Annotated in this window: 39 protein-coding genes (2 of these 39 cut by a window edge); 19 read left to right on the top strand and 20 right to left on the bottom strand. The window is 69.6% G+C overall.

The genetic code is table 11. The features are described 5' to 3' along the window. The 4 genes from ACFV2X_RS01280 to ACFV2X_RS01265 all read left to right on the top strand — a co-directional run. Nucleotides 1-190, top strand: partial view of a carbohydrate ABC transporter permease gene (locus ACFV2X_RS01280; RefSeq protein ID WP_385609820.1) — the end only. Its footprint begins 767 nt before the window's first position; only the last 190 of its 957 coding nucleotides appear in the window; its start codon lies beyond the left edge, outside the window; the stop codon is at nucleotides 188-190. Between the two features lie 92 nt (nucleotides 191-282). After that, nucleotides 283-1059, top strand: a complete 777-nt coding sequence (locus ACFV2X_RS01275) for a carbohydrate ABC transporter permease (RefSeq protein ID WP_385609819.1) — start codon at nucleotides 283-285, stop codon at nucleotides 1057-1059. 1 nt (nucleotide 1060) lies between these two features. Next, nucleotides 1061-2368 carry a glycosyl hydrolase gene (locus ACFV2X_RS01270; RefSeq protein ID WP_385609817.1) on the top strand — a complete coding sequence of 436 codons (1308 nt, stop codon included), beginning with the start codon at nucleotides 1061-1063 and terminating at the stop codon, nucleotides 2366-2368. A gap of 31 nt (nucleotides 2369-2399) precedes the next feature. Continuing rightward, a complete protein-coding gene (locus ACFV2X_RS01265) occupies nucleotides 2400-5087 on the top strand; it encodes an endo-beta-N-acetylglucosaminidase (RefSeq protein WP_385609816.1) in 2688 nt (895 codons plus the stop codon). A gap of 119 nt (nucleotides 5088-5206) precedes the next feature. Here the strand turns inward: ACFV2X_RS01265 and ACFV2X_RS01260 are convergent, their stop codons facing one another. Next, nucleotides 5207-5704, bottom strand: coding sequence for an aminoacyl-tRNA deacylase (locus tag ACFV2X_RS01260; RefSeq protein ID WP_385609814.1), 498 nt, complete (start codon nucleotides 5702-5704; stop codon nucleotides 5207-5209). A gap of 139 nt (nucleotides 5705-5843) precedes the next feature. Between ACFV2X_RS01260 and ACFV2X_RS01255 the strand changes: the two genes are divergently transcribed. Further along, nucleotides 5844-7109: a cytochrome P450 gene (locus ACFV2X_RS01255; RefSeq protein WP_385609813.1), complete on the top strand. Its 1266-nt coding sequence runs from the start codon at nucleotides 5844-5846 to the stop codon at nucleotides 7107-7109. A 177-nt stretch (nucleotides 7110-7286) separates the two neighbouring features. After that, a complete protein-coding gene (locus ACFV2X_RS01250; protein ID WP_385609812.1) occupies nucleotides 7287-8006 on the top strand; it encodes a hypothetical protein in 720 nt (239 codons plus the stop codon). A 38-nt stretch (nucleotides 8007-8044) separates the two neighbouring features. Here the strand turns inward: ACFV2X_RS01250 and ACFV2X_RS01245 are convergent, their stop codons facing one another. Then, nucleotides 8045-10285 carry an MMPL family transporter gene (locus ACFV2X_RS01245; protein ID WP_385609811.1) on the bottom strand — a complete coding sequence of 747 codons (2241 nt, stop codon included), beginning with the start codon at nucleotides 10283-10285 and terminating at the stop codon, nucleotides 8045-8047. A 426-nt stretch (nucleotides 10286-10711) separates the two neighbouring features. Here ACFV2X_RS01245 and ACFV2X_RS01240 point away from each other — a divergent pair, with 426 nt between their 5' ends. The 4 genes from ACFV2X_RS01240 to ACFV2X_RS01225 all read left to right on the top strand — a co-directional run bounded on the left by ACFV2X_RS01240 (nucleotide 10712) and on the right by ACFV2X_RS01225 (nucleotide 21276). Next, nucleotides 10712-11812, top strand: coding sequence for a 3-oxoacyl-ACP synthase III family protein (locus ACFV2X_RS01240; RefSeq protein ID WP_385609809.1), 1101 nt, complete (start codon nucleotides 10712-10714; stop codon nucleotides 11810-11812). Between the two features lie 105 nt (nucleotides 11813-11917). Then, complete coding sequence (locus ACFV2X_RS01235) at nucleotides 11918-19141, top strand: amino acid adenylation domain-containing protein (RefSeq protein WP_385609807.1); 7224 nt, start codon at nucleotides 11918-11920, stop codon at nucleotides 19139-19141. After that, nucleotides 19138-20307: an FAD-dependent monooxygenase gene (locus tag ACFV2X_RS01230; RefSeq protein WP_385609806.1), complete on the top strand. Its 1170-nt coding sequence runs from the start codon at nucleotides 19138-19140 to the stop codon at nucleotides 20305-20307. Before ACFV2X_RS01235 ends, ACFV2X_RS01230 begins: the two co-directional genes overlap by 4 nt. A gap of 75 nt (nucleotides 20308-20382) precedes the next feature. Next, nucleotides 20383-21276 (top strand): LysR family transcriptional regulator, encoded by an 894-nt coding sequence (locus tag ACFV2X_RS01225; protein WP_385609804.1) that lies wholly within the window; start codon nucleotides 20383-20385, stop codon nucleotides 21274-21276. A gap of 2 nt (nucleotides 21277-21278) precedes the next feature. Here ACFV2X_RS01225 and ACFV2X_RS01220 read toward each other — a convergent pair whose 3' ends face one another. From ACFV2X_RS01220 to ACFV2X_RS01195, 6 genes are all read right to left on the bottom strand, one after another. Continuing rightward, complete coding sequence (locus tag ACFV2X_RS01220) at nucleotides 21279-21878, bottom strand: hypothetical protein (protein ID WP_385609802.1); 600 nt, start codon at nucleotides 21876-21878, stop codon at nucleotides 21279-21281. A 59-nt stretch (nucleotides 21879-21937) separates the two neighbouring features. Then, nucleotides 21938-24082 carry a glycoside hydrolase family 127 protein gene (locus ACFV2X_RS01215; protein ID WP_385609801.1) on the bottom strand — a complete coding sequence of 715 codons (2145 nt, stop codon included), beginning with the start codon at nucleotides 24080-24082 and terminating at the stop codon, nucleotides 21938-21940. Between the two features lie 45 nt (nucleotides 24083-24127). Beyond that, entirely contained in the window at nucleotides 24128-26089 is a 1962-nt protein-coding gene (locus tag ACFV2X_RS01210) for a glycoside hydrolase family 127 protein (protein ID WP_385609799.1), read from the bottom strand. A gap of 90 nt (nucleotides 26090-26179) precedes the next feature. Next, nucleotides 26180-27001 (bottom strand): carbohydrate ABC transporter permease, encoded by an 822-nt coding sequence (locus ACFV2X_RS01205; RefSeq protein WP_089511951.1) that lies wholly within the window; start codon nucleotides 26999-27001, stop codon nucleotides 26180-26182. Nucleotides 27002-27029: 28 nt separating this feature from the next. Then, nucleotides 27030-27995, bottom strand: coding sequence for a carbohydrate ABC transporter permease (locus ACFV2X_RS01200; protein WP_385609798.1), 966 nt, complete (start codon nucleotides 27993-27995; stop codon nucleotides 27030-27032). 84 nt (nucleotides 27996-28079) lie between these two features. Then, entirely contained in the window at nucleotides 28080-29390 is a 1311-nt protein-coding gene (locus tag ACFV2X_RS01195; protein WP_385609796.1) for an ABC transporter substrate-binding protein, read from the bottom strand. Between the two features lie 288 nt (nucleotides 29391-29678). Between ACFV2X_RS01195 and ACFV2X_RS01190 the strand changes: the two genes are divergently transcribed. The 3 genes from ACFV2X_RS01190 (at nucleotide 29679) to ACFV2X_RS01180 (ending at nucleotide 35288) form a co-directional block, all read left to right on the top strand. Continuing rightward, nucleotides 29679-30707: a LacI family DNA-binding transcriptional regulator gene (locus ACFV2X_RS01190; RefSeq protein ID WP_385609794.1), complete on the top strand. Its 1029-nt coding sequence runs from the start codon at nucleotides 29679-29681 to the stop codon at nucleotides 30705-30707. Between the two features lie 282 nt (nucleotides 30708-30989). Next, the gene (locus tag ACFV2X_RS01185; RefSeq protein ID WP_385609793.1) at nucleotides 30990-33845 is read left to right on the top strand and encodes a discoidin domain-containing protein; all 2856 of its coding nucleotides are present in this window, start codon (nucleotides 30990-30992) and stop codon (nucleotides 33843-33845) included. 288 nt (nucleotides 33846-34133) lie between these two features. Next, the gene (locus tag ACFV2X_RS01180; protein WP_385609791.1) at nucleotides 34134-35288 is read left to right on the top strand and encodes a family 43 glycosylhydrolase; all 1155 of its coding nucleotides are present in this window, start codon (nucleotides 34134-34136) and stop codon (nucleotides 35286-35288) included. A 72-nt stretch (nucleotides 35289-35360) separates the two neighbouring features. Here ACFV2X_RS01180 and ACFV2X_RS01175 read toward each other — a convergent pair whose 3' ends face one another. Then, nucleotides 35361-36617 (bottom strand): cytochrome P450, encoded by a 1257-nt coding sequence (locus ACFV2X_RS01175; protein ID WP_385609789.1) that lies wholly within the window; start codon nucleotides 36615-36617, stop codon nucleotides 35361-35363. A gap of 107 nt (nucleotides 36618-36724) precedes the next feature. Here ACFV2X_RS01175 and ACFV2X_RS01170 point away from each other — a divergent pair, with 107 nt between their 5' ends. Further along, nucleotides 36725-38395 carry a tetratricopeptide repeat protein gene (locus ACFV2X_RS01170; RefSeq protein ID WP_385609788.1) on the top strand — a complete coding sequence of 557 codons (1671 nt, stop codon included), beginning with the start codon at nucleotides 36725-36727 and terminating at the stop codon, nucleotides 38393-38395. Nucleotides 38396-38449: 54 nt separating this feature from the next. Here ACFV2X_RS01170 and ACFV2X_RS01165 read toward each other — a convergent pair whose 3' ends face one another. Then, nucleotides 38450-39013, bottom strand: a complete 564-nt coding sequence (locus tag ACFV2X_RS01165) for a GNAT family N-acetyltransferase (protein WP_385609787.1) — start codon at nucleotides 39011-39013, stop codon at nucleotides 38450-38452. Between the two features lie 42 nt (nucleotides 39014-39055). Beyond that, the gene (locus ACFV2X_RS01160; protein ID WP_385609785.1) at nucleotides 39056-39745 is read right to left on the bottom strand and encodes a DUF6882 domain-containing protein; all 690 of its coding nucleotides are present in this window, start codon (nucleotides 39743-39745) and stop codon (nucleotides 39056-39058) included. 155 nt (nucleotides 39746-39900) lie between these two features. On the opposite strand from ACFV2X_RS01160, the gene ACFV2X_RS01155 reads away from it, so the two are divergent. Then, nucleotides 39901-40272, top strand: coding sequence for a hypothetical protein (locus ACFV2X_RS01155; protein WP_089505597.1), 372 nt, complete (start codon nucleotides 39901-39903; stop codon nucleotides 40270-40272). A gap of 40 nt (nucleotides 40273-40312) precedes the next feature. Here the strand turns inward: ACFV2X_RS01155 and ACFV2X_RS01150 are convergent, their stop codons facing one another. Together ACFV2X_RS01150 and ACFV2X_RS01145 are read right to left on the bottom strand one after the other, a co-directional pair. After that, nucleotides 40313-40966: a class I SAM-dependent methyltransferase gene (locus ACFV2X_RS01150; protein ID WP_385609784.1), complete on the bottom strand. Its 654-nt coding sequence runs from the start codon at nucleotides 40964-40966 to the stop codon at nucleotides 40313-40315. Between the two features lie 73 nt (nucleotides 40967-41039). Beyond that, nucleotides 41040-42926 carry an alpha-L-fucosidase gene (locus tag ACFV2X_RS01145; RefSeq protein ID WP_385610356.1) on the bottom strand — a complete coding sequence of 629 codons (1887 nt, stop codon included), beginning with the start codon at nucleotides 42924-42926 and terminating at the stop codon, nucleotides 41040-41042. A 142-nt stretch (nucleotides 42927-43068) separates the two neighbouring features. On the opposite strand from ACFV2X_RS01145, the gene ACFV2X_RS01140 reads away from it, so the two are divergent. After that, nucleotides 43069-45117: a family 20 glycosylhydrolase gene (locus ACFV2X_RS01140; protein ID WP_385609782.1), complete on the top strand. Its 2049-nt coding sequence runs from the start codon at nucleotides 43069-43071 to the stop codon at nucleotides 45115-45117. A 58-nt stretch (nucleotides 45118-45175) separates the two neighbouring features. On the opposite strand, the gene ACFV2X_RS01135 is transcribed toward ACFV2X_RS01140, so the two are convergent. Continuing rightward, nucleotides 45176-46831, bottom strand: a complete 1656-nt coding sequence (locus ACFV2X_RS01135) for a hypothetical protein (protein ID WP_385609781.1) — start codon at nucleotides 46829-46831, stop codon at nucleotides 45176-45178. Between the two features lie 186 nt (nucleotides 46832-47017). Here ACFV2X_RS01135 and ACFV2X_RS01130 point away from each other — a divergent pair, with 186 nt between their 5' ends. After that, nucleotides 47018-48202, top strand: coding sequence for an ROK family protein (locus ACFV2X_RS01130; RefSeq protein WP_385609780.1), 1185 nt, complete (start codon nucleotides 47018-47020; stop codon nucleotides 48200-48202). A 27-nt stretch (nucleotides 48203-48229) separates the two neighbouring features. Here the strand turns inward: ACFV2X_RS01130 and ACFV2X_RS01125 are convergent, their stop codons facing one another. From ACFV2X_RS01125 to ACFV2X_RS01100, 6 genes are all read right to left on the bottom strand, one after another. Continuing rightward, nucleotides 48230-50509: a glycoside hydrolase family 3 N-terminal domain-containing protein gene (locus ACFV2X_RS01125; protein WP_385609779.1), complete on the bottom strand. Its 2280-nt coding sequence runs from the start codon at nucleotides 50507-50509 to the stop codon at nucleotides 48230-48232. Nucleotides 50510-50511: 2 nt separating this feature from the next. Continuing rightward, nucleotides 50512-52455, bottom strand: coding sequence for a cellulase family glycosylhydrolase (locus ACFV2X_RS01120; protein ID WP_385609778.1), 1944 nt, complete (start codon nucleotides 52453-52455; stop codon nucleotides 50512-50514). Nucleotides 52456-52529: 74 nt separating this feature from the next. Continuing rightward, on the bottom strand, nucleotides 52530-53606 hold the full coding sequence (locus ACFV2X_RS01115) for a LacI family DNA-binding transcriptional regulator (RefSeq protein ID WP_385609777.1): 1077 nt from the start codon (nucleotides 53604-53606) through the stop codon (nucleotides 52530-52532). Continuing rightward, a complete protein-coding gene (locus ACFV2X_RS01110; RefSeq protein WP_385609775.1) occupies nucleotides 53603-54430 on the bottom strand; it encodes a carbohydrate ABC transporter permease in 828 nt (275 codons plus the stop codon). The genes ACFV2X_RS01115 and ACFV2X_RS01110 overlap by 4 nt, the downstream gene beginning before the upstream one ends. Nucleotides 54431-54444: 14 nt before the next feature. Next, on the bottom strand, nucleotides 54445-55383 hold the full coding sequence (locus ACFV2X_RS01105) for a carbohydrate ABC transporter permease (protein WP_385609773.1): 939 nt from the start codon (nucleotides 55381-55383) through the stop codon (nucleotides 54445-54447). A gap of 53 nt (nucleotides 55384-55436) precedes the next feature. Next, complete coding sequence (locus ACFV2X_RS01100) at nucleotides 55437-56726, bottom strand: ABC transporter substrate-binding protein (protein ID WP_385609771.1); 1290 nt, start codon at nucleotides 56724-56726, stop codon at nucleotides 55437-55439. 190 nt (nucleotides 56727-56916) lie between these two features. On the opposite strand from ACFV2X_RS01100, the gene ACFV2X_RS01095 reads away from it, so the two are divergent. Continuing rightward, complete coding sequence (locus tag ACFV2X_RS01095) at nucleotides 56917-57357, top strand: RrF2 family transcriptional regulator (protein ID WP_385609770.1); 441 nt, start codon at nucleotides 56917-56919, stop codon at nucleotides 57355-57357. A gap of 108 nt (nucleotides 57358-57465) precedes the next feature. Continuing rightward, nucleotides 57466-57671, top strand: partial view of a globin domain-containing protein gene (locus tag ACFV2X_RS01090; RefSeq protein ID WP_385609768.1) — the beginning only. 1000 nt of this gene lie beyond the right edge of the window; the window shows 206 of its 1206 coding nt (coding positions 1-206); its start codon is at nucleotides 57466-57468; its stop codon lies off the right edge, out of view.

Raw genomic sequence — 57671 nt, 5'->3', positions numbered from 1 at the left:
CGTGCTCACCGGAGGCACCGGAGGAGTGGGCGGCGGCGATCTGACCATGACCATGCTGATCCAGCGGGAAGGCACCGGGCTGCAGGCGCGCACCGGGTACGCGGGCGCGATCAGCCTCTTCATGTTCGTGGTCCTCGGCGCGCTGCTGCTCGTACAACTCGCCGTGCAGCGCAGGCAGAGGAGTTCCTGATGGCTCAGCTCTCTTCCCGCTCGCGCACCACGGCCGCCCGGCGGCGCAGGGCCCGGCCGGGCTCCGTGGCGCGCTGTCTCATCCTCGTACTCATGGCCGTGCTCCTGGCCGGACCGCTGGTGTGGCAGCTTTCGCTGTCCCTCAAAGGTTCCGGTGAACCGCTGTACACCCGGCCGCCCGCGGTGATCCCCAAACACCCCACCCTCGACCACTTCGCCACGGTGCTCGACCGCGTTCCGGTGCCGCGCTATCTGCTGAACTCGCTGGCAGTGGCGGCCATGGCCGTGGTTGGCAACGTTGTCGGCGCCACCTGCGCCGGCTACGCCCTGGGCAAGCTGCGGTTCCGCGGCAGGGGCCTGGCGACCGCGGTCGTCGTGGCCGCCCTGCTGGTCCCGTCCGAGACCGTGCTGATCGCCCAGTTCCTCACGGTCAGGACCGCCGGGCTGGTGAACACGCTGTTCGGGGTCGCCCTGCCGACCCTGGTGGCGGCGCTGAACGTGCTGCTCATGCGCAACGCCTTCCGCAACCTCCCCGCGGAGTTCGAAGAGGCCGCCATCGTCGATGGCGCCAACGCCTGGCAGCGGTTCATCCGGGTATCCGTGCCGCAGGTCAAGGGCGTGATCACGGTGGTGGCCATCTTCGCCTTCGTCGGTTCGTGGAACGACTTCCTCTGGCCCCTGATCGTCCTGTCGGACGAACAGAACTACACCCTCACCGTCGGCCTGAACCGGCTGCGCGGCACCTTCTACGACGACCCGCGCCTGATCGCGGCCGGCACCATCATCGCCCTGCTCCCCATCGTGGCGTTCTTCGCCGTCTTGCAGCGCTACTTCTTCCGCGGGCTGGAAGCCGGCGGCCTGAAAGGTTGACATGCTGAGGTTTGGAGTCAACTACACGCCTTCCCAGGACTGGTTCTACTCCTGGCTGGCCCCGGACCGGGAGGCTACCCGCCGCGATATGAAGGCCCTGGCCGGCCTGGGCATCGACCACGTACGCATCCTGCCGCTGTGGCCCGTGGTGCAGCCGAACCGGACCCTGATCCGCCACCGCGCCCTCCAGGACATCCGCGAGGTCGTGGAGATCGCCGGTGACGCCGGACTCGACGCCAGTGTCGATGTCCTCCAAGGGCATCTGTCCGGCTTCGACTTCGTGCCGAGCTGGCTGGCGAACTGGCACCGGCGCAGCATGTTCAGCGACCCCGACGCCATCGCCGCCCAGGCCCTGCTGGTCGAGGCGTTCGACGAGCAGCTGCACGATCTGCCCAACTTCCTCGGGCTGACCCTGGGCAACGAGGTCAACCAGTTCACCTCGGCGGTGCACCCCAACCGGATGCCCGCCACCACCCCCCAGGTGACGTCCTGGCTCGACGCCCTGCACGGCACCGGGCCGCGCGACCGCCGCCACTTTCGGCTCAACGCCGAATACGACGCCGTCTGGTACGCCGACGGCCACCCCTTCGTGCCGGCCCACTCCAGCCGGTACGGCCAGATGAGCGTGGTGCACTCGTGGATCTTCAACGGAACGGCGCAGGGGTACGGCGCCATGTCCCATGAGAGCGTCCACCACGCCGCCTACCTCATCGAGCTCTCCCGCGCCTTCGCCATCGACCCCGCCCGCCCGGTGTGGCTCCAGGAGGTCGGAGCCCCGCTGAACCACCTCACCGAGGACCAGGCGCCCGACTTCTGTGAACGGACGGTACGGACCGCGGCCGACAGCGAGGCGCTGTGGGGCATCACCTGGTGGTGCTCGCACGATGTGTCACGCCGGCTCGGGGACTTCCCCGATCTCGAGCACAGCCTCGGTCTGATCGACGCCGACGGCGCGGTGAAGCCGATCGGACGGCGCTTCGCCGCACTCGCCGACGAGCTCCGTGACCGACCCCGCCCCTTGCCTCGTCGCGAGGCTGTCGTGATCCCGGTCGACGACGAGGACGTCCCCGTCTCCCGCGCCGAACTCGCCCCGGGCGGTGGCGTGTTCGAGACCTGGATGGACCATGCCCGCGCCGGAGCGCGCCCCGCCCTGGCCACGTCCACATCCGCCGCGGCCCCGGACGCACTGAGCGTCCGCGGCATCGAATCCCTCATCCCTGCCCAGCCGACCGGGCGCACCTACTACAGCTCGGTCAGCGACGCGGAAGTACTCAACCGAGCGCACACCCAGGACGAACGCCCCCTTTGACGACAGACCCTAGGGAAAGCGAGGAAATGGCATGGCACGACAACGCGACACCACAAGACGGGCCTCGGTCCGTGCACGCACCGGTGCCCTGGCAGCGGCACTGGCCCTGACCCTGGGCGCCGGCACCGCTGTGGCCAGCGACACTCTGCCCTGGACGGGCGAGAGCGCCGTCGGCGCCAACCAGCCCTACCAGCACGGCTACTCCTCCACCGACCTGCTGCGCTGGAACCCCGCCGACGACACCGACGCCGAGCTGCTGCGCGCCAAGGTACCGCTGCAGACCCGGATAGCCCCCGATGCCACCACCCAGCGCAACCCGGCGCTGCCCGCCGACACCCAACAGCTGACCCTCGCGGGCGACTACGGCAACGCGTTCTTCGAGAGCCACCCGTACACCAACGAGTTCAGCCAGTACCTCTTCAACTACTGGCAGTACTCCGATGTGTACGCCTCCTGGCACGGCATGCCCACCGAGGGCGTGCCCGTGAACTACTACGACCCCAATCTCGACTGGAAGGAGAAGTGGTTCGAGTTCGGGGCGGTCAACCTGCCCAACCCCGGCTACACCAACGCCGCCCACGCGAACGGCGTGCGGTCGCTGGGCTGCATCTTCTTCTCTCCGAACGACCGGGGCGACCAGACGTACTCCGAACTGCTCGTCCGGGACGCCGCCGGCAACTTCCCCGCCGCCGCGAAGCTCGTCGAGGTCGCCAAGTACTACGGCTTCGACGGCTACTTCTTCAACCAGGAGGACGCGGTCGCCGCGGCCGACATCCCCACCTTCAAGCGCTTCCTCAAGCAGCTGCGCGACGGCGGCCTGTATGTGCAGTGGTACGACTCCATCGACAACACCAGCGGCAGGGTCTCGTACCAGAACGAGTTCAACTCGGTCAACGCCCCGTTCGTCCGGGACAAGGCCGAGGGCGATGTGTCCGACTCGGTCTTCCTCAACTACTGGTGGGACAAGTCCAAGCTCACCCGGTCGAAGAGCTACGCGGAGAGCCTGGGCCTCAACCCCCGCAAGAGCGTCTTCGCCGGCGTAGAGGCGGGCATGTACCAGTTCGACCAGCCGTACAACCTCGACAACAACCTCGGCACCGACGGCGCGCCCATGAACGCCATCGCCACGCTCGGCGCCGACTTCGTCTCCTCCGACTACGCGAACAAGACCGACGACAAGGTGCAGTCGGCGGTCTTCGACCGGGAACGCCGCTGGTGGACCGGCTCGTCCCAGGGGTCCACCACGCCTGAGGGCAGCTGGAAGGGCATCTCGAAGTACGTCGCCGAGCGCTCGGTCATCAAGGGCGGCACCTTCGCGACGTCCTTCAACACCGGACACGGCCTGTCGACCTGGAGCGACGGCAAGCTCTCCAACGGCGCCGAGTGGGGCAACATCAACCTCCAGGACATCCCGGTGACCTGGCAGTGGTGGATCGACGCCGCGAGCTCGCCGCTCAGGGCCGACTTCGACTACGGCCCCAAGTACACGCCCGCCGGCCGCTTCTCGTACCAGAAGATCGGGGCGTACAACGGGGGCAGCTCGCTGGTGCTCAGTGGCAGGCTCGACAGCGACAACACCGTACGCCTCTACAAGACCGACCTGAGCGTCAAGGCGGGGTCGTCCCTCTCCCTGACGTACAACAAGCCCTCGGCGGACGACGACTCGCAGCTCCGGCTCGCGCTGGTGCTGGCCTCCGATCCGAGCAAGGTGGTGCAGGTGCCGCTGTCCGGCTCCGGTAAGCGCACCGCGGGATGGACCACCGTCTCCGCCGACCTGTCGAAGTACGCCGGTGAGCACATCGCCTCGCTTGGCCTCGTCGTCGCCGCAGGCGCACAGCCGATCGAGAACTACCAGGTCAACCTGGGCGCCCTGGCCCTGCACGACGGTGTCGACCGCACCCCGGCCAAGCCCGAGAAGCTGCGCATCGACCAGTTGCTGCCGGGCAGCGACGAGCTGTTCCTGTCCTGGCAGCGAAGCGACTACGACACGGTCCGCCGCTACGACGTCTACCTCGACGACACCTACCTCGGTGGCATCTACGACGACGTCTACTACGTCAAGCGGTTCACCGCCACCTCAGGGACGATCAAGCTCGTCGCGGTCGGCCCCGACGGATCCCGGAGCAAACCCGCGACCGTGCCCTTCGATCTGTCCTCGGCCCCGGCCGACCTGACCGCCAAGGCGGGCTCCGACGGGACGCTGAAGGCCACATGGTCCCCGAGGCAGACCGGCCGGCCGCTCACGCTGGAGGTCCGCAGCCTCGACACCGCCAACCCCTTCACCAAGAAGGTCACGGTGACCGGTCAGCAGACGAGCGCGACCCTGACCGGCGTACCCGTCAACGGGGACGAATACCTCCTCACCGCAAAGACCGACGACGGCACGGGCGGCACGGACGGTACGGCCACAGGTGTACGTGGCACCTTCGCCGATACCGAGATCAGCCCCTACCCCGCCACCGCCGTCAAGATCTCGGGCAATACGTTCACCTTCTCCCGCCCGACACTTGCCGACTGGCACACGCTGACCGTCCTGGAGGACGGGCAGCCCAAGTCGTTCGCCACCACGTACGGGTCGGGCAACAAGCCGTATATCGTCCGCGGCCGCACCACCCGCCCGGCGATGACGGTGACCATGGCCGGCTCCACCAGCAAGGTCGTCGCCGTGCTGGAGGACTACGCCGGGAACAAGGTCACCACGGTGCTGCGCGGCAACTAGAGCGCGTAGCACGGGAAAGGCGGCCTGCCCGCGCTTGGCCGATCGGGACTCGCGCGGGCAGGCCGAGAACGCCGCGCCCACCGGCAACGCCTGGAGCTGATCAGTCGCGGCGGAGTCGGTTACGCCGGCTGGTTGGTCGGGAGGTCGGCGATCGGCGCGCTCACGGCTGTCGGGACGGCGGCCATGAGATCCGCCGTATCGATCTCGATGCTGCTGTCGGGCCGGCCGCTGCCGCAGTGCACACGCCCCAGGCCCCTTATGGTCTCGTCGAACACCACCGCCGCGGCCCGGTCCGCGGACACGGGGCAGACCCCGCCGGGCCGCATCCCCGCCCGCGCCAGCCGGTCGGCCCCGGCCGGGGACAGATCGGCGCGGCGGATCCCGGCCGCGCGGGCCAGCACGCCGTACCGCAGCCGTGCGTGGCCGGGCAGCGCCGCCAGCAGGAGCTGGTCCTCGGGGGTGACGAAGGCGAGGGTCTTGACGGTCTGCTCCAGCGGAACGCCCAGCGCGGCGCACGCCTCCAGGGAGCCGACAGCGTCGGGGTGCTCATGCAGCCGGAAGGGCGCGCCGAGCGCCGTAAGGATGTCCAAGGGCCCGATGGGGGAGGGGGCGTTCATCCCGCTGAGATTACCGTGCGTGGAAAGTCTCGGGTTCTCATGGCGGGACGTCATTGCGGGAGGTTCAGCCGCTGACGACCGGCTCACCTGTACGTATACTCCCTGGACTTCCCGACTCCTTCGCCCCGGAGCTGACAGCGTGACGAACGTGCACCACCCCTCGCCGGTCGACGGCCCATCCTCTCTCACCGGCTGCCCGGCGCACCCCGGCGCCGTACGGATGCACACCGAGGAGCTTCAGGCCGACCCGGCTGAGCTCTACCGGCGGTTGCGCCGGGACCATGGCGCGGTGGCGCCGATCCTGCTCGACGGCGACATCCCGGCCTGGCTTGTGCTCGGCTACCGGGAGCTGCACCGTGTCACCTCCGATCCCACGCTCTTCGCCCGTGACTCGCGCCGCTGGCACGCATGGGAGCACATCCCGGCCGACTGGCCGCTGATGCCGTTCGTCGGCTACCGGCCGACCATGCTGTTCGCCGAGGGCGCCGAGCACGTGCGGCGGGCCGAGGCGATGTTCGACGCGCTGGCGTCGGTGGACCAGTTCGAGTTGCGCGCCGAGTCCGAGCGCGTGGCCGACGAGCTGATCGACACCTTCGCGGGCAGTGGCCGCGCCGAGCTGGTGGCCGACTACGCCAGCCAGGTGCCGATCCGGGTGGTGACCCGGCTGTTCGGCCTGGCCCCGGACACGGCGGTGGCCATTCAGCGCGACACGGTCGAGATGGTCAGCGCCAACGAGGGCAGCGTGGCCGCGTACCAGCGGGTGCACAACCGCATGGTGACGCTGATGGCCGAGGTGCGGAGCAACCCCGGTATGCCGGGCATCCCGGCGCAGATGGCGGCGCACCGGGCGGCGCTCACCGACGAGGAGATCGTCAACGATCTGATCGGCACGGTGTACGCCAGCCATCAGAGCACGACCGACTGGATCGGCAACGCGCTGGGGCTGATGCTGACGGACGAGCGGTTCGCGATCACCATGGCCGGCGGGCGGCGCAGCATCGGTCAGGCGCTGAACGAGGTGCTGTGGGAGAACACCCCGGTTCCCGCCTTCATCGGGCGCTGGGCCGCCGAGGACACCACCCTCGGCGGACAGCGCATCAAGAAGGGCGACTGCCTGGTTCTGGGCCTCGCGGCGGCCAACGCGGATCCGAGCGTACGGCCGGATTTCCGGGCCGACGCGACGGGCAACCAGGCCCATATGTCGTTCAGCCACGGAGAGCACAGCTGCCCGGTGCCGGCCCGGGAGCTGGCCGAGGTGATCGCCATGACGGCGATCGAGGTGCTGCTCGACCGGCTGCCGGATGTGGTGCTGGCCGTGTCGCCCGAGGAGCTGGTGTGGCGGTCCTCCATCTGGTTGCGGGGCATCGCGGCCCTTCCGGTGGAGTACACCCCCGCTCTGGGCTGACCCGCGCTCTGGGCTGACCTTCGCTCCGGGTCGGCGGGGCTTCGGGCACACCTTCTTCGAAGGTGTCCGTTAAGACCCGCCGCCCAGGCGTTTTCGAGATTTCGAACGTCATTCGCAATACCGCAAGTTGGTGCTAACTTCGTCTTGTCATGTACTGATTCATCGAGGAGGTGTTCGGTGGATAGTCGCAAGATGACACGCCGCGCGGTGCTGACCGCGACGGCGGGGGTGGCAGCGTTGGGCTCCGGGGTGTTGACGGGGGTCGCCGAGGCGGCGACTGGGGCGACGGCGCGTTCGGCCGCCGCCCCGCCGTCCAAGACCGTGCGAGTGTTCTGGCTCAAGCCCACGGATGTGGCACTCGACCAGCGGTACCCCGATGGCATCACCAATGTGATGAAGGAGGCGCAGCGCTACTACCGCCAGGAACTCGGCAAGACCTTCACGCTGAACAACCCGGCGGTCGAGGTGGTCAACGGCGACCACAACCGGGCCTGGTACGAGAACACGCGGAACGGCGACGACCCGTACTGGTGGGTGGTCTTCAACATGCAGCAGGAGCTGATGCGCAAGCTGGCTCTCAACGCCCCGGACTCGCGCTGGCTGTGCGTCGGCGAGATCAGCGCCGAGCAGCAGGGCGTCTCCGGTGGCGGCGGTGGCGGCGGCTGGGTGATCCTCAGCGGTCACGACGCCGACGGTGCCGCCGGTACCAACGGCAATATGAACCGGTGGTACGGCGGCATGGTGCACGAGCTGGGCCACGCCTTCGGTCTGCCCGACTCCACGTCCACCGACGGCACACCGATGTCCGCGTCGTTCTACGACTACCCGAACTGTCACTTCAGCCAGTCCCAGAAGAACGGGATCCTGAACGGCCCGTACGGCAGTTTCCTGTCCTGAGCCACCGCTGACCGGGAGCCGCTCACGCCGGCCGGCGGTCAGCCGGCCGGTGTCTGCTCCCGCTCCTTCCGCGGCTGCGGCGGGTTCGCCTCCTCCCGCAGGCCGAGGCGGGAGTGCAGCCGCCGAAGCCGCGGCGGCGCCCACCAGGTGGCCGCGCCGCCCAGCCGCATCGCGGCGGGGAGCAGCACACCGCGGATGAGCGTCGCGTCCATCAGGACCGCCAGCGGCAGCCCGACACCGTACGCCTTCACCAGGGAGATGTCCGATGCCGTGAACGCGAGGAAGACGATCGAGATGGCCACCGCGGCGGCGGTCACGATCCGACCCGTGTGCTCCAGAGAGTGGGTCACCGCCTTCGTCGGGGAACCCGTCAGCTCGTACTCCTCCCGCATACGGGACAGCAGAAACACCTGGTAGTCCATGGCCAGACCGAAGGCGAGGCCGAAGAGGATCACCGGGATCGTCGCCGCGATATTGCCGGTCACGGTGAAACCGCCGAACAGCCCCGCCAGATGGCCGTCCTGGAACACCCACACCAGCGCTCCGAACGTCGCCGTCAGACTGAGCAGGCTGAGCACCACGGCCAGGAAGGGCAACAGAACGCTCCCGGTGACCAGGAACAGCAGCACCAGCATCGCGAGCAGCAGCGTGCCCAGCGCGTACGGCAGCCACTTCACCAGAGCGGACGCGGCGTCCTCGTTGGTGGCCGCCATGCCGCCCACCAGGACCTCGAACGGCGCCTCGCTGTCCCTGATCTCGCCGACGATCCGCCCGGCCTCGTCCGGGCTGTCCGACGCCGGCATCACCGAGAAGTAGACGGCGCCCTTGGCGGCGAAGCCCCGTGACTGCTGGTCGGCGGGGGTGGCGAGGTCGCCTTCCGCGTAGCTTCCAGTGGAGGTGCGCACCGCGGCGACACCGGGCAGCGATGACAACCGCTTCGCGTACCCCTCGACTGCCTTTCCGTCCGATCCGCCCTCGGGCGCGATCACCACCAGCGCGTTCTGCCCGCTGCCGACGAAGTCCTCCTTGACGGCGGTGGCGACCCGGCGCGCGGACGACGACTCCGGCATCACGCGCTCGTCCGGCATGCCGATGTTGATGCCGAGGAACGGTGCGCCGAGCAGCAGCAGAAGGAGCGTGACCGCCGTGGCGATCGGCAGAGGGCGCCGCATCACCAGCGTCGCCAGGCGGTGCCAGAACCCGTTCGCGGCGGCACCGTTGCCCTCCGCGGCCCCGGCGGCGCGCTTCTTGCGGCAGATGACCCGGCCGCGCTCGATCCGGTCACCCAGCATGGCGAGCACCGAGGGGAGCACGAGCAGCGCGGCCGCACCGGACAGCACGGCGGTCAGCGCGCCCGCGTAGCCCATCGACCGTACGGCCAGAAGCGGGAACCACACCATGGAGCTGGAGGCCACCGCGACCGTGAGCGTCGAGAAGAGCACCGTCCGTCCGGCCGAGGTCATCGTCGCCCGGAGAGCCTCCTCGGTCTGCTTCCCGGAGGCCAGTTCCTCCCGGTAGCGGTTGACGAAGAGCAGGCTGTAGTCGATCGCGAGCCCCAGACCCAGCAGGGTCACGACGCTCGCGGAGAGGGATCCGACGGCCGTCACTTCCGCCAGGAGCCACATCAGCCCCATGGAGAGCATCATCGCGACGATGGCGACGATCAGCGGAAGGGCGGCGGCCATCAGGCTTCCGAAGACGAAGACCAGCACGACCAGGGTGAGCGGGATGGCGATGATCTCACCGGTCTGGGCGTCCTTCTGGCCCTGCTCCAGAAACTCGGCCTGGAACTCCGTATTGCCGCCGAACGTCACGTCGAGACCGGCTCGTTCGCCTTCGTAGGCATCGGCCAGCTCGGCGACGCGCTTCTGCGCCGTGGAGTCGTCGCCGGTCACCGTGCCGGTGATCAGGGCCGCATCGCCGTTTCTGCTCTTCATCCGGGGCGGTTTGCCCGCCGTCCAATAAGAGGTGACGTTCTCGACACCGGGCTCCTTGCTCAGCTTCCGGGTGAGCTCGCCGGCCGCGGTCCGGGCGGCGGGATCGTCCACACTGCCGTCGACGGTGACGAGCACGGTGAGGTTGGGCTGGCCTTGGCCGAACGTGTCGGAGAGCATCTTGACGGCGCGTCCGGACTCCGAGTGCGGGTCGTCGAACCCGCCCGCGGCCAATTTGCTGAAGAGGGTCGTACTCGCGATTCCTCCGGCCACGGCGAGTACGAGACTCACCACAAGAACCGCCACTCGGCGTCGGATGACCAGTCTGGCCAGCCTGTCAAGCATTTTCCTGTCCCTTTCGAAGTGCGGCATCTGATGCATCACCGACCTCTGGACGGACCGGGGTGCCTGGGATGTGACATCGCGGTTGGGCCCCGGGGACCTTCGGCCGTACCGGCCGGCGGGGGCTGCCGGGGTAGAGTGCCGTGCCCCTGGGGCTGGTTTGACCGGTCTCGGGGAAGGGGTCGCGCGGCAGATCGGCCTCGGCGACCGATGTCGGGGCCGCGCTCTCTCGTATTTTCAGCCGTAACTGACACCGCTTAAAGGTGACCCGGAAATCCATGTATGGCAGAACTGTGTCAGTTTGAAGCGACGGGGGCCGAAAACGGACTATGGGCCACCGTTCATCGGGGGAATAAAGTGGTGCACGTCACAGTGACTGATTTCTCTGGCGCAGGCTAAGCTTCCCTCCGTCGAGGCATCCCTTTCCATGTGAGTCCGCCGACTGTCGACGAGAAGAAATTCAAGGAACAGCGCGATTCCTGTTTTCCTTCCCCGAGCCAGGACCGCCGTGCGCGCCGCCTGGCCATCGACGAACTGGATTTCCCCATGCCCACAGGGATCATCAGCATCGGATCTCATGTACCCGATCGCGTGGTCGGAAACGATCAGATAGCCGAATGGGCCGGCGTATCGGAGGAATGGATCCACGAACGCACGGGAATTCTCGAGAGACGTTATGCGAGCACCGGAACGGCCACCTCGGATCTCGCGGTGCACGCGGTGCGGCAGATCTTCTCCCAATGCGACGGCGCCGCGGAGCTGATCGACGCTCTGATACTGGCCACCTGCACACCCGATGTGCCCCAGCCGGCGACGGCCGCCATCGTGCAGCACAAACTCGGGCTGCGCGTCATGCCGGCCTTCGATGTCAACGCGGTGTGCAGTGGCTTCCTGTGCGGCGTGGCCGTCGCCGACGGTCTGCGGTCGGCGTCGCCGGATACCGAACATGTGCTGGTGGTGGGCGCCGATATGTTCTCCACCATCATGGACCGCACCGACCGGAGCACCGTGAGCCTCTTCGGGGACGGCGCCGGAGCCGTGCTGCTCGGCCCCGTACCGGAGGGCTACGGACTGCTGGCCATGCGGACCATCAGCGATGGCGCCCTCAACCATCTCGTCGGCGTGCCGGCCGGCGGCACGGCTCTGCCGCTCGATCGGGCAGCGCTCCAATCCGGGCAGAATTTCCTGAAGATGGACGGGCGTGCGATCCGGCAGTATGTGCACACGACTCTGCCCAAGATCGTGGACCAGGTCCTGGACGACGCCGGGTTGAGTCTGGGAGGAATTGACCGGTTCATCTTCCATCAGGCGAACCCCCGCCTGTTGGAGTCCTTCGCCGATATGACGGGAATCGACCGTAAGCGTATGCCGCTCACCGCTCCCCACCTGGGGAACACCGCGGGCGCCTCCATTCCTGTCACCCTGTGTGCGGCAGACCGGGACCGGCCCCTGGAGCGGGGGGAAAACCTCCTGCTGGCCTCCATCGGCGGCGGTATGAACGCCGCCGCGGCACTGGTGCGCTGGTACTAGTGCGCCCTCGCCACTGGTCCTTCGCTTTCTTTCTTCCGCCGTCCTTCTCATTCCTTCGTTCGACCGGCAGCCGGCCCCCCAACGTCTCACCCGGAGATCGTGACAATGAAATCACCCGAGCCGCCTTTCCCCTTGACGCGATATCAGCTCGACATCTGGGTCTCCGCCGCACAGTCCGAGGAATCACCGCAGTACAATGTCTCATGTCATGAGAAACTCACCGGGGATGTGGATCTCGGTGTCCTCCGCCAGTGTGCCGAGCAAGCCCTGCGGCGTCATGACGCTCTGCGCCTGCGATTCGACGACCAGGACGGGACACCCCGTCAGTGGGTCGAACCCCAGCCGCCCGCTGTAGAAACGACCGACCTGTCACGGGAAAGCGATCCGGCGGCGGCCTGCCGCCGCTGGGTGCGCGCATTCCAGCAGCGCCGGATGCCGCTGCGTGATCAGCCGATGGTCCGGGTGGCGATCCTGGTGGAGGGCCCCCGCGTGACGCACCTCCAACTGGTCGCGCACCACCTGGTGATGGACGGCTGGTCGCTCGCCCTGACGAGCGGCCGGATTCTCGACGATTACGCGGCGATGGTGGTGGGCGGAGCCGCCGCGGAGAGCGGCGCGCCGCCGTACCGCTCGTTCTCCGCGCGGGATGCCGCCTACCAGGGATCCGAGGAGAACACCGCGGACCTGGAGGCCCACCGCTCCGCCCTCGTCGGCGCGGTCCCCGCGCTGTTCCCCAGGAAGCCGGCGAGCGCACCACGCGCAGGCGCCCGCCACTCCTTCACACTGGACCGTTCATGGGCGGAACGCGTCCGTAGGGCCCAACTGCCGCTGTTTCCCTATATCGCCACGATGCTGGGCGCCTACCTGACGCGGGTGCATCGCACCGAGGAGGTGATCCTGGGCGTTCCGGTCCTGAACCGGCCGGATGAATTCATGGACACCGTGGGGCATTTCGCGAACACGCTGCCCCTGCTTCTGCCCGCCCACGACGGGAAGCCGCTGCGCGACATCGTCAACCGGACGCGGAGTGCCACCCGTGCACTGCGCCGGCACGAGCGGGTGGCCCTCGGGGACGTCGTACGCGCGTTACCCGGACTCCACGGCGGTAACCGGCAGTTGTTCGATGTCACGTTGTCCTATCTCCGGGCCGGACGCCCGGATCCCGGCCCGGCCATCGACCTCGAGACGTGGATGGAATCGCCCTGTCATGAGCAGGATGCCCTCTCGGTGGTGGTGCTGGACTTCGACGACGCGCAGGAGATCCGCTTCGACCTGGACTACGCCACGGACGTCTTCGACGACGACTTCCCCATCGAGGCGCTGGCCGGGCACCTGAAGTATCTGCTGGAAGAGGGCGTGGACCTGGCGGACGGGCCGGTGTCCGCGGTGCCGATGCTCCCGGCCACGGAGCGGGAAGAGCTGATCCGGCGCGGCCGGGGAGACCGCGTCGCGTATCCGCGGGACGCCACCCTCTGCGGGCTCTTCGAGCGCCAGGTCGCGCGCGGTCCGGAGCGGATCGCCGTGCTGGGTCCCGGCCCGGACGACGCCCTGACCTACGCCGAACTCGACGCACGGGCCAACCAGGTCGCCCGGGCGCTGCGAGCGGACGGCGTGGGCCCGGGAGACCGGGTCGCCGTCTCGCTGGAGCGCGGCCCGGACCTGCTCATCGCGCTGATGGGGGTGGGCAAAGCGGGCGGCGCCTATGTCCCGGTGGACCCGGGATATCCGCGCGAGCGCATCCGCTTCCTGCTGGACGACAGCCGTCCGGCCGCCGTGCTGGTGTCGGACGAGCGCATGCCGGAGAGCGCGGTGGCGGAGGGTGTGCCCGTGCACCGTGTCGCGGAACTGCTGCACGGCGACGACTCCCCGCTTGAGCGGGCGGCCGACGGCTCGGACCTCGCGTATGTGATCTACACTTCCGGCTCCACCGGCAAGCCCAAGGGCGTCCAGGTCCGGCACCACTCGGTGGTCAACCGGCTGGCCTGGATGCAGCGCGCGTACCCGATCGGCGAGGGCGACGTACTGCTCCAGAAGACACCCGTGTCCTTCGACGTGTCCGTATGGGAGCTGTTCTGGTGGGCGGTTGAGGGAGCGAGCGTGGCGCTTCTGCCGCCCGGCGGTGAGAAGGACCCTCGGGTGATCGGCCGGACCATCCGCGACCGGCGCGTCACGGTCGCGCACTTCGTACCGTCCATGCTCGGCGCCTTCCTCGACGCCGCCGAGCGGACCCCGGACCTGCGCGACCGGACGGAGACACTGCGCCGTGTCTTCTGCAGCGGAGAGGCGCTGCCGGCCGCCCGCGTCGACCGGTTCAACCGGCTCTTCCACGACGGGGAACGTGCCACGCCGGACCTGGTGAACCTGTACGGCCCGACCGAGGCGACCGTCGATGTGACCTTCCACGACTGCCCCGGGGACCCCGGCCGCCCCGTCGGCCGCGTGCCCATCGGACGGCCGATCGACAACACCTGTCTGTATGTGGTCGGGGAGGACGGGCAGCCGCGGCCCACAGGTGTCCCGGGCGAGCTGTGGATCGGTGGCGCGGGGGTGGCCGCGGGATATCTGAACCGGCCCGATCTGACGGCGGAGCGGTTCATCGGCGACCCGTTCACCGGCGAAGGCCGTCTGTACCGTACCGGTGACCTCGTACGGTGGCTCGCCGACGGCTCCCTCGAATACCTCGGCCGCCTCGACGACCAGGTGAAGATCCGCGGGAACCGGGTGGAGCCGGGCGAGGTCGGCCGGGCCCTGATCGCCGTGCCCGGCATCCGGGACGCGCTGGTCGTGGACCGCACCGATGACGAACGGGGTGTCCATCTGGTCGGCTACTACGTCACCGACGACGAGCTCGACGCCGTCGACCTACGCCGTCAACTGGCCTACGAACTACCGGAGTTCATGATCCCGGCGCTGCTGATGCGGCTCGACCGCATTCCGCTGACCCCCAACGGCAAGGCGGACCGCCGGGCGCTGCCGGAACCGGTGGCCCGCGGCGGCGCACCGGCCACACGCCCGCTCACCCCCGCGGAACAGATCCTGGCGGACGTATGGTCCGAGGTCCTGCGGTGCGGTCCGGTGGGCGCCGAGGACGACTACTACGCGCTCGGCGGCGACTCGCTGCAGATGCTGCGGGTCCGCGCCCTGGCCGAGCAGCGTGGTCTGCGCTTCCCCCTGGCCGATCTCGTACGGCACTCCACCGTCGCCCGCCTGGCCGCGCGGGCCGTCCTCGACGCATCCCCCTCCGACCCCTCGGAGGAACCGAGCCCCTTCGACACCGTCTCCGGTATCGACCGGGCGCGGCTCGGCTCGGTCTCGGACGCCTATCCGCTCACCCGGATGCAACTCGGCCTGATCTACCACAGCCGTCAGCGCCGGGGATCGTCCCTGTACAAGGACGTGTTCCGCTATACGCTGCGCTGCGACTGGGACGAGGGACACTTCCGCGCGGCCTTCGGCGGGCTCGTACGGCGCCATCCGGCGCTGCGCACCAGCTTCGCCCTGGCCGGGTTCACCGAACCGCTGCAACTGGTGCACCCGGCCACGGACGATGGCTTCGACGGCCTCGACGTCGTCGATCTGCGGTCCCGTGACGCCGACGACGCGGAAGCGGAGGTGGCGCGGCATATCGAAGAGCGCCGCCACCACGAGTACTCCATTGACACCGCCACTGCCACCGCCCCGCTGTACGCGCTGCGCGTCCACGTCCGCCGCAGCGCGATCGACCTGGTCCTGAGCTTCCACCACGCCCTGTTCGACGGGGCGAGCGTCGCCAACCTCATGGGCGAACTGCTGCGTGACTACGGGCATGCCCTGGGCCTGCATCCGACTCCGGCACCCGAGGTCCGTCTGCCCTCGCCCGCCGCACACCTGCTGGCCGAACGCCGGGCGCTGGTGTCGGAGGAAGACCGCCGGTACTGGCGCAAGGAGCTCGCCGGAGGCGAACCCACCGCGCTCGGCTCGTACCGCCCGCACCAGCCGCCGTCGGCCGCGGGCGTACGCGGATCGCACCGCTTCGACCTGCCGGCCCGGCTCGGCGACGACGTACGGGCCTTCGCCCGCGCCCATGCGCTGCCGGTGAAGTCGGTGCTGTTCGCCGCCCACTGCATGACCCTTCGGCTGCTGTCCGGGCGCGACGACATCATGACCGGTCTCATCGCACACGGCCGCCCGGAACACCCGCATGCCGAGCGCATGGTCGGACTGTTCCTCAACACCCTTCCCATGAGGGTGAACACGGCCCAGGACAGCTGGCTGGACGCGGTGCGGGAGGCGTTCGGGCGCGAGCAGGGCGCGTATCCCCACCGCCACTACCCGATCAGCGCCATGCAGGAGGAGCACGTCGGCGGTCCGCTGTTCGAGACGGTGTTCAACTACGTACGGTTCCAGCAGCTCACGGACGCGCTCCGGGAGCCGGGGCTGGAGCTGACGGAGCTGCGCACCGTCGAGGAGACCAACTTCTCGCTGCTGGTCAACGCCGTGACGGACCCCGTCGACCAGAGCATCTGGCTGCGTATCGACAACGACGGCCAGACGGTCACCCGGGACCAGGTCGGTGTGTTCGCCGACTACTACACCCGCGTCCTGGACCGTATGGTGCACCACCCCCAGGAGCAGCCCGGCTGGGACTTCCTCACCGCCGTGTCACGGCCGCTGTCCGCTGGCACGAACACACCACCGAGCGTGGTGGACGGGTTCGCGCACCAGGCCGTACGCACCCCGGACGCCCTCGCCCTGGCAACCGAGGACGAAGAGTGGACCTACGCACGGCTCGACCGGGCGACCGAGGCCGTGGCCCGCAACCTGCTCGCCCTGGGGGTGTGCTCCGGCGATATCGTCGGTGTCGCGGCCGACCGGTCTCCCGAGGTGATCGCGGTCATCCTGGGCATCATGCGGGCCGGAGCGGCGGTCATGCCCCTGGACGCCGGATACCCCGCCACCCGGCTCTCCTACATGATCGAAGCGGCGGATCCCCGCCATATCGTCACCGCCGGCCGGCACGACGCCCTTCTCGGCCGCGTCTCGCGGATCGTACGGTTCGAGGAGATCGCCGAACCGCCCACCGGGGACACCTCCGCCTCGCCGCTCCCGGCGATCGCCCTGGACGGTACGGCCTGTGTCCTGTTCACTTCGGGCTCCACCGGGCGGCCCAAGGGAGTCGACATCCCCCATCGCACCCTGGCCACCCTCGTCTCCTGGCAGAACCGCGCCCCCAGCGCGGCGAAGGGCATCACCCTGCAGTACGCGCCACTGAGCTTCGATGTCTCCCTCCAAGAGATCTTCTCCACCCTGTGTGCGGGCGGCACCCTCCGGCTGGTGTCGGAGGAGATCCGCAGGGACATGCCGGCCCTGGTACGCCTGTTGCATCGGGAACGGGTCGAGCGCGTCTTCGTTCCCTCCATCGCCCTCCAGCAACTGGCGCTGGCGTCCGAGGCGCTGGGCCTCACCCCGGCCGCGCTGCGTGTCATCGTCTCCAGCGGCGAACAGCTGAGGATCACCGACGAGGTCCGCCGGCTGTGCTCGGCCCTGCCCGGGATGGTGCTGGAGAACCAGTACGGTCCCACCGAGACCCATGTGGTCACCCGCCACACCTTGACCGGACCGCCGGCCGACTTCCCGGACCTCCCCCCGGTGGGGACGGCAGTCGACGGCGCCCAGGTGGTCGTGGTGGACCCGCGGCTGCGCCCCGTACCGCCCGGGGTGACGGGCGAGCTGTATCTCGGCGGCGCCACGGTCGCACGGGGCTATCTGGGCCGCGACGACCTGACCAAGGAACGCTTCGTCACGCTGCCCGGGAGGTCCGGCCGCTTCTACCGCTCCGGCGACCTCGGCTTCGTCCTGCCGGGCGGCGACATCGTATGCACCGGCCGCGCCGACACCCAGGTCAAGGTCCGCGGATTCCGGGTCGAGACGGCCGAGGTGGAGCTGGCGATCCGCGACCTCGTCCCCCGCCACCCCGGTATCGCGGAGGCCGCCGTCGTCGCCCACAACCGCCCCGGCACGGACACGGTCCTGGTGGCGTTTCTCACCGGCGATCCGTCGACGGTGGACACCGGCGCGCTCCGCAGCCGGTTGCGCGAAACGCTCCCCGACTACATGGTGCCGTCCTACGTCCAGTGGCTCCCCGCCATGCCGTCCACCCCCAGCGGGAAACGCGATGACGCCGCCCTGCGGGCCATCCCCCTCGAGGCGCCGGCCGACCACGACACCACTCCGCCGCGTACCCCGCTGGAGAAGGCCCTCGCCGAAATCCTCGCGGACCTGCTGCATCTGCCCGAAGTCGGCATCCACGACTCCATGTTCGATCTCGGTGGCACCTCACTGACCGCGATGCGGCTGATCGCCACGCTGGAACAGCGCTTCGGCACCGTCCTCCCGCTGTCGGAGTTCATCGCCGCGCCCACCGTGGCCGCCATGGCCGACCGGCTGGGATCCGGCGCGGCGACACCGGCCCGCTTCGACCCGATCGTGCCGCTCAACCCGTCGGGTGGCCGGACCCCGCTCTTCATGGTCCACCCCATGGGCGGCAATGTGCTGTGCTTCCTGCCCTTCGCCAGGCACCTCGACCCCGACCAGCCCCTGTACGCCCTCCAGGCGGCCGGCGCCGACCCCGGCACCGAACCGCTGGACACCATTCCGGAGATGGCCCGCAGCTACCTCGCCGCGGTCAAACGGATCCAGCCCGAAGGCCCGTACAAGATCAGCGGCTACTCCTTCGGCGGGTTCGTCGCCTTCGAAATGGCCCTGCAACTCCGCGCGCAGGGCGAGCAGGCGGACGTGCTGATCCTGGACACGGTCACCCTCAACCCCCGACTGCGCGAGCTGTACACCGACGACGCGCTGCTCGGCTGGTTCTTCTGGGAACTGCTCTGGCCCGTACGCGGCGGAGCCTCGCCCCTGGAGGAGATACCCGAGCACGCCACCTCGCTGGACGAGAAGTTCGCACATATCGCACGGTGCGCCGTCGACCTGGGGGTGCTGCCCGCCGACAGCTCGGGGACCGTCATCCGGCGCCTCTTCCGCCTCTACCGGGCGAACTGGCTGGCCACGCTGAACTACCGGCCGGGCACCAACGACCAGGACGTCATCCTGCTGCGGGCCGATGAACCGCTCCCCGCGATCCTCGAAGCCATGCACGGCGCCGCGGGCAGCCTGCACTACGAACCCACCAACGGCTGGCGGCGGGTGACCACCGGCCGTATCCAGGTCATCGGCATACCCGGCGATCACCTCTCCATCATGGAGGAGCCCGGCGTCGCCCACGTGGCCAAGACCATGGCCGACATCCTGCACCCCTCAACCCATCTCCGAAGGGAAAACCGAGTTCTATGACATCCCACCGGCCCAAAGCAGTGGTCATCGGGGCAGGGATCGGCGGTCTCACGCTGGCCGCCGCGCTGCGTCAGGTCGACTTCGACGTCGAGGTGTACGAGCGCGCCACCGAACTGAAAGCCGCCGGCTCCGGCCTCGGTGTGCTGAGCAACGGCGGCGCCGCGCTGGAAGCCCTCGGCCTCGACATCGGCCTCGAAAAGCGCGGGCAGATACTCCAGCGCTTCGGCATCAACGACGCCGAGGGCAACCACATCACCTGGTTTCCCATCCCGGAGCTGAGCGACGAACTGGGCCTGCCGCCCACCGTGGTCATCAGCCGCAGCGCCTTGCAGCAGGGCCTCCTGGAAGCGGTGGGAGACACCCCCATCACCCTCGGCGCCGCCGCCGTCGGCTACGAGACCCGGCCGGACGGGGCGACCGTACGCTTCGCCGACGGCAGCGAGGCCCACGGCGACATCGTCATCGGAGCCGACGGGATCAACTCCGCCATCCGCCGCCAGATCACCGGCCCGGAACCGGTTCGGGAGGCCGGATATGTGTGCTGGCTCGCCATCGTCCCGTTCAGCCACCCGAACTTCGAGACCGGATCGGTCCTCCACTACTGGGGAAGCGGGCAGCGCTTCGGCCTGCTGGACGTGGGACACGGACAGACCTACTGGTTCGGCACCAAGAACATGTCCGTCGAACGGGCCGCCGACTGGCAGGGCACGAAGGAGGAGATCGTCCAGGCGTACGAAGGCTGGGCGGACGAGGTCCAGGCGGCCATCCGCGCAACCCCCGAACAGGACATCATCGCCATCCCGGCCCGTGACCGCGACTTCCTGGAGCAGTGGGGCGACGGCCGGGTCACCCTCCTCGGAGATGCCGCGCACCCCATGCTCACCAGCCTCGCCCAGGGCGCCGGGATGGCCATCGAGGACGCCGTCGTCCTGGCCGGGACACTGGCCCGCTCCGGCGATCTGACCGCCGGACTGCGCGCTTACGAGGACCAGCGCCGCGAGCGCAACCGGGCCATGGTCCTCGGCTCCCGCGCGCTGAGCGAACAGGAGCAACTGGAGGACCCGGGACAGCGGCACGAACGGGACGAGCAACTGCGCGCGACGACCTACACGGCCTTCGCGGAGCAGCAGCGGGACGTCCTCACGTTCCCCGGGATCCACGCCTGACACCGCGGCTGCCGTGACGGGGTCACAGCGCACACCGCTGTGGCCCCGTGGCCCTCGGCCGATACCGTGACCGGCATGGACTTCTCTCTGCAACAGCTCCGTGGTTTCGTCGCCGTCGCAGAGGAACAGCACTTCGGCCGTGCCGCGGCACGGCTCAACATGACCCAGCCGCCGCTGACCCGCCAGATCCAGGCGCTGGAGCGAAGCCTGGGCGTCGTGCTCTTCGAGCGCACCGGCCGGGGCACCCGTCTCACCGCGGCGGGCCAGGCCCTTCTCGACCACTGCCGCCGGGTCCTCGCCCTGCTGGACGCCGCCCCGGTCGCCGCCCGCCATGCCGCCGAGGGCCGTACCGGGACCCTGCGGCTGGCCTTCACCGCGATCGGGGCGTACGCGATACTCGCCGATGTCCTCGACCTGGTGAACCGCCACCTCCCCGATGTCTCCGTGGAACTGACGGAACTCGTCAGCCCGGACCAGTTCGCTGCGCTGGCCGATCTGGAGATCGACATGGGCCTCGTCCGGCCGCCGATCCCCGACCAATACCAGTCGGTCCTGGTGCACTCCGAGGACCTGGTGCTCGCCGTCCCCGCCGACCATGCGCTGGCCCGCGCCGAGGACCCCGTCGCCCTCGCGGACGTCGCCGACGACTACATCGGCTACACCCCCGAGGGCTCCCGGTATCTGCACGACATCTGCGCCGCCATGATCGGCGTGGACCGCTACGCGGTCAGCCAGCTGACCTCACAGGTGCCGACCATGCTGGCGCTGGTACGGGCGGGGCTCGGCTGTGCGCTGATACCGCGCTCCATCATGACGATGGGGGTGCACGGCGTCCGGTACCGGGAGCTCGCCCCGGCCGACGCCCACTCCGTGACCCTGCACGCCTGTTGGAGCCCGGACAGCCCGAACCCCGCCCTGCACCGACTGGCCGCCGCCCTCATCCGCGAGCCACGGCTCGGGGTGTCCTGAACTCACAGACCGTCGGCCACCATGGCGACGACGATCTGGACATGGCGGTCGGCGGCCGTGTTCGAGAACTCGTTCTCGTAGTTCAGACCGTAGGGCCAGAAGTGTCCGCCACCGGTGGACAGCGTGGCACCCGAACCGTCGAACCGCTTGACCAGCGCCGTGGCCTGCGCACCGCGCCAGGTGCCACTGCCGCCGAGAGAGGACCAGCCCGAGCTGGTGCCCACGCCGATGGTGTGGGCGATCTCGTGCAGGGCGGTCCGCTCGGTCATATAGGCGCGTTGGCCGAAGCGGATGGTTCCGTTGATGTTTCCGTCGGCGGTGGGCACACCGGGGTCATAACGCACGGTGATGTTCTTGCCCAGGTCGCTGAGGTTGTTGTACCGGGCCACCGCGGCGTTCATGGCCGCCGTGATGAGGTTGTAGGCCGTCTGCTGGTCCGGGGTGGGGTTGCCGGCCCGTTCGAGCGTCCAGGTGATGGTGGCCGCTGCCACCTGCTCCTGGGCCGCTGCCGGGGCCGCCGGTGCGGCCTGCGCGACACCCGGCCCGGCCAGCGCGGCGGCCACCAGCGCGGCGACGGCCGCCTTGTTGCGCCAGGTACTCATGAGGGGTCCTCCCGTGGGGGTTGATGTGGGGGGTTGGTGTGTCTGTGTGTGTGGGTAGGTCAGTGCCTCAGGTCCGCCCCGACCGCGGCCGCGACGACGCTGTCCCGTTCGGTGCGGCTGAACAGCCCCTCGGACAGCCAGGTGTCGGCGAGGGTGCGTACGGCCTGGACAAAGCTGCCGGAGGTGGCGAAGGGGGCCTGCGCCCAGAGCACGTCCAGGAAGGTGAGACCGTTGCCGCGGGCGCGGTTCGGCACGCGCGAGTCGGTCGTGCCGAACACGACGGTGGGTTCCGAGCGCTTGAAGTAGGCGTGGTAGGGCGCCACGTCCCCGACATAGAACGGTGCGAGGGTCAGGCCGTGCGTGGTGAAGTACATCGGCCGGCCCCCGGGCTTGATCGCGTCGGCCAGATCGCCCCGGAGCGTGAAGTCCTTGTAGAAGGAGAACACGCGGAACTGCGTCTCCTGGCTCTGGGCGGTCAGCAGCACCGGACCGTAGAACACCGACTGGACGGCGGGGTCGTCCAGGGCACGTTCGATGCGCAGGCTGTAGGGGGCGGAGATCCGGACCCGGTCGCCGGGCCGCCAGTCCCTGCTCAGGGAGAGATAGCTGCCGGGCTCCGCCGCGACCCGCTGCCGGACCCCGTTGACCGTGACGGTGAAGCCCGCCGTGGCCCAGGCCGGAACGCGGAGCCTCAGGTCGAGCCGCCCGCTGCCCTCGCGGAACGTCAGGGTACGGACGCCCTCGGCCGGGAAGTCGCTGGTCTGCTCGATGACGAAGCCCCGCTCCGGCCACCGCAGTGTCGAGGCGAGGTAGAGGTTGACGTACAGCGCGTTGCCGTCGGCGGAGCGGAAGTACACCGAGTCCTGGTACTTGGTGTGGTTCTCCGTCCCGGTGCCACCGCAGCAGGTGCCGGTGTTGTCGAACTCGCGCCGCACCCCCGGGCCCATCCCGACGAAGTAGGTGACCTCCGGGCTGTCCGTGGCGGCGGCGTCCCGCCGGGAGGCGAGGATGTGGTTGGTCAGACCTCGCTCGTAGTAGTCCATATAGGCGGGGTCCGGCTGGTGGAAGAACAACTGCCGGGTGAGTTTCAGCATGTTGTATGTGGCGCAGGTTTCGGCGTTCTTGTCGTCCAGAGTGGCCGCGATCGCGCCACGGGCGCGGAACATCTCGCCCTCACCTGTGCCGCCGAGGCTGTACATCCGGGAGCCGGTGACCATGCCCCAGAAGTTGCGGGCCGCGGTGGAGTACTCCTGCTTCGCCGTGTGGTCGAACAGCCGCAGATAGCCGGTGAACTGCGGGATGTGCTGGTTGGCGTGTCTGCCTTCCAGAATGTCGCGGTTCTCGGCGCAGGCCGTCAGCAGCGCGGTGTTGTCGAAGCAGCGGGCGGCGGCGAGGTGTTCCGCGCGGCCGGTGAGGGCGTACAGGTCGGCCAGCACCTCGTTCATCCCGCCGTACTCACCGGCTATATAGATGGACCACATCCGCTCCAGCTGGGCCGCCGGCAGATGGCCGAGCCGGCTGTGCACCCAGTCGCCCATCCCCGACGCGATCTCCAGGGCCTGCTGGTTCCCGCCCAGGGTGTGCGCGTCGAGCAGACCGCGCATGATCTTGTGGCAGGTGTAGTACGGCGCCCAGATGGTCGGGTACGTCGTATAGCTCTCCAGCAGGATGAACTGGGTCTCCGGGTACGCCGCCAGAAAGCCGGGGTGGCTGGGCTTGGGCGAGCCGTGGTCGGCCAGGGCCTTCTGGCACTCGCCGAGCGCGCCGACCAGGTAGTCCAGCTTGGTCTTGAGCGCGGCCTCCCTGGTGTCGGCGTACGCCTGGGCGATGAGGGTGAGGAAGTGGCCGCCGTAGTGGCCGCGCAGATTGCCGTCGGAGGTCTCCCAGCCGCCGGGCGGCCGGGCGCCGCGGGTGTCGAGCCCGGCGTTGGCGCGGAACACGGCCAGGATGCGGTCGGCCGGATAGGACCTGGCGTAGCCGAGCATCAGATCGCGCTTACGGCGGAAGACACCGTCGCCGAGTGTCACCCCGTCCAGTGGGAAGGGGCGTACCGACCAGGTGTCCGGGACGGGCACCGGCCCGGCTGTGACCCGGGACGGCGCCGCGGCGGCCTGCGCTGTTGGGACGGCGGTCGCGAGCGGGGCGGCGGCCGTGGCCCCGGCGGCGAGTCTCAGCGCGTGACGGCGGGATGGGGGGTGGGACATGCTGGTGACTCCGATCGTCGGTCGTCGGCGGGCAGGGCAGGGGGGTTACGAAGGGGCGGTGGTGTCCCGTTCCGCCGTCGGCAGCCACACCCGCATCGTCGAGGGCCCGCGGTTGGCCCAGGAGCGGTACGGCACCAGGACGATCTCTGCGGGCCCCTCGGCGTGAGGGGGAGTGGCGGCGGGGCGGTCGAGCGGTGTGTACGGCCATGGTTCGTCGCTCTGTTCGGCGTGCCCGGCGAGCTCTCCCGCGACGATGACGGTGCCGTCTGTGCCGGGCCCGTCCTTCGGCTCGACCGACGGATCCACGCGTACGGCGTCGGCCTCGTGCTCGTCCGGGAGGTCCACCGACTCGGCGCAGTACACCAGCGGCCCCCGCTGGACGGCCACCGTGCCGCGTACCGCGTCGATGCGCGGATCGGCGCCGATCCAGCGCGGCGCCACGGGCAGTTCGAGCCGTACCTCGTCGCCGAGCCGGAAGTGGCGGCTGACCGTGGCGGTGCCCGTGGGGACGGAGCGGCGTGTCCCGTCCGGCTCGACCAGCCACGCGGCGGCGCCCCGCGCCCACCCGGGGACGCGCAGCGACAGGGTCCACGGGCGGTCCGGGGACCGGTCGATCCGCACGGTCACGGCCCCGCCGGACGGGTAGTCGGTACGCACCCGCAGCGCGACGCCATGGCCTCCGGTGAGCGATGTGTCGATCTCGGCGTCGGCGTACTGGTGCAGCTGCACGCCGTCGTCGTCCGCCGTCGCGAGGTAGGCGGGCAGTTGGGCCAGGGTCCGCGCCACGTTGGTCGGGCAGCAGGACACCGCGAACCAGGGTGCGCGCAGGCTCGACTCGGCGCGCGGGCTGTCCGCGTCCGCGGCGGGTACGGTGCCCCGGCGGCGCCGGTGCAGGGTGTTGGCGTAGAAGAAGGCGCGGCCGTCCTCGGACGGGGAGGTGGCGACCACGTTGAACAGGGTCCGCTCCGCCAGATCGGCGAACCGCGGCTCACCGGTGGCCAGCAGCAGCCGCCAGCTGAGCATCACGGAGGCGACACCGGCACAGGTCTCCGAGTAGGCGCGGTCGGGCGGCAGCACGAAGTCGTCGCCGAAGGACTCGTCCCGGTGGTGCGAGCCCATGCCGCCCGTCAGATAGGTTCGCCGGGCGACCGTGGCCTCCCACTGCCGTACGCACGCGGCCAGCAGGGCGTCGTCCCCGGTCTCCATGGCAACGTCGACGGCGCCGGCCGCGAGGTAGAGCGCGCGGACGGCGTGGCCGCGCAGCACCGTGGCCTGACGGATGGGCAGGTCGTCCTGGTAGTAGGCGCGGCCGAACTCGGTGTCGGCGAGGGTGTGGTGGCCGCGGCGGTCGACGAACAGGGCCGCCTGGTCGAGGTAGCGCTGCTCTCCCGTGAGCCTGGCCAGTTCCACCAGGGCGGGCTCGATCTCCGGATGGCCGCAGACGCGCTCGATGCTCCCCGGCCCGAAGGTGGCACAGACATGGTCGGCGGCCCGCCGGGCGATCTTCGTCAGTTCGCCCTCGCCCCGGGCCCTGGCCTGGGCCACCCCGGCCTGGATCAAGTGGCCGTAGCAGTACAGCTCGTGGCCCCATTCGAGATCGCTGTACCGGGGCTGCTGCCCGGGGCGGCCGAAGGCGGTGTTCAGATAGCCGTCCGGTTCCTGGGCGGGCGCGATGGACTCGGTGAGCTCGGCGATCTGTGCGTCGAGCGAGCTGTCGGTGCCGTGACCGGCGGCCTCCCAGGCCATGGCTTCGAGCAGTTTGTAGACGTCGGAGTCGGCGAATTCACGGCCGCGCCGGTCCCGTTCGATCCGGCCCTCGACAGCGGCCCGGAAGTTGCCGATCCAGCCGACGCGGGCCATCCAGTCGCGGCAGTGGCCGAGTGTGGCGGTCGCGTTGATCTCCCGGCGCCGGGCCCAGAAGCCTCCGGTGATCCTGACCTCGTCGAGCCCGAGCGGCCGCAGCCGGCCCCGGGTCGGCGCCACCGGCAGGACGAGTGACCGCGCCATGTTCTCCCTCACCAGTTCATGCCTTCGGTACGTCCTTTCGGTTGTCCGTCTCCGCACAGTCAAGGTGGTCCTTCTCCGTGGTCCGGCGCCTCAGCCCTTGAGCGCGCCCGACATGAACCCCCGTACGTAGTGCCGTTGCAGCAGCAGGAAGAGGAGGAGGCAGGGCACGGCGAGGACCACCACACCCGCCTCGGTGGCGCCGTAGTCGACGGCGCCCATGCTCTGCTGCCGCAGATTCGCGACGGCGAGTGGCAGGGGCGCCTTCTCGCTGTCCGAGATGAGGATCAGCGGGGCGATGAAGTCGTTCCAGGCCGCGAGGAAGGCGAAGAGCCCCACGGTGATCAGCCCCGGTCGCACCGCCGGAAGCAGCACCCGGCGCAGCGCGCCCGCCGTGCCGCAGCCGTCGACGAGCGCCGACTCCTCCAGTTCGCGGGGCACCGCCTCGAAGGAGATGCGCATCATGAAGGTGGCGAAGGGCAGTTGGAACATGGCAAGCACCAGGCTCAGCCCGAGCAGCGAGTTCTGCAGTTCGAGCCTGCCGAGCAGTACGTAGAGCGGGATGAGGAGCGTGGCGTACGGGACCATGAGAATGGCCAGCGTCAGCAGGAACAGCAGGTTCTTGCCCGGGAAGTCGAAGCGGGCGAAGGCGTAGCCGCCGAGCAGCGACACCGCGAGGGTCAGGGCGACGGTGAGCGCCGAGACGATCGTGCTGTTGAGGAGGTACCGCCACAGGCCCGCGTCGTAGTCGAGCAGCGTCCGGTAGTTGCCGAGGCCGTAGCCGGACTCCTGCGCGGTGCCGGGCTGTCCGCTGACCGACGCCCAGGCGTTCCACAGCAGGGGGAAGAGGAAGATGACGGCCAGTCCTCCGGCGAGGACGTAATGGGGCGTCCGGCCGAGGGCGCGGGTGAGCACCGTGGTGTCCCTTCTCATGGAGTGGGTGTCATGACTCGTCGGCGCGGCGCAGACCGCGGAACTGGGCGAGGTTGAGCAGGAGCAGCGCGGCCAGCACGATGATCGAGAGGGCCGCCGCGGTGCCGAGGTTCATCCGCTGGAAGGCCTCGCGGTAGATCAGCTGCACGACGGTGACGGTGCTGTTGTCCGGTCCGCCCTTGGTGAGGATGAAGAACTGGTCGAACGCGAGCAGCGAACCGGTGACGCAGAGCAGCAGGGACAGCGCGAGGGACGGCCGCAGCAGCGGCAGGGTGATACCGCGGAAGATCTGGCCGCGGCTCGCACCATCCATCCGCGCCGCCTCGTACACCTCGTGGGGGATGCGCTGGAGGCCCACGAGGAGGATCAGCATGTAGAAACCGGCGAACTTCCAGACGATGAGGAAAACCGTCGACAGCAGGGCGGAGGTCGGCGAGCCGAGGAAGGACACCGGTCCGTCGGCGATGCCGAAGGTTTCCAGGATGTCGCTCAGCGGTCCGGTGGTGGGGCTGTACAGGCCCCAGAACAGCAGGGACGCGGAGGCCAGGCCCAGGGCGCTGGGCAGGAAGTAGACGGTGCGGAAGAAGCCCGCCCCGGGGCGGGACTCCTGCACCAGCAGGGCGAGGAGGAGGGCAAGGCCGAGGAGGACGACCGTGACGATCACGGTGTAGAGGAGGGTGAAGCGGACCGCGGGCCAGAACAGGGTGGAGTCGGTGACGTCGGTGTAGTTCTCGGGGGCGTTGCCGCCCCGGTCTCCCGCGAGCAGCGGCCAGTCGTGGAGCGACATCTGCCCGACGAGCAGCAGGGGCAGTACGAAGAAGACCGCGACGAACACGGCCGTGGGGGTCGCGTAGCCGAGCCCCTGGACCTTCCGGGACCGCCACCACCGGGGTGCGGACGGTCGGGGGCGGCGGGCCGGGCGCGCCGACCGGGCTCGGTGCTCGGCGGCCGTGCGGTCGGGCGCCTTTACCTGCATGGCTCTCCTCTGCCGGGTGACGTGGGAGGGGTGATGCCGCGGACGCGGGATGCGGGGTTCAGGGGCCCCGGAAGGCTGCGTGGCTCAGTCGGTCAGCGAGGCGTTGACCGCCTTGTTGTCCTTCTCCACGGACCCGCCGTCGCCGAAGACGGCATGGCGCATCAGGGTGAGCCACGGCCCGTTGGGGTCGTTGAAGGTCTGGCCGAACTTGAGCGCATACGGGGTGCGGCCGTCCGCCACCAGCCGGTTGATGGTCACCAGCCGCGGGTCCGCGTCGGAGTACTTGTTGGAGGCGAGGTCGGTCCGCGCCACCACGTCCTTGTGCGCGGCGACCACGTCGACCTGAGCCTTGTCGCCGAGCGACCAGGCGAGGAAGTTCCATGCCTGGTCCGCCGACTTGCTGGTGGCGGAGATGCCGATGGCGTCACCGCCGACGAAGGTGGACTTGCCGCCGTCGGGTCCGGGGATGGGCGCGACCCCGAGGTCGAGGTCCCCCGGCATCAGCCCCAGGGTGGTCGACGGCATGGGCATCACGCCGACCTTGCCCTTGGAGAAGACCCCGGTCCAGGTGGTGCCCGTCTCCTCGCGCGCGCCGGGGGCCACGATGTCGTCCTTCACCCAGCCGCGGTAGGTCTGGTAGACCTTCTTCGCGGTGTCGGAGGACAGCTGTGCCTCGGTCCCGTCCTTGTTCAGCACGTCTTCCCCCGCGGCCCAGATGGACGGCCACCAGGTGAACACGCCGCAGCCACCGCAGTTTCCGCCGAAGAAGGTGCCGTTGACGTCTCCGCCGAGCGCGTCCACGGCCCGCGCCTGCCGGTCCCATTCGCGCAGGCTGGTGGGCGGCTTCTCGGGGTCGAGCTTGGCCCGCCGGTAGAGCTCCTTGTTGTAGAAGAGCACCGACAGGTCGAGCGTGTGCGGTACGACGTACTTCTTGCCCTCGTACGTACCGGCCTTGATATGCGACTGGGCCAGGTTCTTGGCGTAGGGCAGGGCGTCGATGCGCCCGGTGAGGTCGGCGAAGAGCCCGCTGGAGGTGTAGTTGGGAACGAACACCACGTCCGAGGCGAACAGATCGGGCAGATCGCGGGAGCCGGCGGCCGCCCCGACCTTGGCCTGGTAGTCGTCGGTGGGGATGACGGTGAGCTCGATCTTGTTCTTGTGGCTCGCGTTGTACGCCTTGACCAGCGCCTCGCTCTGCGGCCGGGTCGCCGCGCGCGTCCACATCGTCAGCTTGGTGCCGTCGTCGAGCCCCTTGACGCCCCCCGCTCCACTCCCTCCGCCGCCCGAGCCCCCGTCCGATCCGCAGGCCGTGACCATACTCGCGGCGGCGAGCAGTGCGAGGGCGGCGGTGGCGAGTCGGCGTATGCGTCCACGTGGTCCGGCCGTGCTCCCCATGACGATCTCCCTTGTGTGACGGCGGGCCGTGGGCAGGCCGAACCGGAGGGGACGATGGCTGTGGTGGCACTGAACTCTGCGACGGAAACGAACCGAAAAGGCTTTCCGAAAAAGTAGGACCGAGCTCATGACTCGTCAATCCCCTTGTAGAGAATGGCCGTGGGAGAGTCATCGAAACCTTGGAAACGCCGCGAGTACGCCCCGACCTGAACAAGTCACGTACGGTTTTTACACGCGATGTGCCACGCTCGACGGCCCGGCACGCGACGCGAGACAGGAGTACAACCCATGACCCAAGCCACCGGCCCCTCTCGTTCGCATCCCGTCACCCTCAGCGACGTCGCCCGGCTGGCCGGGGTGTCCATCGCCACCGCGTCCAAGGCCCTCAACGGCCGCAGCCAGGTGCGCGCGGAGACCAGGCAGCGGGTGATCGAAGCGGCCGAGCGGCTGTCGTTCCGGCCCAATCAGCTGGCCCGCGGCCTGCTCGCCGGGCGTACGGGCACCGTCGGTCTGCTCACCAGCGACCTGGAGGGCCGCTTCTCCATCCCGATCCTCATGGGCGCCGAGGACGCCTTCGGAGCCGGCGAGGTCGCGGTGTTCCTCTGCGACGCCCGCGGTGACGCGATCCGTGAGCAGCACCATGTCCGCGCGCTGCTCGGCCGCCGGGTCGACGGACTCATCGTGGTGGGCAGCCGGACCGACCCCCGTCCGTCCCTGGGCCGTGAACTGCCGGTCCCCGTCGTCTACGCGTATGCCCCGTCGGAGGATCCGGAGGATCTGTCCATCGTGCCCGACAGCGTCGGCGCCGGCCGGATCGCCGTCGACCATCTGCTGGCCTGCGGGCGTACCCGGATCGCGCATATCACCGGCGACCCGGGCTATCTCGCGGCACAGGAGCGGGCCGAGGGGGCCCGAGCGGCGCTCGCCGACGCCGGGCTCGCCCTCGTCGGCGAGGTGCGGTTCGGGGCGTGGTCGGAGGGGTGGGGGCGGGCGGCCACCGCGATGCTGCTCGACCGGCACCCGGATGCGGACGCCGTGCTGTGCGGCAGCGACCAGATCGCCCGCGGCGTCATGGACGTATTGCGCGAGCGCGGCCACCGGGTGCCCGAGGACGTGGCGGTCATGGGCTTCGACGACTGGCAGGTCCTGACGTCTGCTTCGCGCCCACCGCTGACCAGTGTCGACCTGAATCTGGAGCAGGTCGGGCGCGCGGCGGCGCGCGCGTTGTTCAGCGCGATCGCCGGGGGACGGCGTTCGGGGGTCGAGACGCTGCCCTGCCGCTTGGTGATCAGGGGGTCCACGGCACCGCTGTCCTGAGGCGTGACGCCACTTCTGTTGACAGCGGCGTGGCACGCGCTTACCTTGCGACTTTGCGAAAACCTTTTAGGTCTGTTTCACGCACGACCCCGGTACGCCTGATCGAACCCCGTCCGCCGGGGCTCCCGGGAGTCCTCGTCGGAGAACGTCAGCACCATCGCGAGCAAACGCCTGCTGTCAACCGGACAGGGAGCCCCCGATGAGAAGACGCACGATGACGGCTCCGTACGGGGCCGCCGCCACGGACCACACGCAGCACCACCACACCGCACTGGCCCTGCCATGAAGCGCCTCCTCGTCGCCCTGGCGCTGATCATCGCCAGTGTCTGTTCCGCGACCACCCCGGCCGCCGCGGACCAGACCATCGGGTTTCCGACCTTCAGCGGACCCGCCGTCCCGGCCCCGCCCGTCGCCTACACAACAGGCGACATGATGCGGTCCATCTACGACGCGGAGAGCTCGGGAACCGACTTCTGGATGGACCGCCTGCTGGCCCGCACCGGCAACGACCCGGCCGGATCCTGGCTGATGAGCCGTGGCCGCGCGGTCTTCATGAAGACCCACGACCCCGCGGTGCTCGGTTTCGGCGGCCATGTCGCCTACTGGGAGAGCATCAGCGACAAGAACGCCTACAGCATCGCGATCTCTCCGGGCACCTTCACCGAACAGGTCTCCCAGCGCAAGCAGATGCCCAGCCACTGGAAGAGCGTGCACACCAGCGGCTCGATCACGGTCGACCAGACGAAGTTCATCACCGACAACAACGTCGCCGTGACCAATCTGTCGATCAAGAACAACGGCTCCAGCTCCACCACGCTGCAACTGCGGGCGACCTCCCCGTACGCCACCTCGGGCACCGGCAGCGAGCTGACCGGCCAGGTGGGCGCGTACAACAACCTCACCACCATCCGCCCGCGGCTGACCGGCGACGGCTTCACGGCCAACAGTGGCGGTCTGAACCGGTCCGTGACCATCGCGGCCGGGGCCACCGTGACCGCCAAGGTGGTGATGGGCTTCATCACCGATGAGATCCCCGACTCCCTCACGGAGTACAACGCGTACGCCGGCTACTCCAACGCCACCGCCTTCGCCACCCACGTCAAGGCGTACAACCTGTGGTGGGCGCAGAACGTCCCGTACATCGACGTACCCGAACCCGCGATCAAGAAGAACATCTACTACCGCTGGTGGCTGATGCGCTTCAACAGCCTCGACGCCAACATCCCCGGGCAGACCTTCCAGTTCCCGAGCTCGACCGAAGGCGTCCTCGGCTACAACAACGCGATCGCGCTCACCCAGCCCATGCACATCGACGACCTCAAGTATCTGCGCAACCCGATGTACGCCTACGGGGACTGGCTCAACGTCGGCCAGGTGTCGAAGGGCGGCCGCTTCCTCGACAACCCGGGCGACCCGGAGAACTGGTCCAACAGTTACACCCAGTACATCGCCGAGGCGGCGTGGAAGAGCTACCAGATCCACGGCGGCCAGCCGACCATCGCCGGCAACCTCGCGCACTACGCGGAAGGCGACGTCAAGGGTCAGCTCGCCTACTACGACCACGACAACAACAAGCTCATCGAGTACGACTGGGGCGCCCTGACCGGCAACGACGCGGACGCGGTCTCCTTCCACTGGAAGCCCGGCAACATGGACCGCGCCGAATCCGCGTACCAGTACAGCGGTGCGATGGCCGCGGCACAGGCATACGACGCGATCGGCAACACGGCCAAGGCCGCCGAGATGCGTACGCTGGCGAACCAGATCAAGGACGCCATCGTCAACGTGTTGTGGAACCCGAGCCGGCAGCTGTTCGAGCACCGGCTCAAGTCGACCAACGAATGGGTGCCCTGGAAGGAAATCAACAACTACTACCCGTTCTCGGTCGGAGCCGTCCCCAACACCTCGACGTACAAGCAGGCACTGCGGCTGTTCAACGACCCGGCCCAGTACCCCGTCTTCCCCTTCTACACGGCCAACCAGGTCGACAAGAAGGCGGCCGCCGACGCCGGGAACCCGGGCTCCAACAACTTCTCCACCATCAATTCCACCGTGCAGTTCCGGCTCTACTCCTCGGTGCTGCGCAACTACTCCAACTCCTGGATGACCGCCACCGACTACAAGAAGCTCCTCTACTGGAACACCTGGGCGCAGTACGTCGGCGGCAACACCCAGTGGCCCGACGCCAACGAGTTCTGGGCCGACTGGAACGGCAGCGGGATCGACTACCGCTCCTGGATCCACCACAACATCCTGGGCAGCAGCAACTGGACGGTGATCGAGGACGTCGCCGGGCTGCGGCCGCGCAACGACGCCAAGGTCGAGGTGTCCCCGATCAACATCGGCTGGGACCACTTCACCGTCAACAACCTCCGCTACCGCAACGCCGACCTGTCCATCGTCTGGGACGACCCGGCTGACGGAGTGGCGCGCTACCCGGGTGTCCCCGAGGGCTACTCGATCTTCATCAACGGCAACCGGGTCGCCGCCGTCAGCACCCTGACGCCCTTCACCTGGGACCCGGCCACCGGCGAGGTGACGACGAGCGGCACGGTCACGTACCACACCGCCGTCCCCGGACTGCAGGCCCCCAACCAGGTCGTGCAGAACAGCCCCCGGCTCGTCGACATGTTCGCCAAGGCCGGTGTCGACCTGACCGCCGATTCCACCAACCTGGCCTCCGGGGCGACCGTGTCCGCCTCCTACACCGGGTCCGGCAGCAATGTCTCCGGCGCGATCGACGGCTACCCCACCAATGAGCCGTTCTGGGGCGCCGGTGGCTCGCCCAACAGCCAGGACTGGTACGAGCTGAACTTCGGCACCACCCGAACACTCAACGAGGTGCGCCTGCACTTCAAGGACAGCCGCCCGGCCAGCGCCACCTACCGGGCCCCGTCCGCGTACACCATCCAGTACTACAACGGCAGCTCCTGGGTGGACGCACCCGGCCAGACCAAGACACCGGCCGCGCCGCAGGCCAACTACAACGTGGTGCGGTTCCCGTCGCTCAGCGCCCAACGCATCCGGATCCTGGCCACCCACGCCTCCGGCGCCAAGACCGGCCTCACCGAGGTCAAGGCCTACAACCGGAGTGGCGGACCAGGGGCCCGCCCACCGATGAAGGATGTGCACCATTGAACCCTCCCCCAGCTGAAACAGGGGATTCCTGGCTCACGTCGCCTGCGGCCCAGCGGGACACCAGGTCTTACACGATCAGCACCAGCCGGGTTGGAACCAGCCCGGTTTGGTACGGCAAAGCAGAGGAGTTGCTGTGCTGGCTTGGTTCTCGCTCAGCACGTCAGAAATCTTACCAGCCGTCTCGTGGGCGGTCTTTCGGCCTGGGGGCGAAACCCCGTTTCCTGCCCTGATCCGCAGAAGTCCGATTCCTCCCCGGCCTGACGGCCGGGGCATCCTCGGAGGTACACGGTGACTCGAGCCAGATGTCTGTCCGCGCTCACCGCTGTTCTCACCATGGTGGTCGCCTTCCTGGTGGCGCCGTCCGCATCCAGCGTCGGCACTGCCGCTGCCGCCGGGTATCGGAACGGCGGCAATTGCCTGGACGTCCCCGACACCGCGTCGACCAGCGAGACCCAGCTGCGGGCCACGTGCAATGCCGGCGGAAGCCAGAGCGCGGGCACCTTCACCAACCCGCTCTCCCAGCATGGCCCCGACCCGTGGCTCACCTACCACGACGGGTACTACTACCTCGCCACCACCACCTGGAACTCCACGATCACCATGCGCAAGGCCAAGACCCTGGGGGGCCTTGCCACCGCCACCGACCAGGTGATCTTCAACCTCACCCGGCCCAACGGGGCCGGCACCATGTGGGCCCCGGAGTTCCATCTGCTGGACGGCCCGAACGGAAAGCGCTGGTACTTCTACTACACGGCTGGGCGGGAGCCGTACGACCTGGGCACCCAGCGGATCCATGTGCTCGAAAGCGCCGGTACGGACCCGATGGGGCCGTACACCTTCAAGGCCGATCTGCTCGACCCGACCCAGGACAACACCTGGGAGCTGGACCCGAGCATCCTGCAGCTGAACGGCAAGCTCTACCTCCTCGGCACGTACTACAACGGCTCGCAGCCGATGTTCATCCGGCCGCTGTCGAACCCATGGACCGCCAGTGGCACCCGCCATCTGCTGTCCACCCCCACCTACAGCTGGGAGACGGTGGGCGGCGCGGTCAACGAGGGTGGCGAGGTCCTTCAGCGCAACGGCAAGACCTTCATCATCTACTCCGCCAGCCACTGCTCCACGCCCGACTACAAGCTGGGGATGCTCACCTACAACGGTGGCGACCCGCTGAACTCCTCCTCCTGGGTCAAGTCACCGAACCCGGTCTTCCAGCGGTCCAACGCCAATGGCGTATACGGCCCCGGCCACAACGGCTTCTTCAAGTCGCCCGACGGGACTGAGGACTGGATGGTCTACCACACCAACAGCTCCGCCGGCGGTGGCTGTGACATGAACCGCAGCACCAGAGCGCAGAAGTTCACCTGGAACGCGGATGGCACACCGAACTTCGGCACTCCGGTGTCCACCGGCGTTCCGCTGACCGCACCGTCAGGGGAGTAGCCGGACGAGACGCGCCATCAGCGTCAGCGGGCCATCGCTGCGATGGTCCGCTGACCCGCGGTGACAGGTCGGTCAAGAGGGAACGGCCGCGAGCGGGGCGCCCGGAGTGAAGGTGACGGGCAGCCGCTCGGGACCGCGCAGCCCGGTGGGCCGCCACGGCAGCTCACCGGGTGCCACACTCAGGGCGAGCTGGGGGAGGCGGCGCAGGACGGTGCCGATGGCGACCTCCCCCTCCATCCGGGCCAGCGACGCCCCGAGGCAGTAGTGAATGCCGTGGCCGAACGCGAGGTGGGCGCTGTCCCCGCGGGTGATGTCCAGCCGATCGGGGTCGGGGAAGCGCTCCGGATCGCGATCGGCCAAGGCCGAGCCGACCAGCACGGTCGCGCCGCGCGGGATGTCCACACCCGCGATGGAGACGTCCTCGCTCGCGAACCGGGCGATCCCGGGGTTGACCGGCCCGTCGTAACGCAGCAGCTCCTCGATCGCGTCCGGCAGCAGCACCGGGTCCTCCCGCAGCATCCGGAGCTGATCGGGGTGGGCCAGCAGCGCGGCGATGCCGCCGCCGATCAGATTGACCGTGGTGATGTAACCGGCCGCCAGCAGCAGGAACGCCATGGAGACCAGCTCTTCCTCGGTCAGCCGATGCTGCTCGTCCCGGGCCTCGATCAACGCGCTGAGCAGGTCATCTCCGGGCCGGACCCGCTTGGTCGCCAGCAGTCCCGTCAGATACGCGCGCATCTGCCGCCATGCGCGCTCGACGACCGCCGGATCCTGCGGTTCCGCCCCCCACGGGAGCAGGTCGTCCACCCACCGCTGGAACGCGCGCCGGTCATCGGTGGGCACTCCGAGGAGTTCGCTGATCACGGTGACCGGAAGCGGCAGCGCGAAGTCCTCGATCAGATCGGCTCGACCGGTCGGCACGACCGCGTCCAGCAGCCGGTCGGCGATCTCCTGGACATGGGGCCGCAGTTCGGCGACCCGGCGCGCGGTGAACGCCCGCGAGACCAGCCGGCGCAGTCGGGTGTGGTCGGGCGGATCGGCCCGCAGCATATTGCCCAGCATGGACTCGCGCTCCGCCACGGGCAGCTGCCGCATCAGGCGGGGGTCCGACGCCAGGCGGACATCGCTGCTCAGCAGTGGGTCGGACAGGGCGGCCAGGCACTCCTCGAAGGGCGTGACCAGCCACACCTCCAGGCCGCCTGCGATAACCGCGCGCCGCACCGGACCGTCCTCGCCCGGGTGCCCCTGGCACAGCTGCCGGTAGAAGGGGTATGGGTCCGCCACGAAGGCGGGGTCGCCATAGGGCAGAACAATCGGCTGCTGGCTCACTGCGGCCTCCCGAAGCACACCACAGACACATGAAGCGCACTTATCGTCTGCAAGGGTATATCCATGAACATAAACAGGCGGCGCAGGGCGCGACACGGGAGATACTGATGGAGTACTTCGACCTCGGGACCCTCACCCGGCCCGTCTCGACACGTTCACCGGAGGCGCAGCTCTGGTTCGACCGGGGACTGGTGTGGACGTACGCGTTCAACCACGAGGAGGCCGTCACCTGCTTCGAGGCCGCAGCGGACGCCGATCCCGACTGCGCCATGGCCCACTGGGGCATCGCGTACGCGTTGGGACCCAACTACAACAAGCCATGGGACTTCTTCGACGGCGCGGATCTGGAGCGGACGGTCCGCAGGACGCACGAGGCGGTGGAGCGGGCTCATGCGACCTCGGCGGGCGCGACGCCGACCGAGCGGGCGCTGATCGAAGCGCTGCGCGCCCGCTATCCGCAGTCGCACGCCGCGGAGGACTGCTCGATCTGGAACGCGCCGTACGCCGGGGCCATGCGCGCGGTGTACGAACTGGCGTCCGACGACCTCGATGTCGCCACCCTCTACGCCGACGCGCTGATGAACCTGACTCCGTGGAAGCTGTGGGACCTGCGCACCGGCGAGCCCGCCGCGGGCGCCCGGACGGTTGAGGCCGGGGCCGTCCTCGACCGGGCGCTGCGGAGCGAGGCCGGCGCCCGCCATCCCGGCGTGCTGCACATGTACATCCATCTGATGGAGATGTCACCGACACCCGAGAAGGCGCTCGTCGTCGCCGACCGGTTGCGCGGGCTGGTCCCCGACGCCGGCCATCTGCATCACATGCCGTCACATCTCGATGTGCTGTGCGGCGACTACCGGCATGTCGTGGAGGTCAACACCGACGCCATCGTGGCCGACGAGAAGTATCTGCGGCATGCGGGCGCGATGAACTTCTATACGCTGTACCGCTCCCACAACTACCACTTCAAGATCTACGGTGCGATGTTCCTGGGGCAGTGCGGGACGGCGCTCGACACCGCGGCCCGACTGGAGGCATCGATCCCCGAGGAACTGCTGCGGGTCGACAGCCCGCCCATGGCCGACTGGCTCGAAGGCTTCCTCGCCATGCGCGTGCACGTCCTCATCCGTTACGGCCGCTGGGAGGACATCCTCACCCGGTCGTGGCCGGCCGATCCCCAGCTCTACTGCGTCACCACGGCGATGCTGCACTACGCCCGCGGAGTGGCGTACTCCGCCAAGGGGATGATCCACCAGGCCGAGGCCGCACGTGATTCCTTCCACTCCGCGCGCGAGCGTGTCCCCGAGAGCCGGATGCTGTTCAACAACACCTGCCGGGACATTCTCGACATCGCCTCGGCGATGCTCGACGGTGAGCTCCACTATCGGAAGGGCGAGTGCGAACTGGCCTTCGCGTCGCTCGCCCGCTCGATCGACCTCGACGACAATCTCCCCTACGACGAGCCCTGGGGCTGGATGCAACCGACCCGCCACGCGTACGGGGCGCTGCTTCTCGAGCAAGGACGGGTCGAAGAGGCAGAGGCCGTGTACCGGGCGGACCTCGGGCTCGACGACACGCTCCCCAGGGCCTCACAGCACCCCGCGAACGTATGGGCACTGCATGGGTACCACGAGTGTCTGGCGCGGCTCGGCAAGGCGGCGGAGGCCCGGATCGTGGCCAAGCAACTGACCGTCGCCGCCGCGCTCGCGGACGTACCGATCACGGCATCCTGCTTCTGCCGCCTCGACTCCGGGAGCCCGGCGGACCTGTCGTGCTGCTAGCCCGCGCCGCGACCGGATCCGCCGCCGGGAAGGTAGCGCGCGTGCCCTGCCTGGTTACGCCTGGCGCTGTTCCCACTCCGCCCGGGTGAGCTCGTACTCGACTTCGCCGTGCTCCGAGCCCTCGATCGCATCCGGCCAGTCGCCGGTGAAGTTCCGGAGGAACGACAGCCCCGCCTTCTCCATCACCCGCCGGGATCGGGTGTTCACCGCCATGGTGTTCGCCGTGACCCGCTCCACCCCGAGGTCGGTGAACCCCTTGTCGATCAGGGCCCGGGCTCCCTCCGTGGCATAGCCGCATCCCCAGGCCGCCTTGTTGAGCCGGTAGCCGAGTTCGACCACGGCGGGGCTGTGGTCGTCGACGGGGCGGAACTCGAACCAGCCCAGGAAGGTGCCGGTGGCCTTCTCCTCCACGGCCCAGTAGCCACGGGAGCCGAGGAACGGATAGTCGCGGAGGAGATGGGGCAGGGCCCGCGTCCGGATTGCCTCGCGGCTCGTCGGCCGACCGCCGTTGATGAATTGCATGACGTCAGGGTCGTTGTCCAGCGCGAGCAGGTGGTCGACGTCGGCTTCGGTGAACGCGCGGAGCGCGAGCCGTTCGGTCTCCAGGAAGTTGGGCACGGCGCGATCTTCACCATCGGGGAGCCGGCGCGCCACCGAATATCAGGGCGAGACCTTGAGGCTGACGTGGGCGATTCGGCCCGCCGTATCGAAGTCGATGTCGACCGAGTCGCCGCTGGGCAGGTCGGCGGTGATGCGGTCACCGTCGGCCCGCTGGGCCATGCCGTGGTGGTCGAAGTATCCCGCCACGACATGGCGAGCCGAGTGGCCGATCAGGGACGCGCCGGTGAGCAGCGTCCGCGGCAGGGCGACGGGGTCCAGGGCGGCGCGGGGTACCTGCGGGTCGTCGGGCAGGAAGTAGACCTGCGTGCCGGGGCCGGCCGGCATGCCGATATAGCCGGGAGCGCGCACCACACCCATCCCCGTGAAGGCCAGCATCTCGGCGGCGCGCCGGGGATCGGCGAAGCCGGACAGGTCGAGGACTTCCTCGGTGAGCTCGGCGATCTGGTGTGCCCTGCCGTACCGCTCGACCCCCTCGGTCAGGGACACCACATCGGTCCCGCGCAGTCCAGGGTTCGCCCAGCCCCACATCCAGGACTGCTCCTCCATGTCGAACGTGCCCAGCACGGCGATCCGCATCTCCAGCTCACCCTGCTGATATGTGCAGGACGGCAGATCCGCGGTCCAGGGACCGTCGGGAACGAACGCGGTCAGGGTCTCCAGCTGTGCCGCGCCCCAGGCCGCGTGCCGCTCGGCTTCCAGCAGGAACGCGTCACTGAATTCACTCACCATGATCGCAAGCTTATGAGACCGCCTCGTCCGGGCCGTGTCCGGGGGCGGTGGAGCCGGCCGGTCGTGCGTCGTCGTACGGCGGGAGGGGTCCCGCATCCGGTGGGTTAGAAATGCCGCGCGGGAAATGCCACTTTTGGAGACAGGAGGTCCCATTGATGAGCACCGGTATGTGGCGGAGGGCCGCGACGGCCACTGCGACGCTGACGTTGGCGGGCACCCTGGGGTTCGGCCTGACGGCGACGGAGTCGTACGCCGCCGCCCACGGGCCGTGTTACGACGGGCGGTGCAAGATCACCGTGTCGGCGCCCAGCAGCATCAAGGTCAACAGCCACCGCTTCGGGTTCGGGAAGCTGCGGATCACGCACGTCAGTTCCCGATCCGTGAAGATGGCGGCCACCACCACGGGCGGCGGGCGCCTGAGCGGCAGCACCAGCCCGGGCGGCACCGTCAGGCTCAACAACCTGAAGATCTCGGTGAAGTCGGTCTCCGGCCATAAGGCCAAACTCGTGCTGACGCCCACGTCCTGAGCGCGTCGCCCGGCCCCGGCGCGGTTGTCCCGCGCCGGGGTTACGGCTTCTTGGCCGGCGGCTCCGCGATGCCGATGAAGTTCCCGGCCACGGGCCGGACGCGGACCGACCACCCCAGAGCTGTGAGGTCGTCCGTGAGTGTTCGGGCATCGTGGAACACCTTGACGATGCGGTACTGGCTGCCGTCGTCCAGTCGGCGCAGCGCGGCCGGGGCCGGCTGGTTCGCGAGGATGTCCTCCTCCGCGGCAGCGGCGGGGCCGTCGTCGATAAAGATCGCTTTGCCGCCCGGTGCGAGCGCGGCGGCGACGGTGTTCCAGAACTCGGGCAACCGCCGCGGCGGAACATGGGAGAGCCAGAAGGCGAAGAACACGGTGTCGTAGCGCCGTGACGGCCGCCACTCGAACAGGTCGGCCTCGAGGAACTGGACAGTGGGGGATGCGGTGCGGGCCCGAGCGAGGGCCAGCACTTCGGCCGCCGCGTCGACCGCCGTCACCGACCGCGCCCGTGCCGCGAGCCTGGGGGTCCACTGGCCCGTGCCACAGGCCAACTCCAGCACGTCCCCGGCGATCGGGAGCTCATCGACGACGGTCAGCAACGTCCGCAGCTCTTCGCGCTCCGCGTAGGGCCGGTCGTATTGGGCCGCGCCTGCCCTGTAGTAGGCCCTTTGCTCTGCCAGCAGGGCGTCGTCGTCCATATGCGTGTCCCTCTCGTCCGGGGCTTGGTCACCACGGACACTGTCGGCCTTCACCTTTGGGCAAGGTCAAGCGTCACGAGGGGGTGGGGGAGGACGGCGCGACCGTACGGTACAGGCCCACCGTCGCCAGCTGCGGCGTGGCGCGCGCGGCCAGGACGCGGATCCGGACCCGGTCGGTGCGCACCGGTGCGCCCAGCACCAGGATCCGGCTGTAGCCGACCGTCGTACCGCTCGCCGCCTGCACCCAGCCGGTGCCGTCCCAGGTGTCCACCGCGAACTCCTCGACCCGCTGGCCCCGGGTGATGTTCTCGCGGAGCAGGATCTGGTCGAAACTCCGCGCCCGGGGCAGGTCCAGGACCACGCCGCCGGTGGTGGCCTGGCCCGCCGGGGACCAGCCGGTGGACAGGTCCTCGTCGGACAGCGCGGCGCCCGTCGCGTCCTTTCCGGGCGCCAGCAGGTTGGTGCGGTAGGTGTCGCGGACGGCCGTGCCGAAGGAGGTGAGCGAGGCGAGGTCGGCGTCGGCGATCCGCCCGTCCGTGCCGGGCGGCGCGTTGAGCAGCATCACGGCGTTGCGTCCGACGGATCGCCGGTACTTGTCGACCAGTTCGGCCGCCGACTGCGGCCGCTCGCCGGGATGGTAGAACCAGCCGGGCCTGATCGAGGAGTCCGCCTCGGCCGGGAACCACTGCAGATAGCGCACATCGGACCGGCCGAGTACCGCCCGGGAACCGATGTCCTCGGCCCATGCGCCACCGGGGATCAGCCCCTCGTTGTGCGCCGTGTCCGGGTCGCCCGTCGCCGGTACGACACTCCACTCGCCGGTCCGCGCCACGCCCGCCTCATTGCCCACCCACCGGGTGCCCTGCGGCCCGGCGAAGACCACGGTGTCCGGCGACAGCGCCTTGATCATCGCGAACCAGGTGGTGAAGTCGTACTTCTCGCTGATCCCCGAACCGGCCCACGGATTGGCGCCGTCCAGCCACAGCTCGTCGATCGGCCCGTACTGGGTGAACAGTTCGTAGAGCTGGTTCAGGTAGTAGGCGTTGTAGTCGTCCTCGACGACCTCGAACGTCGGCAGGGTGCCCCGCGCCACCGCGCGGGCCCGGTCGTCGCCGGGGACCAGGGTCGGGATCGTACGCGTCGTGGGCGTGCCGGCGTTGCCGTACCGGCCCTGGCCGGCCGGGCTCGCGGGCGCGTCCTCCAGCGTGGCCTTCTCGGCGGTCGAGCGCGAGTCGGCCGGTTTGGCCTTGATCGCCGGGATGTAGGTGTCCTTGTGCCACGCCCGGGGCAGTTCGGCCCCGTCGGACGGCGACAGGTAGATCCCCACCCGCAGCCCCGCCGCACGGGCCGCGCGGACGTACGTGCCGAGGATGTCCCCGCCCTGCCGTTCGCAGCCCGCCTCCCGGGCCCGCCAGTACGCGGAGGGGTCGGTGTCACGCTTCTGCTCGGCCGCGGCGCGGGCGGCGGTGGTATCCCCGGCCTGGTCGCAGCCCGCGGTGCTGACCCACCAAGGGCTGGCGATCACGGAGTGGTTGCTGTAGCGGGTGGGGTAGAGCACAAAGCCGTCGTGGTGCTTGGCGGTGAAGATGACCTGCTTGGCCCCCATCGCCCGGTACGCGCGCATCCACTGGTCCACATCGACGTTCGACGGGGCGAAGCGTGACTCCTTCTCCATGCCCGAGCCCCACTCGCGGTCGGTGAAGGTGTTCATCCCGAAGTGGGTGAAACCGACGATGCCGCGCTGCTGCCAGGCCACCTGGGATGGGCGCGGCACGATGTTCGCGGCCTTCTCGACGATCCGCGCCGGACTGTCGCACTCGTCCACGGCCATGACCGGCGCGGGTGTTACGGGCTCCTGACACCCCGTTGCGCCGCTCTCCTCTTTGGCCGCGGCAGCCGTGGCGGTCGCGGGCGGCAGGGCCGCCACCCCGGTCAGCGCCGCGATCGCGGCGGCGATCATGGCGCGGCGGAGGCCGCCTCTCCTCGAGCACCGGAACAGATTCATCGGATGTGTTCGCCTCTCGATGCCGTGACACCGGTCATGGCCGACGAGAGTAGTAAGCGTGTTCGCCGCTGGGAAGTGGGTAACAACCCTCATGCCGATGGACACAGTGATCCAACGAATGCGCGCCGCGCGAAGACGCCGCCGCTGGGCCGTCTGCCTTCTGGCCGCCCTGGCCCTGTTCGTACCGCCGGCCCTGCCGGCCTCGGCGCACACCCCCGCGTCCGCCGCTGCCGCCCCCACCGCCACCACGCCGGAGGTGATACCGGCCCTGACGGGGTGGACCGCCGGATCCGGCACCCTCCAGCTGCAGCAGGGCTCCCGTATCGTCGCGCCCACGGCGAAACGGGCCCAGGCCAAACAGGCCCAGGCCAAACAGGCCCAGGCCAAACGGACCCCGGTCAAACGGGTTCAGACCGACGCGGCCACCTTCGCCGACGACCTGGCCGCCGCCACCGGCCTCAAACTGCCCGTGGTCACCGGGGGAGAGCCCCGCGCCGGCGATCTGGTCCTGCGCCTCGACCCCGGCGCCCGAGAACTCGGCGCGGAGGGATACGAACTTCTCGTCTCCGACACCGTCCGGATCACCGGAGCGACCGACGACGGGCTGTTCCTCGGCACCCGCACCGTGCTGCAGATGCTCCACGGCAAGACCGTACTGCCGCGCGGCCGGACGGTCGACGTCCCCCAATACCCCGAACGCGGCGTGGGAGTGTGCGCCTGCTACATCCACATCTCGATGCCCTGGTTCGAGCGGCTGATGCGGGAGATGTCGTATCTGAAGCTCAACCAGCTGTGGATCGAGGCGAAAGTCGCCAGCGACGACTACCCGAAGACCAAGTTCTGGGGCTACTACACCAAGGACGAGATACGACAGCTGTCGGCCATGGCGAAGAAGTACCACATCACTCTCGTGCCCGAGATCAACTCACCCGGACACATCGACCCCTATCTGCAGAACCACCCCGAACTGCAACTCACCGACTCCTCCGGCGCCAAGTCGCCCTCGCGGCTGGACATCACCCGGCCCGAGGCCTACGCCTTCTACACCGGGCTCCTCGACGAGGCCCTGACCGTCTGGGACACCCCGTACTGGCACATGGGCGCCGACGAGTACATGCTCGGTTCCGACTACGCCGCCTACCCGCAGATAGCCGCCTACGCGAAGGCGGAATACGGCGCGTCGGCCACCCCGCAGGACGCGTTCATCGACTTCGTCAACCGCGTGAACGCCCATGTGCGGGCCGACGGCAGAACCCTGCGGATCTGGAACGACGGACTGACCGGCGACAACACCATCCCTCTCGACAAGAACATCGACGTCGAGCACTGGACCCCCGAGGCCGAGCAGCCGCCCTCCGCGCTCCTCGCGCAGGGCCACCAGGTCATGAACTCCGCCTACTCCCTCTATCTGATCCGCGGCGGCTCGAAAATGAGAACCCAGGCCCTGTACGACAGCGACTGGACACCCCTGCGCTTCGAGGGGGAGACACTGACCGGCGCCCAGCCGCAGGTCAGCGGCGCCAAAATCACCATGTGGCCCGACTTCGCGTCCGAACAGACCGAGAACGAGGTCGAGGCCGACGCGTTCATGCCGCTGCGCTTCATCTCCCAGGCCACCTGGGGCAGTCCCAAACCCGCAGCGACCTACACCGGCTTCGCCGACCTCGCGGGCCGGCTCGGCCACGCCCCCGGCTGGAACAACGTGACACGCCTCCCGCTGAAGGACGGCACCTACGCCCTCACCCTCCCCGACTCGACCAAGCGGCTGACCACGTCGGGCACCACGCAAGGAGCCCCGGCCAAACTGGCGGCCGACCCCGACGCGACCTGGGCGCTCTCGGCCACCCCCGACGGCTACTACCGCATCCGCGCGGTTCGCGGTGGCACCACCACCGGCAACTGCCTGGACATGGTCAGCGGCAGACGCTACCTCGGCGCACCACTGGAGGCGGGCGCCACGATCACCCAGCAGACCTGCTCGGACAACACCCGCACCCAGCGCTGGCAGCTGACCACCAAGGGCGACACGGTGACCCTGGTCAACGCCATCTCCCAACTCGCCCTCGCCCAGAACACCGACGGCCTGGCCGTCCAGCTGCCCCCGGACACCCAGCCACCGACCGCACTGCGCCCGGTGGCCAGGTAGCCGACGGGCGCCGTGGCCGGGCGCTGACCCGGCCACGGCCGGCCGCACCGCGGGGGCGTCAGCCGATGTGGACCGCGGCGACGCCCTCGGCGGGCAGGGTGAGGGTGAAGCGGGCGACATCGGTTCCGTGGTCTGCCTTGAGTTCGAGGGGCCGGCTCACGACGTCGCTCGCGTTCTCGATGTCACGCAGCTGCCGGCGGGTCGGATACTCCGGCGAGCCGAGCTCGATCCACTCCTGGTACGGGTTGGTGTGGTCCTCGTCGATCCGCCGGACCCGTGCCCGGGCCCCGGGCCGTATGCCGCGCAGGGTGACGGTGAGGGTCGCGGGCTGGGCCGGGACGGGGGCGCTGCCGTCGCCGGTGGCGAGCGCGTGGTTGTAGAGCAGAACATCAACACCGCCACCGCCACTGCCGCCACCGCGTGCGCTGCCGGTGACGGCGATGCCGCCCACCGTGGCCGGGGCGTTGGACAGGGTCAGGGGCGCGCGGCGGTCGCCCACCGTGTGCAGGAGCTGGAGCAGGCGGTATGCGGGCTTCTTGACGCCGTGGATGGTCCGCAGCCCGAACCCGCCGTGGAACGGCTTGTCGGCCTGGCCGAGCTCTTCGAAGATGTCGGTGAACGACCAGTAGGCCAGGGCGTCGACGACCCCAGTGGGCTCGATGATCGTGCGGAGGAAGCTCGCCGCCGCGTCGGACCGGTCCAGGGCGGGGTTGCCGAGGTCAGCGGCGACGTTGGTCTCGGAGATGTAGAGCGGCACGCCGGACGGCGTGTCGGCGCGGTTCTGCCGGAAGAACGACGCCGGGCCCTGCGGCCCCGTCCCGGTGTCGGTCTCGTAGCCGTGGGCGCTGCCGAAGTCGACCGGGACACCGTTCGCGGTGGCCCACTGCATGAACTCGCGGTAGTACTTCACACCCGGCGAACGGGGCGGACCGAAGGTCACCTGTCCGGCCGAGGTGGCCGGGCCACCGACCTTCAGGCTCGCGTCGACGTTCTTGATGGCCTCCGCCGCGTACTGGTAGAGCTTGAAATAGGCCCGCTGGTCACCGTTGAAGAAGGGGAACAGGTTCGGCTCGTTCCAGACCTCGAACGGCCAGGTGCGGACCTCGCGGATGCCGTACCGGTCCACCATGTGCCGCGCGAAGTCGCCGACGACCTTGCCCCAGAGCGCGTAGTCCTTCGGCTCCATCTGGTTGAAGTCATAAAGGAACAGGCTGAAGGCGGGGGCGGACGCCTGGAGACTCGCCGGCATGCTGCTCAGCTCGACGTACGGGCGCATACCGCGATCGACGAGAGCGTCGTAGACCTGGTCGACGTTGAAGAACGAGTAGTCGTCCTTGGAGAGCGCCGGATTGCGGGGCCGCCCGTTCACGGTCGGGAAGTAGGTGCTCATCGAGGAGTTGAGGACGCCGTGGAAACGAAGCGACTCGATCCCCAGCTCGTCGTGGCAGTCGAACAGCTGGTCCTGGTAGTCGCGGCGCAGCGCCTGCTTGGCCCAGTCGCCGCCGACCGCGCGCTCCCACACATGAGGGAACGGCGACGTCGGCCGGGTGAGGTCCACGACGGCCTGGGCGGCGGCGGTGGACGATGTGCCGGCCGCCGCCGCGGGGCCGGCGTCGAGCAGTTCCGAACCCAGAGCCGTACCGGCCGCGGCGGCACCGCCGAGGAGCATCTGACGGCGCGTGGGCCCGGCGGAGCGGGCGTGGGTTTCGGGCATGGCTCTCCTCGAGGTGCACCTGGGGGAAGCGGACGGGCGGGCTCGCGGCTGTTCAGCGGGGCCCTGTGGCGTGCGATCGCGCCGCGGAAAAGTAGACGTCGCCCCGGGGTCCGGATACAACGAGTTGCCCATTGCGGTTCGGCGTAATATTCGCCGAATCGGTTGTAATGGCCGTAGGCTGCGGCCGTGACGGAACAGCACGCCCCGGCGGGCCCACGTGGCGCCGAGCGGAGCGTCGTCGCACTGCTCGGCCGGCGCGAAGCCCTCACCCGCTCCCAGCTCGCCCGCCTCGCGGAACTGCCGCTGTCCACTGTCACCGGGGCAACGGCCCGGCTCTTGGCGCGCGGACTGCTGGAGGAGGAACCCGGCTCCGCGGCGCAGGAGGCACATCGGCGGGGCCGCCCCGCCGCCAGGCTGCGACTCGTCAGGCACGCCTCCCTCGTCGGCGCCGTCGTCATCACGCACCGAGTGGCCCGCGCCGCGCTCGTCTCCACCGATGGCCGGATACTCGGGCGGGTCGAGACTCCGTACGACTGGCTGCAGTGCCCCGATATCGTCGCCGAGTCGGCCCGGTTGCTGGCCAGAGCCCGCGACGACGCACACAGCGCGGCGCCACTGGGCGGCGTGGTGCTCGGTCTGCCCGTCCCCTACCGGCAGGGGGCCGGGCTCGCACAGCTCGAGTCGGCACCCGATCCGCGGCCTGCGGGCCGCCCGCCCGCGGCCGCGTGGCTGTTCAGGGATGTGTCACCCGATCTGACCAGGGCTTTCGACGTGCCTGCGACCGTCGACAACGAGTGCAACCTCGCCGCCCTCGGCGAGCTGGCGTTCGGCGCGGCACGCGGGCGGCGCCACGTGATCTATCTGAAACTGGTCACCGGAATGGGTGCCGGGCTCATCGTCAACGGGCAGCTCGTGCGCGGAGCGAACGGCCTGGCCGGCGAGTTGTCCCATCTCCATGTCGACTCGGCCGGCCCCATGTGCCGCTGCGGTGCCCGTGGATGCCTCGGCGTGGTCGCCACCACCGACCACGTCCTGGAAGCCGCCCGCCCGCTGTTCGGCCCGGACGTGAACATCTACGACGTACTCGGCCTCGCCGCGCAGGGAGAGGCGACCGTCCGCCGTGTCCTCGACGACTTCGGCCGCCTCGTCGGACGCCACCTCGCCCCCGCCTGCGTCATGCTCAACCCCGAGTTGATCGTCGTGGACGGCACGCTCGGCCCCGCGGCCGCTCCCGTCATGGAGGGCCTTCAGGACGGGTTGCGCCGCCACATGCCCGACGGGGCCTATCGCGCGCTGACCATCACCCTCGGTCGGCTCGCCGAGAACGCCGAACTTCTCGGAGCCGCACATCTCGCACGAGCCCCGAGGTAGCTGCTACCCGGTGGTGCGAGTGGGCGATCAGCCTTGGCTCGCGATCACCAGCCTCGCCCCCTGCGTCCGGTCGGATGACGGTCCGGTCTCCACCAGGAGTTCCCCGGGTTCGACGGCAAGGCCGAGGTCCCGGGTGACGGAGCCGAGGGTGTCGGCGTCGATCTCGAACACCGCGTCGGCCTCCTCCCCGGGACCCAGGTCGAGCCGGGCGAATCCACGCAGCTCGCGTATGCGGGGCCACGAGGAACCGCCCGACAGCCGCCGTACGTAAAGCTGGACCGTCTCGCGTACCGGCCGCGCCCCGGTGTTGCGTACGCTGACCCGGCAGGTGAGGGCGGGATCGTCCAGGGTCACACGGGCGCGTGACAGCCGTGGTGGCGCATAGGCGACGGTGGTGTACGACAGGCCGTGGCCGAAGGCGTATCGGGCGGTGGCGGGCTGGTCCACATAGCCGCGGTAGCCGTGATCCTTGGCGTTGTAGAACACGGGCAGTTGTGCGGCCGAGCCCGGCACCGACACCGGCAGCCGCCCCTCGGGTTCGGCCGTGCCGAACAACACGTCGGCGACGGCCCGGCCGCCCCACGGGCCCGGGTACCAGGCGCTCAGCACGGCCCCCGCGGTGCCGGGAAGGTCGGGCACGGCGTGCGGACGGCCCTGTACGAGCACCACGACGACCGGCACGCCCGTGGCCGCCACCGCGTCCACAAGCGCCAACTGCCCCTCGGAAAGGCGCAGATCGGCCAGATCGACGCCCTCTCCGCAGGTCATGTCCACTGGGTTGGCGGAGGTGACGACGGCCGCGCCGTTGGAGTCGAAGACGGTGTCGCCCGACCGGGCGCTCGACCCGCCCAGGACCAGCACCGCGATGTCCGCCGCTGCCGCCACCGCGGTCGCCTCCGGGACACCGGAGAGGTCGCCGCCCACCAGCTCACACCCCCGTGCATAGGTGACCTCGGTGTCCGGCGGGGCGGCCGACCGGATGCCGTCCAGCACCGTGACGTGGTGGGAGCCGGGCCGCTGCGGCGCGGTGTAGTCGCCGATCTGCTGGGCGATCGAGTCCGCGTTCGGGCCGAGGACGGCGATCCGGCGGGGCGACGGTGCGATCGGCAGGACCCCTCCGTCGTTGGCGAGCAGCGTGATCGACGCGCGGGCGATGCGCTCACTCAGCTCGCTCGGACCGGAGCGCTGGTCCCCAGGCGCTTCGGCATGCGCGGAAGGCTGGTCGAAGAGGCCCAGGCGGAACTTCAGGGCCAGGACCCGGGCCACGGCGGTGTCCAGGGTCCGCTCCGCGACGAGCCCCCGCTCGACCGCCTCGACAAGCCGCGGATAGCAGGCGTCCCAGAGGCTCAGATCGCATCCTGCGTTCAGGGCCAGGGCACCCGCGGCCACCGGGTCCCCCGCGAGCCGGACCAGACGGTCGACGGCGCAGCCGTCCGCCATGACGATCCCCTCGAACCGCCATTGGTTCCGCAGGAGTTCGGTCAGCAGCGTCGGGTTGGCGACACAGGGCAGGCCGTCGAATTCGTTGTAGGCCGCCATCACCCCGGCGGCGCCGGCCCGTACGCCCGCCCGGGCCGCCGCCAGATGGATTTCGTGCAACTCGCGGGCGCTCAGCTCGGTGGCCGCGCTGTTTCGCCCGCCGATGGTGGCCCCTTGGCCGGCGAAGTGCTTGAGCACGACGGCGACCCCGGCGCTGCGCATGCCCCGCACCAACGCCTCGGTGAGCCGGGCCGCCAGATACGGGTCCTCGCCGAAGCACTCCTCCGCACGGCCCCAGCGGGGGTCGCGCACCAGGTCGAGAGCCGAGACGAGCGCCACATGGCCGCCCCGTGCCCGCAGTTCCGCGCCGGCGGCGGCCGACGCGGCCTCGTAGAGCTCGGGGTCCCAGGTGGCGCCGACGGCGAGGTTGACCGGCAACACGGTGCCGTCCAGCGCCTGGTGGCCGTGGGGGACCTCCTCGACGAGGAGCACCGGAATCCCCAGCCGGGTGTTCTCCATGACGTGGCGCTGCACCGCGTCGGCCACCCGGGCTCCGTCCGCCGCCGTGATGCCGTCGGCGAAGCCGACGCCGGACCACGGGTCGGCCCGCTGCAGCCCGTACAGGGCTCCCATGCCGTCGTACCTGGCGACCTCGGCGCGGAAGGCGTCGGTGAGCCGGTGGCCGTCGGCCGTGCGCTCATAGGCGTCCCAGCCGTACATGCGCTGGTTGACCTGGCCGACCTTCTCGGTGAGCGTCATACGCGCCAGCAGGTCGCGGACCCGCTCCGCCACGGGTGCGGACGGGTCGCGGTAGAGGTGATCGGTCACTTTCAGTTCCAGCACTTCAGCTCAAGGACGCAGACACCGTAGGGGGCGAGTGTCACATCCGCGGTCGGCGCGCCGGACGTGAGGTCGTGCAGTGTGCCGTCGGCGACGGGGCGGACGGTGAGCTCCGCGGAGCTCTGGCTGACCAGCCAGACGAAGCGGCGCCCGTCCTGGTGGACGAGGACGTCGGCACCGACGTACGGGCTGTCGACCGTCACCGGGCGCCGGACCCCGGCGACATCGGCGAGCGCCGCGTACAGCCGGTGGGTCTCCTCCGGGTTGACGCGGGCGGTGCGGGCGGCCATGTGCTCCAGGGGGTAGGTGGCCAGGACGGTGCGGCCGCGTCCGGTGTCGCGTACCAGGAGGGCGGGCCGGCCGTGTGCGTCGACGGCGACGACACGGGCGTCGCGGGGGAGGACCGGCAGATACGCCCGGCTGTCCTCGTTGCCCGCGACAGGGAAGCGCAGGGTGTCTCCCGCGGTCAGCCGGCCGAAGTCGTCGGTGAAGGTCATCTCCAGGACTTCGTCCTCGATGGGTTCGGCGACACCGTAGGAGAGCTGGAGCTCGACGCCGAACAGCCCGTCCAGGTCGTCGAACCACGGGCCGCGGGTGCCGGGGTGTTCGCCGGAGCAGAACGAGAGATAGACGGTGGCGCCCTCGTGGGCGCGGTGTTCGAGCTCACGCCGGGTGCGCGTGGTGAGCTGACGGGTGGCCGGCAGCAGATACAGGGCTGCGTCGCCGGGCAGGCCGTCGGCCTCCCGGGTGAAGCCCACCGGCAGGTCGGCGGCGCGGGCGGCGACATAGCTCTGGTGCAGGGAGGTGAAGATCAGCGGTCGGTCGGCGGGCCTGCTGTAGGGGTAGCCGCGCTCCAGGAAGGCGGGCACGACGAGCGCCGCGTCCGCGTCGGCGCGTCGGCAGCGCGTGAAGTCCACGGCCGCCAACACCTCGGCGAAATCGGCGAGTTCGAGCAGCGGAGCTTTCGGGGCCCCGGCGCTGTCGGTGATGCCGAAGTGCATCTCGAAGGGGTGGTGGTCGTACGGCGAGCGGTCCCACAGATCGTCGTAGTCGGTGTTGTTCCAGGCGACCCAGCCCGTCGCCCCGCCGAGCAGCGAGTTGTGCAGGGTCTGCCGGTAGTGGACCGCCGCGTTCTCGGCGGACACCGTGTCCGTGGAGAGGCCGAACTCCTCCAGGACGACGGGGTGTCCGGTGACCGAGGCCAGTTCGCATTCGAAGGCGGCGCGCAGATGCTGACGGGGCCGGTCGGTGTCGGAGCGGTACACATGCGGGCCGACGAAGTCGATGTACTCGGCGGTCTCGCGCAGCGAGAAGCCGTTGTCGCGTCCGGTGACCTCGATGCCCCACGCGCCGTCGCCGAGGGAGACGGGCTGGGTGCCACCGGCCGCCCGTACGGCGTTGCACATGGCCTGCGCCCAGGCGGTCACCACCTCGGAGGAGGGCGGATCCACCTGGTAGACGCGGCCGTATCCGGGCATCTCATTGGTGATGAGCCAGCCCGTGACCGCCGGGTGGTCCTTGAAGCGGCGGGTCATCTGGGATACGAACCACGCCTGGCGGCCGACCATCCACACGTCCTCGTACAGATCGCGGCCCCCGCGCCAGGCCGGGTCCCAGTTCTCGCCCGACATATGTCCGACGATGAAGGTGGGCACCGTCCCCATGCCCGTCTCGCTGTGGGCGTCGAGGAAGTCGCGGAAGTGTTCGCACAGGGCCTCGTCGATGCGGTGCGGTTGCGGATGGAAGTCGGGCCAGTAGAAGAACGACCGGGTCATGGTCAGGCCGTGCTCGTGCAGCACCCGCAGTTCCGCGCGGACCGTCTTGGGGTCGTAGTCGCGCCACATCAGGGGCCCGCCGGTGCGGGACCAGAAGTTGGCGCCGAGCCAGGGCAGGACGGCGGGTTGGTGGGTGAGCTGGGCGCTGTGGCGTCGCATGGTCCTTCTCGGATCTCGTGGTGCGGTGTGGGGGATGCTCGTGGATCGGTCGGGTGTCAGTGACGCCGAGGGCGTCAGGCGGAAGAGACGGGGGAGACGGGGACGGGCCCGGTGGACTCGCGGACGACCAGCCGCGGTCGGTCGTCGAGCACCGTCTCCTCGACGTCCTCGCCGCAGCGGGCCAGGAGCAGCCGGGCGGCGGCCGCGCCGACCCGCTGCACCTGCTGGTCGACCGTGGTCAGCCGCGGGTGCAGCCAGCGGCCGAGCGGCAGGTTGTCATAGCCGACCACCGACAGGTCGTCGGGGACGCGCAGACCGTCGCGCTGGGCCGCGCCGATCCCGCATACCGCCATGGAGTCGTTGGCGTAGACGATCGCCGTGGCACGGTCGGGGGTGTCCAGCAGCGCCCGGGTCGCGGCCACGGCGGACACCTCGGTGAAGTCGGTGTGCAGCACCGCGTACGGCCGCAGACCGGCCGCCTTGAGCGCCGTCTCGAAGAAACCGCGCCGCAGCCGGGTGTGCTGGAGATCGGCGGGGCCCGCCACATAGGCGATGCGCCGGTGTCCGAGGCCGAGAAGGTGGCGGACGACCTCCTCGACGGCGGCGCCCTGGTGGCCGAGGCCGACGCTCGGCACCCCGCCGGCCCGGTCGGGCGGACCGAGCAGCACGGCGGGCAGGCCGAGGCGGGCCAGCAGAGCGGGGCGCGGGTCGTTTGTGCGCGCGTCCGTCAGCACGGCTCCGTCGACCCGGCCTTCGGCCGTGAGCTGCCGGTAGAGGGCGTTCTCCTCCTGTGCCCCGGCGACCAGATGCAGCAGCAGCCCGTAGCCGCGGGGCGCCAGTTCGCCTTCGATACCGGTGATCAGCTCGCTGAAGTGCGGGTCGGCGCCGAGCACATCGGTGGGGCGCCGCACCACGAGCGCGAGGGTGCGGGTGCGGGCGTTGCGCAGGGCGGCGGCGGGGGCGCTCGGCGACCAGCCGAGCTCTCCCGCGGTGTCCAGGATGCGCTGCCTGGTCGGCTCCGACAGCCGGCCCTTGCCGTGGAATGCCTGGGACACGGCCGCCGTCGACACCCCGGCCGCGGCAGCCACCGCCTTGATGGTGGGTCGGCGGCCCTGCTTCCCGGCGGCCAGGTTCCCGGTGGGCGCGCTCACATCTTCACCGCGCCGCTGATGAGCGCCTGCTGCATACGCTTCTGCAGCACCGTGTAGACGATCCATACGGGGATGAGGGTCAGTACGGTGCCCGCGGTGAGGACGCCGTAGTCGGTGCCGGTGATCGCCTTGAGTGTGGGCAGGGCCGACTGGACGGTGCGCTGGTCGGGGTCGGGGCCGATGATGACGAGCGAGTACAGGTACTCGTTCCAGAAGGTCAGGAAGTTCAGGAGGATCACGGTGGCGATGCCGGGCAGACACATCGGCGTGTAGATGTGGCGCAGCACCGTGTAGGTGGACGCCCCGTCGATCCGCGCGGCCTCCTCCATCTCCCTCGGGATGGTCCGCATGAACTGCACCAGGATCACCACCGACAGCGGCATCGCGGTCGCGGGCAGGAAGAGGACCATGAAGAGCTGCGTATGGAACAGTCCGGTGGCCGCGGCGAGCAGGAACGTGGGAAAGAGCGCGGCGAACGTCGGGATGAGGAAGCCGAGTGAGAACACCTTCTCCATCGCCGAGGCCAGCCGCCCGGTCGACCGGGCGAGCGCGAACGACGCGGGCAGCGCCAGCAGCAGGGTCAGCGCCAGGGAAAGGACCGTCACCAGCGCCGAGTTGACGATGGCCTGGCCCAGGGAGGCGCTGTCGTACGCCGTCCGGAAGTTGTCGAAGCCGAGCGAGTCCGGCAGCGCGAAGGGATGGGCGAAGATCTCCTCGTTGCTCTTGAACGCGGAGGCGAGGAAGTAGTAGAGCGGCACGATCAGCAGCACCGCGTAGGTCCACACCAGAAGGTGTGCGGGCAGCCAGCGTTTGCTGAGTTTCATGGTGACCGCTCCGATCAGTAGTTCTGGCGAAACGCACGGCGGATGGCGAGCAGCCCGACGAGCCCGGCCAGAAAGAGGATGACGCCGACGGTCTGGCTGTAACCCAGGTCTGCCGCGATGAACGCCTTCTGGTACACGAGGAACGACAGCGTTGTCGACGAGCTGCCGGGACCGCCCTGGGTGAGCAGCAGAACGTGCTGTGCCGAGCCGAAGAGGGTCCACAGGAACTGCAGCATGGTGACGACGCCGACGTAGTCGCGGATCACGGGGAAGTGGACGCGCCACATGGTCCGCCAGTGTCCGGCCCCGTCCAACTGCGCCGCCTCGCCGAGCTCGTCCGGGACGCTGTCGAGCCGGGCGGCGAACAGGACGGCGGTGAAGCCGATCCCGCTCCATATGTCCAGGGCGATGAGACAGGCCAGGGCCGTCGACGGTGAGGCGAGCCAGGCATCGGTGAGCGAACCGAGCCCCGCGGACTGCAGTGCGCCGTTGACCAGCCCGTCCGGGGACAGCGCCGCGTAGAACACCATGGCCTTGGCGGGGGTGGAGATCAGACCGGGGATGAACAGCAGATAGCGGATGACACGGTGTCCGGGGGGCTTCTGCGCGACGTAGTAGCCCAGCATATAGGCGCATACGATCATGATCGGCAGCGCCACGGCCAGCTGGACGGCGGTGTTGTTCACCGCGTCCCAGAACACGGGGTCGTCGAAGACCGTGCGGACGTTGTCGAGACCGGCGAAGGACACCGGCTGAAGCATCCCCGGCCAGTGCAGGGCGGCGATCACAAAGATGGCGATCACCGGACCGATCATGAAGATCGCGTACCAGATCAGCGCGGGGACGGCGAGGATCGTGCCGCCCTGTCGGGCGCCCGGCGAACCGGTGGTGGCGGAGGGCGGAGCGGGGTGGCGGATCGTGGCCCCGCCCGGGGTCGACGTCAGCGTCGTCATGAGGTGGCTTCCGTGAGGTGGGCTTTAAGGAACTGAGCGAGCGGACGGGCGGGTCACGCGGAGCGGTACGCGGTTTCGAGCGCGGCTCGGACCTTCGCGGCGCTGGTCCCTCGGGTGAAGGATGTGCTGGTCGCGGTGATCAGCGGCTGGGTGGCGGCGGGCGGGACGTATACGTCGGGCAGCAGCACCTGGCTCACCCTGGAGCCCAGCCGCTGCGCGGCGGCGACCAGCGGGAAGTCCGTGCTGACGGTGTCGGAGCGCAGCGCCATGTCGCGGCCGCTCTCCTTGATGAACCGGGAGACGGTGTCGGGGTGGTACATGAAGCGCAGGAACTTCTCGACGGCGTCGATCTTCTTGACACCGTTCGGGCTGATCCAGAACCCGATCAGGGTGTACGTCCGCAGGATGGTGGGTTTGTCGTGCGCGGCGCCGTCGGTCAGTGGCCAGCCGCCGACCTCGGTGTGCCGGGCCACCTCCTCGGGCACCTTCGCCAGCGCCGAAGACATCGCCGACTCGATGGCCGCGGACTGAGTGTTGAACTGCGTGGTCATCAAGTCCGAGGTGAGGCCCTGCGCCTTGTCGGCGAAGACGCCCGCGTCCCGCAGCGTTACGAAGTATTCGATCCCCTCCCGGGCGCCCCGGCTGCCGAAGTCCCCGGTGGAGTAGGCGTGCCGGGCCTCGTCCTCGGTCAGAAAGGTCTGAATGATCTGGGCTAGCAGCTTCTGCCCCGTCCAGTCGTTGCCACCGACGGTCACGGGCGCGATCCCTTTGGCACGCAGCTTGCGGGCCGCGGCGATCAGCTCGTCACCCGTGGTGGGTATCGCGTCGACGCCGGCCCGGTCCAGCAGCGCCCTGTTGTAGGCGATCGGCCAGTTGGTGGCGAAGTAGGGGAAGGCCCGCAGCCTGCCCTTGGCGTCGGTCCACGCGGCCAGGGCCTCGGGGCGCACTCGCTCGCGCAGACCCCAGTCGTTCATATAGCCCTTGACGTCGACGGTGGCGCCGACGTCCGTCCAAGCCAGCGTCTTGTCATAGAGGTTGACCATCACCACGTCCGGCTCCTTGCGGGCCAGCCGTGAGGTCTCGTAGACCTGCGCGAGGTCGTCGCCGTTGATGAGGTTCTTGACCTTGAGCCCCGGATTCTCCTTGCGGAAACGGTCCAGGGACGCGAGGTAGGTGGGCGATCCCGGCGCGGTGGTGCCCAGCTGGCTGTGCACGACGAGCGTATCGGGATCGGAGTCCGCCGCGGCCACCAGGGAGCAGCCGGACAGGGCAGGCAGGACGGTCGTGGCGGCGAGGCCGGAACCGGCGGCGAGGAGGCCGCGCCTAGTCAGCGGTGAGTGCACTGCGGGGTGTCTCCAACCAGGCGGTTAACGAGTGGTTAATCGATTTACCTCGAGGGTGTGAGGAATGTAGGAGCCGCTTCGCCTCCGGTCAAGCCTTTGGGTGTGGCGTCTTCCTCGGGCATGGCCCGCGTGACGCAGTGCACACTCCGTAAAATGCGCATGACAGATGCAACATTGCTAGGGTGTGGCCGTGAGGCTGACCAGGTACACGGATCTCGCGCTTCGGGCGGTGATGCGCCTGGCCGTCGTGGACGGCGAGGAACTGCTGACCACGAGGCTCATCGCCGATTCCATGAACGTCCCCTATACGCATATGGCGAAGACGATCGCCCATCTGCAGCACCTGGGGGTCGTCGAGGCGCGGCGCGGGCGCAACGGCGGGCTGATGCTCACCGACGCGGGCCGGAGCACGCGGGTGGGTGAGCTGATCCGGGTGCTGGAGGGGGACCGTGAGGCCGTGGTGTGCGAGGGGGAGGCCCCCTGCCCGCTGGCCGGTGCCTGTCGATTGCGGCGGGCGCTGCGTGAGGCGCAGGAGGCGTTCTATGCCTCGCTGGACCATGTGACCGTGGCCGACCTGGTGGCCTCGCCGACAGGGCCGGTACTGCTGACGCTGGGCACCGCCCCGGGGTGACCGGCCACGGCCACCGGCCTCGGTGTCCGATGTGGTTCACCACGCCGTGCGTGGTGTCTTCGCGGCCAATAATGCGAATCTTAGATGCGGATTAGAGGTGTGTGTCTGATGCTTTCAACGCAGGCGGTCCCGGTCGTGCGGGCGACGCTTCCCGCGGTGGGGGCCTCCCTGAACGCGATCACGGAGCGGTTCTACCAGCGGATGTTCGAGGAGCGTCCGGAGCTGCTGCGGCACCTGTTCAACCGGGCCAACCAGGCCAGCGGCGCCCAGCGCGAGGCGCTGGCCGGTTCGGTGGCCGCCTTCGCCACCCTGCT

This window comes from Streptomyces sp. NPDC059679, assembly GCF_042734105.1.
Lineage (GTDB): Bacteria > Actinomycetota > Actinomycetes > Streptomycetales > Streptomycetaceae > Streptomyces.
The sequence above is the reverse complement of the archived record's forward strand: the minus strand, read 5'-3'. Positions and strand labels throughout refer to the sequence as shown.

Coding starts and splice junctions, on each gene's coding strand:
- ACFV2X_RS01190 (WP_385609794.1), top strand. CDS start 29,679: ATGACCCAAGCCACCGGCCCCTCTCGTTCGCATCCCGTCACCCTCAGC.
- ACFV2X_RS01140 (WP_385609782.1), top strand. CDS start 43,069: ATGGACACAGTGATCCAACGAATGCGCGCCGCGCGAAGACGCCGCCGC.
- ACFV2X_RS01220 (WP_385609802.1), bottom strand. CDS start 21,878: ATGAGTACCTGGCGCAACAAGGCGGCCGTCGCCGCGCTGGTGGCCGCC.
- ACFV2X_RS01230 (WP_385609806.1), top strand. CDS start 19,138: ATGACATCCCACCGGCCCAAAGCAGTGGTCATCGGGGCAGGGATCGGC.
- ACFV2X_RS01160 (WP_385609785.1), bottom strand. CDS start 39,745: ATGGTGAGTGAATTCAGTGACGCGTTCCTGCTGGAAGCCGAGCGGCAC.
- ACFV2X_RS01225 (WP_385609804.1), top strand. CDS start 20,383: ATGGACTTCTCTCTGCAACAGCTCCGTGGTTTCGTCGCCGTCGCAGAG.
- ACFV2X_RS01135 (WP_385609781.1), bottom strand. CDS start 46,831: ATGCCCGAAACCCACGCCCGCTCCGCCGGGCCCACGCGCCGTCAGATG.
- ACFV2X_RS01265 (WP_385609816.1), top strand. CDS start 2,400: ATGGCACGACAACGCGACACCACAAGACGGGCCTCGGTCCGTGCACGC.
- ACFV2X_RS01150 (WP_385609784.1), bottom strand. CDS start 40,966: ATGGACGACGACGCCCTGCTGGCAGAGCAAAGGGCCTACTACAGGGCA.
- ACFV2X_RS01105 (WP_385609773.1), bottom strand. CDS start 55,383: ATGACGACGCTGACGTCGACCCCGGGCGGGGCCACGATCCGCCACCCC.
- ACFV2X_RS01110 (WP_385609775.1), bottom strand. CDS start 54,430: ATGAAACTCAGCAAACGCTGGCTGCCCGCACACCTTCTGGTGTGGACC.
- ACFV2X_RS01170 (WP_385609788.1), top strand. CDS start 36,725: ATGGAGTACTTCGACCTCGGGACCCTCACCCGGCCCGTCTCGACACGT.
- ACFV2X_RS01200 (WP_385609798.1), bottom strand. CDS start 27,995: ATGCAGGTAAAGGCGCCCGACCGCACGGCCGCCGAGCACCGAGCCCGG.
- ACFV2X_RS01155 (WP_089505597.1), top strand. CDS start 39,901: ATGAGCACCGGTATGTGGCGGAGGGCCGCGACGGCCACTGCGACGCTG.
- ACFV2X_RS01260 (WP_385609814.1), bottom strand. CDS start 5,704: ATGAACGCCCCCTCCCCCATCGGGCCCTTGGACATCCTTACGGCGCTC.
- ACFV2X_RS01210 (WP_385609799.1), bottom strand. CDS start 26,089: ATGGCGCGGTCACTCGTCCTGCCGGTGGCGCCGACCCGGGGCCGGCTG.
- ACFV2X_RS01195 (WP_385609796.1), bottom strand. CDS start 29,390: ATGGGGAGCACGGCCGGACCACGTGGACGCATACGCCGACTCGCCACC.
- ACFV2X_RS01270 (WP_385609817.1), top strand. CDS start 1,061: ATGCTGAGGTTTGGAGTCAACTACACGCCTTCCCAGGACTGGTTCTAC.
- ACFV2X_RS01120 (WP_385609778.1), bottom strand. CDS start 52,455: ATGCGACGCCACAGCGCCCAGCTCACCCACCAACCCGCCGTCCTGCCC.
- ACFV2X_RS01185 (WP_385609793.1), top strand. CDS start 30,990: ATGAAGCGCCTCCTCGTCGCCCTGGCGCTGATCATCGCCAGTGTCTGT.
- ACFV2X_RS01215 (WP_385609801.1), bottom strand. CDS start 24,082: ATGTCCCACCCCCCATCCCGCCGTCACGCGCTGAGACTCGCCGCCGGG.
- ACFV2X_RS01245 (WP_385609811.1), bottom strand. CDS start 10,285: ATGCTTGACAGGCTGGCCAGACTGGTCATCCGACGCCGAGTGGCGGTT.
- ACFV2X_RS01145 (WP_385610356.1), bottom strand. CDS start 42,926: ATGATCGCCGCCGCGATCGCGGCGCTGACCGGGGTGGCGGCCCTGCCG.
- ACFV2X_RS01235 (WP_385609807.1), top strand. CDS start 11,918: ATGAAATCACCCGAGCCGCCTTTCCCCTTGACGCGATATCAGCTCGAC.
- ACFV2X_RS01275 (WP_385609819.1), top strand. CDS start 283: ATGGCCGTGCTCCTGGCCGGACCGCTGGTGTGGCAGCTTTCGCTGTCC.